The 57,455-nt window shown below is 65.1% G+C and carries 49 protein-coding genes, 1 tRNA gene and 2 riboswitches (2 of these 52 cut by a window edge); of the genes, 21 read left to right on the forward strand and 29 right to left on the reverse strand.

What is annotated here, in order from left to right:
• The 4 genes from NKG59_RS05700 to NKG59_RS05715 form a co-directional block, all read right to left on the reverse strand.
• On the reverse strand, positions 1-186 hold the 5' portion of the coding sequence (locus tag NKG59_RS05700; protein WP_052672847.1) for a DUF6916 family protein. It extends 114 nt beyond the left edge of the window; the window shows 186 of its 300 coding nt (coding positions 1-186); it begins with the start codon at positions 184-186; its stop codon lies off the left edge, out of view.
• An 89-nt stretch (positions 187-275) separates the two neighbouring features.
• A complete protein-coding gene (locus NKG59_RS05705; RefSeq protein WP_045205189.1) occupies positions 276-794 on the reverse strand; it encodes a phage tail protein in 519 nt (172 codons plus the stop codon).
• Positions 795-811: 17 nt separating this feature from the next.
• Positions 812-1,348 carry a phage tail protein gene (locus tag NKG59_RS05710; RefSeq protein ID WP_253535846.1) on the reverse strand — a complete coding sequence of 179 codons (537 nt, stop codon included), beginning with the start codon at positions 1,346-1,348 and terminating at the stop codon, positions 812-814.
• 10 nt (positions 1,349-1,358) lie between these two features.
• On the reverse strand, positions 1,359-1,910 hold the full coding sequence (locus tag NKG59_RS05715; protein ID WP_253535847.1) for a phage tail protein: 552 nt from the start codon (positions 1,908-1,910) through the stop codon (positions 1,359-1,361).
• A gap of 502 nt (positions 1,911-2,412) precedes the next feature.
• On the opposite strand from NKG59_RS05715, the gene NKG59_RS05720 reads away from it, so the two are divergent.
• Positions 2,413-7,446: a putative Ig domain-containing protein gene (locus tag NKG59_RS05720; RefSeq protein ID WP_315862594.1), complete on the forward strand. Its 5,034-nt coding sequence runs from the start codon at positions 2,413-2,415 to the stop codon at positions 7,444-7,446.
• Between the two features lie 93 nt (positions 7,447-7,539).
• Here NKG59_RS05720 and NKG59_RS05725 read toward each other — a convergent pair whose 3' ends face one another.
• Entirely contained in the window at positions 7,540-8,682 is a 1,143-nt protein-coding gene (locus tag NKG59_RS05725) for an NAD(P)H-dependent flavin oxidoreductase (protein WP_253535849.1), read from the reverse strand.
• Between the two features lie 215 nt (positions 8,683-8,897).
• A riboswitch (TPP riboswitch) is annotated at positions 8,898-8,999 on the forward strand.
• Between the two features lie 98 nt (positions 9,000-9,097).
• On the opposite strand from NKG59_RS05725, the gene thiC reads away from it, so the two are divergent.
• From thiC to NKG59_RS05755, 6 genes are all read left to right on the forward strand, one after another.
• Complete coding sequence (gene thiC, locus NKG59_RS05730) at positions 9,098-11,005, forward strand: phosphomethylpyrimidine synthase ThiC (protein WP_045205184.1); 1,908 nt, start codon at positions 9,098-9,100, stop codon at positions 11,003-11,005.
• Positions 11,006-11,017: 12 nt separating this feature from the next.
• Positions 11,018-12,163, forward strand: a complete 1,146-nt coding sequence (locus NKG59_RS05735; RefSeq protein ID WP_253535850.1) for an FAD-dependent oxidoreductase — start codon at positions 11,018-11,020, stop codon at positions 12,161-12,163.
• Positions 12,160-12,375: a sulfur carrier protein ThiS gene (thiS, locus tag NKG59_RS05740; protein ID WP_045205182.1), complete on the forward strand. Its 216-nt coding sequence runs from the start codon at positions 12,160-12,162 to the stop codon at positions 12,373-12,375. Before NKG59_RS05735 ends, thiS begins: the two co-directional genes overlap by 4 nt.
• Before the next feature lie 9 nt (positions 12,376-12,384).
• Entirely contained in the window at positions 12,385-13,212 is an 828-nt protein-coding gene (locus tag NKG59_RS05745) for a thiazole synthase (RefSeq protein ID WP_253535851.1), read from the forward strand.
• Positions 13,209-14,363 carry a thiamine phosphate synthase gene (locus NKG59_RS05750; RefSeq protein ID WP_253535852.1) on the forward strand — a complete coding sequence of 385 codons (1,155 nt, stop codon included), beginning with the start codon at positions 13,209-13,211 and terminating at the stop codon, positions 14,361-14,363. Before NKG59_RS05745 ends, NKG59_RS05750 begins: the two co-directional genes overlap by 4 nt.
• A 125-nt stretch (positions 14,364-14,488) precedes the next feature.
• Positions 14,489-14,968, forward strand: coding sequence for a VOC family protein (locus tag NKG59_RS05755; RefSeq protein ID WP_253535853.1), 480 nt, complete (start codon positions 14,489-14,491; stop codon positions 14,966-14,968).
• Positions 14,969-15,036: 68 nt separating this feature from the next.
• On the opposite strand, the gene NKG59_RS05760 is transcribed toward NKG59_RS05755, so the two are convergent.
• The 5 genes from NKG59_RS05760 to NKG59_RS05780 all read right to left on the reverse strand — a co-directional run bounded on the left by NKG59_RS05760 (position 15,037) and on the right by NKG59_RS05780 (position 20,504).
• Positions 15,037-15,396 carry a hypothetical protein gene (locus NKG59_RS05760; RefSeq protein ID WP_253535854.1) on the reverse strand — a complete coding sequence of 120 codons (360 nt, stop codon included), beginning with the start codon at positions 15,394-15,396 and terminating at the stop codon, positions 15,037-15,039.
• 14 nt (positions 15,397-15,410) lie between these two features.
• Positions 15,411-16,322 carry a bifunctional hydroxymethylpyrimidine kinase/phosphomethylpyrimidine kinase gene (gene thiD / locus NKG59_RS05765; protein WP_253535855.1) on the reverse strand — a complete coding sequence of 304 codons (912 nt, stop codon included), beginning with the start codon at positions 16,320-16,322 and terminating at the stop codon, positions 15,411-15,413.
• Between the two features lie 528 nt (positions 16,323-16,850).
• Complete coding sequence (locus tag NKG59_RS05770; RefSeq protein WP_253535856.1) at positions 16,851-17,546, reverse strand: hypothetical protein; 696 nt, start codon at positions 17,544-17,546, stop codon at positions 16,851-16,853.
• Between the two features lie 74 nt (positions 17,547-17,620).
• Positions 17,621-19,027 carry an alkaline phosphatase gene (locus tag NKG59_RS05775; protein ID WP_253535857.1) on the reverse strand — a complete coding sequence of 469 codons (1,407 nt, stop codon included), beginning with the start codon at positions 19,025-19,027 and terminating at the stop codon, positions 17,621-17,623.
• A gap of 16 nt (positions 19,028-19,043) precedes the next feature.
• Positions 19,044-20,504, reverse strand: a complete 1,461-nt coding sequence (locus tag NKG59_RS05780; protein WP_253535858.1) for an alkaline phosphatase — start codon at positions 20,502-20,504, stop codon at positions 19,044-19,046.
• 225 nt (positions 20,505-20,729) lie between these two features.
• On the opposite strand from NKG59_RS05780, the gene NKG59_RS05785 reads away from it, so the two are divergent.
• From NKG59_RS05785 to NKG59_RS05805, 5 genes are all read left to right on the forward strand, one after another.
• On the forward strand, positions 20,730-21,479 hold the full coding sequence (locus NKG59_RS05785; RefSeq protein WP_253535859.1) for an AAA family ATPase: 750 nt from the start codon (positions 20,730-20,732) through the stop codon (positions 21,477-21,479).
• Between the two features lie 42 nt (positions 21,480-21,521).
• A riboswitch (S-adenosyl-L-homocysteine riboswitch) is annotated at positions 21,522-21,605 on the forward strand.
• Between the two features lie 108 nt (positions 21,606-21,713).
• Positions 21,714-23,138 carry an adenosylhomocysteinase gene (ahcY, locus tag NKG59_RS05790; RefSeq protein WP_253535860.1) on the forward strand — a complete coding sequence of 475 codons (1,425 nt, stop codon included), beginning with the start codon at positions 21,714-21,716 and terminating at the stop codon, positions 23,136-23,138.
• 55 nt (positions 23,139-23,193) lie between these two features.
• Entirely contained in the window at positions 23,194-23,538 is a 345-nt protein-coding gene (locus NKG59_RS05795) for a phage holin family protein (RefSeq protein ID WP_004628357.1), read from the forward strand.
• A 10-nt stretch (positions 23,539-23,548) separates the two neighbouring features.
• Positions 23,549-24,379 (forward strand): methylenetetrahydrofolate reductase [NAD(P)H], encoded by an 831-nt coding sequence (gene metF / locus NKG59_RS05800; RefSeq protein ID WP_045205172.1) that lies wholly within the window; start codon positions 23,549-23,551, stop codon positions 24,377-24,379.
• A gap of 30 nt (positions 24,380-24,409) precedes the next feature.
• On the forward strand, positions 24,410-24,868 hold the full coding sequence (locus tag NKG59_RS05805; protein WP_253535861.1) for a TfoX/Sxy family protein: 459 nt from the start codon (positions 24,410-24,412) through the stop codon (positions 24,866-24,868).
• A 4-nt stretch (positions 24,869-24,872) separates the two neighbouring features.
• On the opposite strand, the gene NKG59_RS05810 is transcribed toward NKG59_RS05805, so the two are convergent.
• Positions 24,873-25,487, reverse strand: coding sequence for a pyridoxamine 5'-phosphate oxidase family protein (locus tag NKG59_RS05810; RefSeq protein ID WP_253535862.1), 615 nt, complete (start codon positions 25,485-25,487; stop codon positions 24,873-24,875).
• Between the two features lie 17 nt (positions 25,488-25,504).
• Entirely contained in the window at positions 25,505-26,098 is a 594-nt protein-coding gene (locus NKG59_RS05815) for a 5-formyltetrahydrofolate cyclo-ligase (protein ID WP_253535863.1), read from the reverse strand.
• Between the two features lie 189 nt (positions 26,099-26,287).
• Here NKG59_RS05815 and NKG59_RS05820 point away from each other — a divergent pair, with 189 nt between their 5' ends.
• The 4 genes from NKG59_RS05820 (at position 26,288) to NKG59_RS05835 (ending at position 31,628) form a co-directional block, all read left to right on the forward strand.
• Positions 26,288-28,240, forward strand: a complete 1,953-nt coding sequence (locus tag NKG59_RS05820; RefSeq protein ID WP_253535864.1) for a lytic transglycosylase domain-containing protein — start codon at positions 26,288-26,290, stop codon at positions 28,238-28,240.
• Positions 28,241-28,425: 185 nt separating this feature from the next.
• Positions 28,426-29,430, forward strand: coding sequence for a complex I NDUFA9 subunit family protein (locus NKG59_RS05825; RefSeq protein ID WP_045205168.1), 1,005 nt, complete (start codon positions 28,426-28,428; stop codon positions 29,428-29,430).
• 225 nt (positions 29,431-29,655) lie between these two features.
• On the forward strand, positions 29,656-30,345 hold the full coding sequence (locus NKG59_RS05830; protein WP_253535865.1) for a glutathione S-transferase family protein: 690 nt from the start codon (positions 29,656-29,658) through the stop codon (positions 30,343-30,345).
• A gap of 50 nt (positions 30,346-30,395) precedes the next feature.
• The gene (locus tag NKG59_RS05835) at positions 30,396-31,628 is read left to right on the forward strand and encodes a multifunctional CCA addition/repair protein (protein WP_253536465.1); all 1,233 of its coding nucleotides are present in this window, start codon (positions 30,396-30,398) and stop codon (positions 31,626-31,628) included.
• Positions 31,629-31,658: 30 nt separating this feature from the next.
• On the opposite strand, the gene NKG59_RS05840 is transcribed toward NKG59_RS05835, so the two are convergent.
• From NKG59_RS05840 to def, 15 genes are all read right to left on the reverse strand, one after another.
• Positions 31,659-32,564, reverse strand: a complete 906-nt coding sequence (locus NKG59_RS05840; RefSeq protein WP_253535866.1) for a glutamate/aspartate ABC transporter substrate-binding protein — start codon at positions 32,562-32,564, stop codon at positions 31,659-31,661.
• Between the two features lie 83 nt (positions 32,565-32,647).
• Positions 32,648-33,484 (reverse strand): beta-keto acid cleavage family enzyme, encoded by an 837-nt coding sequence (locus tag NKG59_RS05845; RefSeq protein WP_253535867.1) that lies wholly within the window; start codon positions 33,482-33,484, stop codon positions 32,648-32,650.
• Positions 33,478-34,833, reverse strand: coding sequence for an aspartate aminotransferase family protein (locus tag NKG59_RS05850; RefSeq protein ID WP_253535868.1), 1,356 nt, complete (start codon positions 34,831-34,833; stop codon positions 33,478-33,480). The genes NKG59_RS05845 and NKG59_RS05850 overlap by 7 nt, the downstream gene beginning before the upstream one ends.
• A gap of 16 nt (positions 34,834-34,849) precedes the next feature.
• Entirely contained in the window at positions 34,850-35,758 is a 909-nt protein-coding gene (locus NKG59_RS05855) for a MurR/RpiR family transcriptional regulator (protein WP_253535869.1), read from the reverse strand.
• A gap of 182 nt (positions 35,759-35,940) precedes the next feature.
• Entirely contained in the window at positions 35,941-36,246 is a 306-nt protein-coding gene (locus tag NKG59_RS05860; RefSeq protein WP_024977076.1) for a hypothetical protein, read from the reverse strand.
• A 287-nt stretch (positions 36,247-36,533) separates the two neighbouring features.
• A tRNA-Phe gene (locus NKG59_RS05865) sits at positions 36,534-36,609 on the reverse strand.
• A gap of 67 nt (positions 36,610-36,676) precedes the next feature.
• Positions 36,677-37,390: a response regulator gene (locus tag NKG59_RS05870; protein WP_045205161.1), complete on the reverse strand. Its 714-nt coding sequence runs from the start codon at positions 37,388-37,390 to the stop codon at positions 36,677-36,679.
• Between the two features lie 36 nt (positions 37,391-37,426).
• Entirely contained in the window at positions 37,427-39,898 is a 2,472-nt protein-coding gene (locus NKG59_RS05875; RefSeq protein WP_253535870.1) for a sensor histidine kinase, read from the reverse strand.
• Positions 39,895-40,668 carry a DUF4390 domain-containing protein gene (locus NKG59_RS05880; protein WP_253535871.1) on the reverse strand — a complete coding sequence of 258 codons (774 nt, stop codon included), beginning with the start codon at positions 40,666-40,668 and terminating at the stop codon, positions 39,895-39,897. Before NKG59_RS05880 ends, NKG59_RS05875 begins: the two co-directional genes overlap by 4 nt.
• A gap of 13 nt (positions 40,669-40,681) precedes the next feature.
• Positions 40,682-42,013, reverse strand: coding sequence for a 16S rRNA (cytosine(967)-C(5))-methyltransferase RsmB (gene rsmB / locus NKG59_RS05885; protein ID WP_253535872.1), 1,332 nt, complete (start codon positions 42,011-42,013; stop codon positions 40,682-40,684).
• A gap of 103 nt (positions 42,014-42,116) precedes the next feature.
• Positions 42,117-42,977: a zinc metalloprotease HtpX gene (gene htpX / locus NKG59_RS05890; protein ID WP_253535873.1), complete on the reverse strand. Its 861-nt coding sequence runs from the start codon at positions 42,975-42,977 to the stop codon at positions 42,117-42,119.
• A gap of 120 nt (positions 42,978-43,097) precedes the next feature.
• On the reverse strand, positions 43,098-43,754 hold the full coding sequence (locus NKG59_RS05895) for a LysE family translocator (RefSeq protein WP_253535874.1): 657 nt from the start codon (positions 43,752-43,754) through the stop codon (positions 43,098-43,100).
• Positions 43,755-43,787: 33 nt separating this feature from the next.
• Positions 43,788-44,771 (reverse strand): methionyl-tRNA formyltransferase, encoded by a 984-nt coding sequence (gene fmt, locus NKG59_RS05900; RefSeq protein ID WP_253535875.1) that lies wholly within the window; start codon positions 44,769-44,771, stop codon positions 43,788-43,790.
• A gap of 58 nt (positions 44,772-44,829) precedes the next feature.
• A complete protein-coding gene (locus tag NKG59_RS05905; RefSeq protein WP_253535876.1) occupies positions 44,830-46,854 on the reverse strand; it encodes an ArnT family glycosyltransferase in 2,025 nt (674 codons plus the stop codon).
• Positions 46,855-46,864: 10 nt separating this feature from the next.
• Positions 46,865-47,380, reverse strand: coding sequence for a peptide deformylase (gene def / locus NKG59_RS05910; protein WP_253535877.1), 516 nt, complete (start codon positions 47,378-47,380; stop codon positions 46,865-46,867).
• Between the two features lie 252 nt (positions 47,381-47,632).
• Between def and NKG59_RS05915 the strand changes: the two genes are divergently transcribed.
• From NKG59_RS05915 to NKG59_RS05930, 4 genes are all read left to right on the forward strand, one after another.
• Positions 47,633-48,820, forward strand: coding sequence for a LysM peptidoglycan-binding domain-containing protein (locus tag NKG59_RS05915; RefSeq protein WP_253536466.1), 1,188 nt, complete (start codon positions 47,633-47,635; stop codon positions 48,818-48,820).
• Positions 48,821-48,845: 25 nt separating this feature from the next.
• The gene (gene dprA, locus NKG59_RS05920) at positions 48,846-50,057 is read left to right on the forward strand and encodes a DNA-processing protein DprA (RefSeq protein ID WP_253535878.1); all 1,212 of its coding nucleotides are present in this window, start codon (positions 48,846-48,848) and stop codon (positions 50,055-50,057) included.
• Positions 50,058-50,119: 62 nt separating this feature from the next.
• The gene (locus tag NKG59_RS05925) at positions 50,120-50,500 is read left to right on the forward strand and encodes a thioredoxin family protein (RefSeq protein ID WP_253535879.1); all 381 of its coding nucleotides are present in this window, start codon (positions 50,120-50,122) and stop codon (positions 50,498-50,500) included.
• Between the two features lie 255 nt (positions 50,501-50,755).
• Positions 50,756-53,386, forward strand: a complete 2,631-nt coding sequence (locus tag NKG59_RS05930; RefSeq protein WP_253535880.1) for a DNA topoisomerase III — start codon at positions 50,756-50,758, stop codon at positions 53,384-53,386.
• A 79-nt stretch (positions 53,387-53,465) separates the two neighbouring features.
• On the opposite strand, the gene NKG59_RS05935 is transcribed toward NKG59_RS05930, so the two are convergent.
• Positions 53,466-54,404, reverse strand: coding sequence for a LysR family transcriptional regulator (locus NKG59_RS05935; protein ID WP_024977062.1), 939 nt, complete (start codon positions 54,402-54,404; stop codon positions 53,466-53,468).
• A 452-nt stretch (positions 54,405-54,856) separates the two neighbouring features.
• On the opposite strand from NKG59_RS05935, the gene NKG59_RS05940 reads away from it, so the two are divergent.
• Positions 54,857-56,545: an AMP-binding protein gene (locus tag NKG59_RS05940; protein ID WP_253535881.1), complete on the forward strand. Its 1,689-nt coding sequence runs from the start codon at positions 54,857-54,859 to the stop codon at positions 56,543-56,545.
• A 36-nt stretch (positions 56,546-56,581) separates the two neighbouring features.
• Here the strand turns inward: NKG59_RS05940 and rodA are convergent, their stop codons facing one another.
• Positions 56,582-57,455, reverse strand: the 3' portion of a protein-coding gene (gene rodA / locus NKG59_RS05945; protein WP_045205148.1) for a rod shape-determining protein RodA. 278 nt of this gene lie beyond the right edge of the window; only the last 874 of its 1,152 coding nucleotides appear in the window; the start codon falls outside the window, past its right edge; it ends in the stop codon at positions 56,582-56,584.

The raw sequence follows: 57,455 nt of genomic DNA on the forward strand, positions 1-57,455 counted from the left end.
CTGCAGCGTGAACGAGGCATCGCCTGTAAAGAACAGCGAGAACGCCTGCTGGCCCGGGCGTGCCGCGGGTGTGGTCACTTCGTTCAGTCGCAGGGTGAACTGCGGATTGGGGATCTGGCCGGGCTCCTGCAGCACAGAGAACGCGGTGCCGACATGCGGCTGGAACAGTTCGGCGGAGAGGGTCATGGGGGCAACGAAAAGACGGATGCGGAAATCGGCGAGCCGAAAGGCGGACCGGTGCGACATGCGCGGCCGGTCCGCCACGAGGGCTCGGCTTACGGACGCGTCGGCCAAGCGCCCTGCAGGGCGATGCAGTAGTTCATCACCAGGTATGGCTGCATGTTTTCGTGCGGCAGACTGCCGCCGGCTATGCCGACTGCCTGCGGGGACAGGGTCGTGAGGGCCGGGGACGAATCCGTCGCGATGAACGCCTGGTTGAATGTCACCTGGAAGCGCGACGGCAGACGGCCTGCTGCCGTTTGTGAAGCTGCACGGCTGTTGTCACCGTATGCGGTGTGCGTGTGAGCGGGCATCTCCTCGCTCAACAGCGTGACCGTCGACGAGCCTTGCAACTCGTTCGGCACGCCGTTCTGCTCCGTGCCTACTACTGCCCGCCCCCGCAGGTCGGGCAAGCCGAACGTGCTCGTGCCGTTGCCGCCATACATGGTGCCCAGGATCGAGAACAGCGCGGTGTTCTGTGAGATCGGCATGATCGCGCCGTCGCAGGCTGCCCAATCCACCGGGGCAAAGTTGAAGCCGAAGACCCGGATTTCTCCGAGGAATTGATCAGACATGGGATTCCCTTTTCGACTCAGCCTTGCGACGGGTAGATGCCCGCGGTGGCAATGATGTAGTTGATGGAGGCCGTCGGCATTTGATTGGTATGTGGCTGATTGCCACCGGCCTGCCCGATCGTCTGGGGGGCCAGTGCGGCCTTGCCCGGCGGATTTGCCGTGCCGGCGTCGTAGAAGCCCTGCGCGTTCGGTACGGTCGCCAGCAGTGTGCTGGGGCCGGGCGTGATGGTGGTGGCGGCCGCACTGGTGCAGTTGATGGCGTGGTTGTGCCCCGGAATCTGATCGGTCGTCAACGTCACGCTGTCGACGCCGAACTGCTGACCGATCAGGCGGTTGGTGAGCCCTAGGCCCTGCCCTTGTCCCACGGGAAGCTTCCCTTGCAGGTCCGGCAAGCCGAAGTTGCTCTGGCCATCGCCACCGTAAGTGGTGCCGAGCAGGGTGAAGAGGGCCTCGTTCTCGGATATGCCAATGATCTGGCCCTGGCAAAGCAGCCAGCCCACCGGGGCATAGTTGCCAGCGAACAGGCGGATTTCGCCAACGTATGGTTCTGCCATGAGTGATCTCCTAGCCGCGTGACGGGTACACGCCGGTCAGCGCGATGATGTAGTTCAGCGCCAGCGAAGGCTGCATGTTCTCGTGCGGCTGGTTGCCGCCGCTGCTGGAGCCGCAGGCTTCGCTCGACAGTGGCGTCAATGTGCCCGGGGCGCCGTAAAGCAGGGTGCCCGCGCTTGGGGGCCCCGGATTCGTCGCGTTGTAAATGTTGCTGGTGGCTAGAAGATGGTTCTGCGTGATGCCGGTATTCGGCAATGTGGCAGGCGTCGTCGATGCGGTGAATGAGTGGCTGTGCGCCGGCAGTTGCGGGGTCGACAGCGTGACGGTCTCGGCGCCACCTACCTCGCCCTGCACGTAGTCCTGGAGGTCGCGGTGCAGCGGCGTGCGGCCGCGCAGGTCCGGCAACGCGAAGTTGGTCGTGCCATTGCCGCCATACTGGGTGCCCAGCAGCGAAAACAGCGCGGTGTTCGTCTGGATGGGCAGCAGTGCGCCATTGCACAAGGCCCATCCTTTTGGTGGAAAAGGAAATCCACAGAGGCGAATTTCGCCCAGGTATTGATCCACGACCCCTCCTCGTAATGTGGCACCGCCACGATATTGAATTCTTCGCTTCGAAGCAGAAATTTTTCTATTAATGGTCTCTGCGTCTCAATTTGATTGCCAGTCTGGTCATGGCGTATCAGCAGACATAATGGACGGGATTTTCGCGTTGCCCATATGAAAATCCAGTGTCAAGGCAGAAGAGCGTGCCAAAAGCGACACATCATGCCAATTCATCCGAAAGTTGGTATTGACGACACGGGACACCTTTCATAGCATCGCGTCGGGATCATTACGCCTGCTCATTTTAAAAGAAACAAAGGGGCATTGATCTGCCGGGGGGTATTTGTGAGGGTTAACGCTTAATCATTGCCTGGTTAGACGCTATGCAATGGATTGTAGGTGTTCAAATCTGCGCGCTATTTCCCCTCATTACCGGGGAGTGCCTGATAGGGATCGGGCACTGAATTTCCCATGACGACACAAAGAGAAAAGCCCGCGACAGAGCGGGCGGAGCGAGGGAGAAATGCGCGTGCTGAAACAAAGCAGCCCGTATGGCCGGCGTGGGGTCGCCGGATGGTCAATGTTCAGGTGCCTGAAGGCGCAGGGGCGGGAATGGATGCGCCGGGGCCTGCTGGCCGTGCTGGCGATTTGGCTGACGGTGTTGTCGCAGGGGGCGTTTGCGAGTTCGTGTACGGTCACGTTCTCAACGACAATCAACACCAAGAAGGCCTATTCCTTCACTCCCACCGATCAAGCTAACTGCGAGCATGGCGGCATAATCCCCATCGCATTCGACAGCGCGGGCAACGGCAACAATACGGACCCGCCCGCGCAAACGACGCCCACCGCACAGGGCGGCACCATTGCGGTCTACAACGGGTTTGTGCCTCCAGCCGGGGACCCAAACATCAGTGGTTTCGTCTATACCCCGGCCACCAACTTCAGCGGCACTGACACGGCCGTGTTCTATACCAGTGACGACGGTGTCACCTACACACCGAGCGGTACCGTCATCATCACTGTCATCAACCCTGCGCCGACGGTGACGAGCATTTCGCCGAGCTCAGGCCCCACCGCAGGCAGCACCTCCGTCACCATTACGGGCACCAATTTCACCAGCGTAACGGCGGTCAAGTTTGGCGCGACCAACGCCACCGGCTTCACTATTGATAGCGCCACGCAGATCACGGCCACCTCGCCGGCAGGGGCCGCTGGCACTGTTGACGTCACCGTGACCAACGCTAGCGGAACCAGCACCACCGGCATCGCCGACCGATACACCTTTGTGGCGCCTCCCGTTGCGAACGCGGTCAGCACCACCGTTACACACGGCAGTACAAGCAACCCCGTCACGCTGAACATCACCGGAGGCACGCCGACCGGCGTGGCCGTCGCAACGCAGGCAGCGCACGGCACAGCCACCGCGTCGGGCACGTCGATCACCTACACGCCCAGCGCGTCCTACTCTGGCTCGGACTCATTCACGTACACGGCAACCAACGCGGGCGGCACGTCTGCTCCGGCCACCGTGACCGTCACCGTGTCGAATCCGACAGTCACATATGGGCCGTCCTCGCCTGCAGCCGGCACGGTGGGTACGGCTTATAGCCAAACGCTGGCTTCGGCCAGTGGCGGCACGGCGCCTTATACCTACACGATCGCGTCGGGTGCGCTGCCGGCGGGCATCTCGCTGGCCAGCGACGGCACGCTGTCGGGCACGCCCACGGCGGGCGGTACGTTCAACTTCACCGTCACGGCCACCGACAGCAGCACAGGCACCGGCCCGTTCACGGCGACCAGCGGTACGCTCACGCTGACCGTCGCCGCACCGACGATCACGCTCTCGCCGTCCACACTGAGCAATGCCACCGTTGCAACGGCATACAGCCAGACGATAACGGCCAGCGGCGGTACGGCGGCCTACACCTACGCCATCACTGCTGGAGCGTTGCCGGCCGGCCTCACGCTCAGTTCTGGCGGCGTGCTGTCGGGGACGCCCACGGCAGGCGGCACGTTCAACTTCACCGTGACCACCACCGATAGCAGTACCGGCAGCGGCCCGTATACGGGCAGCCGCGCCTATTCGCTGGTCGTCAATGCGCCCACGTTGGCGATCACACCGGCATCGGGCAGCCTCAGCGCTTCGGCCGGCGTGGCTTACAGCCAGACCTTCACAGGCAGCGGCGGTCTGGCGCCATACACCTATAGCCTTGCGGTCAATAGCGGGACGATGCCGACCGGTCTCTCGTTCAACACCGGCACCGGCGTGTTGTCCGGTACGCCCACCACCACGGGCGTGGTCAATTTCACGGTGACTGCCACCGACCACGCAACTGGCACGGGGCCGTACAGCACGTCTGGCACCTACACGCTGACCACCTCGGCGCCCACCATTACTGTGTCGCCCACCACACTGAGTGCGGCAACTGTCGGCGCCGCCTACAGCCAGACTGCCACGGCCAGCGGGGGTGCCGCGCCTTATAGCTACGCACTGACTGCGGGTGCGCTGCCAGCGGGCCTGAGCTTGAATGGCAGCACCGGGGCGATCACTGGCACGCCCACGGCGGGCGGCACCTTCAACTTCACCGTCACGGCCACCGACGCCAACAGCTATACCGGCTCGCGTGCGTACACCCTGACGGTGGGCGCTGCCACCGTCACGGTGAGTCCGAGCACGCTGCCGGGCGCTACCGTCGCTACGGCTTACAGCCAGACCATCTTGGCCAGCGGCGGCACAGGTTCCTACACGTATGCCGTCACGGCGGGTTCGCTGCCGGCGGGGCTGACGCTGTCCAGTAACGGCACGCTGTCGGGTACGTCCACGTCGGGTGGCGTGTTCAACTTCACCGTCACCGCGACTGACAGCAGTACCGGAACCGGCCCCTACACCGGAAGCCGTGCCTACTCCTTGACGATCGCGTCGCCCACCTTGACCATCACACCGGCCTCGGGTTCTCTCAGCGGTGTGGCAGGCACGGCGTACAGCCGCAACTTCACGGCAAGTGGTGGTACGAGCCCATACATCTATGGCCTCGTGGTCAACAGCGGCACCATGCCCGCGGGCCTGACGTGGAACGGCGCCACCGGCACGCTGTCAGGTACTCCAACCACGGCCGGCACGGTCAGCTTTACTGTCACCGCGACCGACAGTTCGACGGGGACGGGCGCTCCATTTGCGGTAGGCGGTGTCTATACGCTCACCATCGCCGCGCCTAGCGTGACGGTATCGCCGGCCACGCTGCCCAACCCGGCGATTGCATCGGCGTACAGCCAAACCATCTCGGCAGCCAATGGCACCGCGCCGTACACCTACGCTGTGACGGCGGGTGCGTTGCCGGCAGGCCTGAGCTTGAACACCACCACCGGCGTCCTCTCGGGCACGCCCACCGCAGGCGGAACGTTCAACTTCACCATCACGGCGACGGATGCGAATAGCTTCACGGCCAGCCGTGCCTACAGCGTCACCATCGGTGCGCCCACGGTCACGGTGAGTCCTGCGGCCGCCAATTCGGCCCAGATCACCACGGCCTACAGCCAGACCTTCAGTGCGGCCGGCGGCACCGCGCCTTACACGTACGCCGTGTCCACAGGTACGTTGCCCGCGGGCCTCAGCCTGAACGCCAGCACAGGCGTTCTGTCGGGCACGCCCACTACGCTGGGCAGCAGCACCTTCACCGTGAAGGCCACTGACAGCAGCACAGGCACCGGCGCCCCGTACAACGGGACACGCAGCTACACGATCACGGTGGGCCAGGTGATCGGCACTGCGCCGGCAATCACGGCCACCACCATGTCGACGGCACCGATCACGCTGCATGCAACGGCCAATGCAACGGGCGGTCCGTTCTCGTCCATTGCGATTGTCAGTCCGCCTGCCAGCGGCACTGCCGTCGTCAACGGTCTGGACATCGTCTACACCCCCACCCCGACCACCTCCGGCGCAGTCAACTTCACCTATGCGCTGATCAACACGGCTGGCACATCCGCGCCGATTCCGGTGACGGTCAACGTGAATGCGGTGCCCATTGCCGTAGCGCAGAAACAGGCCATCACGTCATCTGGCCAGGCGGTGAGCGTGGACTTGACCGAAGGCGCCACGGGCGGCCCCTTCACGGGAGCGACGCTGGTGTCGGTGGTGCCAGCCAACGCCGGCACGGCCACGATCGTGCAGAAGGCTGTGCAGACGCCGGCGGGCGTGAGGAGCCCGGCTGCGGCGGCATCGACCTATGTGCTGAACTTCACGCCGTCGGGCACCTACAGCGGCCAGGCCGTGCTGACTTACACGCTGTCCAACGCGTTTGCCACCTCGGCACCGGCCACGGTGCAGGTGAGCGTGGCGCCGCGCAAGGACCCCTCGGCCGACCCGGATGTGGCAGGTCTGATCAACGCGCAAGTCCAGGCTGCGCGCCGCTTTGCCACCACGCAGATCGACAACTACAACCGTCGCCTGGAAGCGCTGCATGGCACTGGCCGGGCACCGTCGGGCAACGGTTTGACTGTCGCCATGCCGGGCCAGCGCGTGGACATGCAAGCGCGTTGCCAGGATGTCGCCGGCATTGCCGCGCACGATGCCTGCATGCGCGGTGACGGCCAGGGCGTGCGGCCATTCGCGCGCGGCAAGCGCAACACCGATGCGGCCAACGGCAACACCGACAAGTCGAACGCCGATGCGGGTCCCGACCTGCCCGGTGCTGATGCAGCCGGCGCTGGCCCGGACAACACTGACCCGAATCTCGCGTTCTGGAGCGCCGGTACGCTGGACTTTGGTTTCGCCAACGCGGGCACGCAACGCTCCGGTTTCCGCTTCACCACAGGCGGTGTGACGGCCGGCGCAGACTATCGCGTGTCGGATCAGCTCTCGATTGGTGGCGGCTTCGGCTACGGGCGTGACTCCACCGACATCGGCAACGCGGGCACCAAGAGCACGGGCGACAGCTATAGCCTTGCGCTCTACGGCAGCTATCGCCCGCTGCCTTCGTTGTTCGTCGATGGTGTGGCCGGCTTCGGCACGCTCAGTTTCGACTCGCGCCGCTGGGTGACGGACTCCAACGACTTCGCCACCGGCAAGCGCAACGGCAAGCAAGTGTTCGCCTCCGTGTCGGCCGGCTATGAGCATCGCGATCGCACGTGGCTGATCTCGCCTTACGGACGCCTGGCGGTCTCGCAATCGACGCTGGATCAGTTCACCGAATCGGGCGCCGGTCTCAACGCGCTGACGTATTTCGATCAGACGGTGACGACGGTATCCGGCACGCTGGGCCTGCGTGCGGAATACACGCAGAAGACCAAGTGGGGCACGTTCCTGCCGTTCGCTCGGGTGGAGTACCAGCACGACTTCAATGGGCAGAGCAACGCGGGGTTGGCATACGCCGATCTGGCATCGGCGGGCCCCGCATACTACGTGCCGGGTACGCCGTTTGGCCGCGATCGCATGCAGATCGGGTTGGGAACGAAGTTCCGCACCGGGCCGCTCACGTTTGGGCTGGACTACAGCGTGATGGCGGGGATGGGTGGTTTGCAGCAGGGGATTCGGTTGACGTTTGCTGCACCGTTCTGAGCCAATAGGCGGTAAGCGCCCAACAAAAAGCCAGCCTTCGGGCTGGCTTTTTGTTTCGGACGAGATGTCAGCGCATCAGCTAACCGTCCAGGATCACGCCGGCTTTTCCCCAGTCAGCAGGTAATGCATCAGCTCCCGCACCGGCCGAATCGCTTGCCCAAACGGCAACTTCCCGGCCCCACGGAAAAACAGCCCGCGCTCCACATCCCCGCGCAGCGCCTGCGCAAGCTTCAGGTCAATGCAGAACTGCCCGACCTTCCCAATCCCATCCCGCAGCCCGCACGTCTGCAAGCAATCGAACCCCTGCAGGCAATCCCGCACCTTGGCCTTGGCCTGCAGCGCGCTTTCGCGGGAGAGATAACGCGACAGCCAAGGCGTCATCACCGCCCGCGCCGGCAACCCGGCCACGCTGACGAATTCGCCGATATCGCCTTGCTCCGCGCCCGTCAGCACCCGCTTGAAGCGCACGTGCGCATCGCCCTCTTCCGTCACCGCAAACGCAGTGCCGAGCTGCACCGCAGCGGCGCCCTTGTCGAGCCAGTGCTTCACCTTGGCATGCGAATCAATGCCGCCGGCCAGGATGATCGGAATCTGTTCCGCAGCCAGCCCCAGCTTGATGAACAGTTCACGGCATTCGTCCAGCACGCGCGCGAACGAAAAGCGCTCGTCGCGCAAATCCTCAATGCGGGCTGCGCCCAAGTGCCCGCCCGCATGCGTCGGATGCTCGATCACCACCGCATCCGGCAACCGAGACTTCTTCATCCACCGCTTGAGCACCACGCCCACGCCGCGTGAGTCAGAAAGAATCGGGATCAGTGCAACCCTCGGGTGCTCGGCGGTCATCTCGGGCAGATCGAGCGGAAGCCCCGCGCCCATGACGATGGCATCGGCGCCGCTCTCGCACGCCTGGCGCACGAGCGCGGGGTGCGATTCCACCGCCTTCATCACGTTCACGGCGATCATGCCGTTGCCCTGGCTGCCTTCACGCGCGGCGCGGATTTCGCGGTCCAGCGCGACGAGGTTGGCGGCGTTGATGGCGTCCTTGTCGCGCGATTTCTCGGTCGCGGCGATGAGATCCGCATGGTGATGCCGCAAGTCGATGCTGGCGATGGTGCCGACGCCGCCTTCGCGCGCCACGGCGCCGGCCAGCCGGTGCGCCGAAATACCCACGCCCATCCCGCCCTGCACGATGGGTACGAGGCTGCGCCCCGCGAGTTTGAACCGACGCTCCAGCATGACAACTCCCAGCGGCAATGCCGCAATGCAATAGAAAAGGGATTGAGCGTCGCATAGGTGAAACGCAGCGGGGTTGCGCAAGATCAAGGCCGGCTGCGTCAGTGCGCGCCGCCGCACATTGCATGGCGGTTTGGACTGAAATGACCCGTCGGCCGTCACCTCATTGGTTTTCGTGCTGGCAACGCCGGCAGCCCTGTGCTTAAATTCAGCCTCGTTGGATGAAACAGGGGTGCCGTACGGATGGGCCGTGCGGCTGAGAGAGTCCCTTCGCACCCGATCCGGTTCGTACCGGCGTGGGAAGTTTCAGAACACCGCGTAGTCTCTGGCAGCCACCCCTCAGTTCTTCGGGTCACGCCACCTCTCCCGGTTTCGTCCACTGCCTGCTCCACCAGGCCACAGAATCTAGGACGAGACCATGCCCCAAGCCAAAAACGCCCCCGCCGCATCGTTCGACTCGCTGCAGTCCGAGCTCGACCAGAAGTTCGCCTATCCGGCCTCCAGCAAGACCTACATCAACGGCAGCCGCCCGGATATCCGCGTGCCGATGCGCACCATCAAGCAGACCGCCACGCGCACCGACAAGGGCGAGATGCTGAACCCGCCGGTGCCGGTGTACGACACCTCGGGCCCGTACTCCGACCCGGACGTGCACATTGATCTGAAGGCGGGCTTGGCCCCGCTGCGCGCCAAGTGGATCGACGAGCGCGGCGATACGGAAATCCTCTCGGGCCTGTCGTCCGAATACGGCCGCACGCGTGCCAATGATCCGGCCACGGCCCACCTGCGCTTTGCACAACTGACGAACCCGCGCCGCGCCAAGGCCGGCGCCAACGTGAGCCAGATGCACTACGCGCGTCGCGGCATCATCACGCCCGAAATGGAATACGTCGCGCTGCGTGAATCGCTGAACCTGCAGGCGCTGCAAGACAAGCCCGAGTACCGCCAACTGCTCAAGCAGCATCCGGGCTTCTCGTACGGCGCCAATCTGCCGCAGCGCCCGGAAGACATCACGCCGGAATTCGTGCGTGCGGAAATCGCTGCAGGCCGCGCGATCATCCCCGCCAACATCAACCACACCGAGCTGGAGCCGATGGCCATCGGCCGCAACTTCCGCGTGAAGATCAACGGCAACCTCGGCAACTCGGCGGTGACGTCATCGCTGGCCGAGGAAGTGGAAAAGATGGTGTGGGCAATCCGCTGGGGCGCCGACACGATCATGGACTTGTCCACCGGCAAGCACATCCACGAGACGCGCGAATGGATCCTGCGCAACTCGCCGGTGCCCATCGGCACGGTGCCCATCTACCAGGCGCTGGACAAGACCGGCGGCGTGGCCGAAGACCTGACGTGGGAGATGTTCCGCGACACGCTGATCGAACAGGCTGAGCAAGGCGTGGACTATTTCACCATCCACGCGGGCGTGCTGCTGCGCTACGTGCCGCTCACGGCCGACCGCATCACGGGCATCGTCTCGCGCGGTGGTTCGATCATGGCCAAGTGGTGCCTGGCGCATCACAAGGAAAACTTCCTGTACACGCACTTCGACGAGATCTGCGAAATCATGAAGGCGTACGACGTGTCGTTCAGCCTGGGCGATGGTCTGCGCCCGGGTTGCATTGCCGACTCGAACGACGCCGCGCAATTTGGCGAGCTGCACACGCTGGGTGAACTCACCAAGAAGGCGTGGGAGCACGACGTGCAGGTCATGATCGAGGGCCCGGGCCACGTGCCGCTGCAACGCGTGCAGGCCAACATGGACGAAGAGCTGAAGCACTGCTTCGAAGCGCCGTTCTACACGCTGGGCCCGCTGGTGACCGACATCGCCCCGGGCTATGACCACATCACCAGCGGCATCGGCGCAGCCAACATCGGCTGGTACGGCACCGCCATGCTCTGCTACGTCACGCCCAAGGAACACCTGGGCCTGCCGGACAAGGAAGACGTGCGCGAAGGCATCATCACCTACAAGATCGCTGCGCACGCGGCTGACCTTGCCAAGGGCTGGCCGGGCGCGCAGCTCCGTGACAACGCGCTGTCGAAGGCTCGCTTCGAATTCCGCTGGGAAGACCAGTTCAACCTCGGCCTCGATCCGGAGAAGGCACGCGCCTTCCACGATGAAACGCTGCCGGCCGAGGGCGCCAAGATCGCGCATTTCTGTTCGATGTGCGGTCCGAAGTTCTGCTCGATGAAGATCACGCAGGAAGTGCGCGACTACGCGGCATCGCTCGACGCCAACGCCACTGCCGCAGCAGTTAACCCAACTGCGGGCATGGAAGAGAAGTCGATCGAGTTCCGCAAGAGCGGCAGCAAGATCTACAGCTAACCAACCGGTGCAATGCCAACCTCGACTTCATTCGACGTAACGATCCTCGGTGGCGGCCTCGCTGGCCGCCTGTGTGCCTGGCAACTCGCGCAAACGGGGGTGCCCCCCGCGCGCATTGCCGTGGTGGAGCGCGGCCCGCGCGACGGCAGCGGTGCCGCCGCGTATGTTGCTGCAGCCATGCTGGCGCCATTGGCCGAAGCTGCCGTGGCCGATCGTTTCGTCGTCGACTTGGGGTTGGCGAGCCTGGCGCTGTGGCGCGATTGGTTGCCCAAGCTACGCACGCCGGTCTTCTTCCAGGAGGCCGGCACGCTGGTGGTGTGGCATGCGGCAGACCGTGGAGAGGCATCGCTGTTTGCCAACCACGTGCGCAATGCCGCGCCGCCCGAGCGCGTGGCCGCCGATCTGCGTGCCGTAGACGCAACGGGCATTGCCCAGCTCGAGCCGCTGCTCGCGCAACGCTTCACGCAAGGTCTGTATCTGGCGGGCGAAGGTCAGCTCGACCCGCGCGGCGTGTTGGATGCGCTGGCGACCGAGCTCGAAGCGCTGGGCGTGCAACTGCGCTGGAACACGGAAGTTGCCGATCCAAGCCCCGACGCGCTGGCCGCTGCAGGGCTTGGCGCGCGCCTCGTGCTCGATTGCCGTGGCCTGGGTGCCAAGCCGCAATGGCCGCGCTTGCGTGGCCTGCGCGGCGAGGTGGCGCGCATCCATGCGCCCGACGTGTCGCTCACGCGGCCGGTGCGCATGCTGCATCCGCGCTATCCGCTGTACATCGCGCCCAAGCCGGGCAACGTCTACGTAATTGGTGCGACCGAGCTTGAATCCGACGACATGTCGCCGGCAAGCGTGCGCTCCACGCTGGAGCTGCTGTCTGCGGCCTATGCCGTGCACCCCGCGTTTGGCGAGGCGCGCGTGCTCGAGCTGAACACGCAGTGCCGGCCGACGCTCCCGGACCACCGTCCGGCCATCCGCTGGGATGGCGCTGGCACGCTCTCGGTCAACGGCCTGTACCGGCACGGCTACATGATCGCGCCAGCCGTCACCCAAGCCGCGGTGGCAGCGGCGTGCGACGTGCTGGACGGCTGTGCCTTCGATACGGACGACTGCGAATGGCCTGCGCTGTTCGCTGGCGCCGTATCCCCCGAACCTGTTTTGTCATGACGCTGAACGTCACCCTCAACGACCTGTCGCTCGCGCTGCCTGCGGGCAGCACGCTGGCCGATGCCATTGGTGCTGCCGCGCCGCAACTGCAGATCGCCCCGCCGTTTGCCGCATCGGTGAATGGCGATTTCGTGCCCAAGGCGCGCCATGCGCAGCATGCGCTCAACGCGGGCGATCGCATTGCACTCGTGCAGCCTGTCGTGGGCGGCTAGGAGTTTCTGATGTCGACAACCAATCTTTCCACCGTGGCTGACCCGCTGCGCCTGTACGACGAGACCTTCGCCTCGCGCCTGCTGCTCGGCACGGCGCGTTATCCGTCGCCGCAATCGCTGGAAGACGCGGTGCGCGTGTCCAACCCGGCCATGCTGACGGTCGCGCTGCGCCGCCAGAGCGCCGGCTCGCCCGAGGGCGGCGCTGGCTTCTGGAAGATGCTGCGCGCGCTCGGCGTGCCCGTGCTGCCGAATACCGCTGGTTGCTATTCCGCCGACGAGGCTTACACGCTCGCGCAGATGTCGCGCGAAGTGTTCGAGACCGATTGGATCAAGCTCGAAGTCATCGGCGATGACTACACGCTGCAGCCGGACACGCTCGCCCTGCCCGCCGCCGCCGAACGCCTCATCCGCGATGGCTTCAAGGTGCTGCCGTACTGCACCGAAGACCTCGTGCTGTGCCGCCGCCTGCTCGACGTCGGTTGCCAGGCGCTGATGCCCTGGGCCGCACCCATCGGCACCGGCCGCGGGCCCACCAACCCGTACGGCCTGCGCCTGCTGCGCGAGCGCCTGCCCAACGTGCCGCTCATCGTCGATGCGGGCCTGGGTGTGCCGTCTCACGCCACGCAAGTCATGGAATGGGGCTACGACGCCGTGCTGCTGAACACCGCTGTCGCGCAGGCGGGCGACCCGGTGGCGATGGCGCAGGCGTTTGCGATGGCCACGCAGGCTGGTCGTCTCGCGCGCCTGTCTGGCCCGATGCCTGAGCGTGATGTTGCGCAGGCCAGCACGCCGGTTGTTGGGTTGCCGTTCTGGCATGCGGAAGAGAAGCAGGCATGAGTGCATCCGCCTTGCGTTTTTCCGCCGCGTGGCCGGAAGCGGCTGCATTGGCCGCACAGATCATCGATCGCCATGTGGAAGCGTTTGGTCGCGCGCCGCACGCCTGGAGCGTGACCGACCGCGCCGATGAAGCCACCAGCCCCGCCACCGTTCTGCTGACGACGGATACGGCGCAAGCCGAACGTGCTCGCTCTGCGGGCGCCGCTGTTGTGCTGACGGCAGTGGAAGGCGATCAACGCATCGACACCGTGTACGACCGCCTCGGCACGTACCGCTTCGCGTCTGCGGCACAAGGCAATGCATTCGATGCGCGCTTTGCTGCCATCTTCGGTGCAGCACTTGCGCTGGCATTCGAGCCGCGCGATGCGCTGTGCGTGGCACGTGCGTGGATCGCCGAAGGCAATGCCGACGCGCTCGCCTGGCCGACTCGCTTCGACGTCCTGCCCCGCGTGCTCGAACCGGCATTGCCGTGCCCGACCGCAGCGGACCTCGCCTTTGCGCCGTGCCCGACGCAACTCGGCATCTACGCTGTCGTGCCGGACGCTGAATGGGTCGAGCGCCTCGTCGCGCTGAAGGTGCCGACGGTGCAGCTGCGCTTCAAGTCGGACGACCCGCAGGCGGTGATCGACCAGGTGCGCCGCGCAGAAGCAGCGGCACGCGGCAGCGCTACGCGCCTGTTCATCAACGACCATTGGCGCGTGGCGCTGGATGTGTACGCAGAGGTACCCAACAGCGGCATCTACGGCATTCACCTCGGCCAGGAAGACATCGACGAGGCTGACCTGGTGGCGATCCGCTCGGCCGGTCTGCGCCTTGGCATCAGCACGCACGGCTTTGCCGAAATGCTGCGCGTCGCACCGCTGAACCCGAGCTACCTTGCGCTGGGTGCCGTGTTTGCCACGCCCACCAAGACCATGCCGACCGTGCCGCAGGGTCTCGGCCGCTTGTTCGCGTACGCGGCCGCCATGCGCACGCGTGTGCCGGCGCCGCCGCTGGTGGCCATCGGCGGCATCGATCTGGCAGCGATGCCGCGCGTGCTGGAATCCGGCGTGGGCTCTGTGGCGGTGGTGCGTGCCATCACCCAGGCGGCCGATGTGCCGGCTGCGGTCGATGCGCTGCAAGCGACGTTCGCGGCGCACGTACGCCCCTGAGCATCGCGGGCGGCACGTCCTACGGGTTTCGACACGCAAGCGCTTTTTCGCTGACCTATCCTGTTCGTGCGCCGCTGCGGTCGTTGCCGCAGCGGCTTTCCAAAACACGCTGCAGGAGACTACACATGACGGTCAAGCCCATCCCCGAGGGTTACCACAGCGTCACCCCGTACCTGAGCATCAAAGGCGCCGCGCGCGCCATCGACTTCTACAAGCAGGCCTTCGGCGCCACCGAAATCATGCGCATGAACGGCCCCAACGGCACCATCGCGCACGCTGAAATACGCATCGGCAATTCACCGATCATGCTGGCCGATGAATTCCCCAACATGGCCTGCGCCAGCCCCGACACACTGCAGAGCACGTCGGTCGGGATGATGATCTACGTGCCCAACGTGGACGCCGTATTTGCCAATGCCCTGAAGGCCGGCGGTACGGAAGTCCGCCCGGTGGTGGACCAGTTCTACGGCGACCGTTCGGGCACGCTCAAAGACCCGTTCGGCCACGTGTGGACGGTCTCAACGCATGTGGAAGACGTGGCGCCCGATGAGATGGCCAAGCGCATGGAGAAGTGGACGAAGGAGCAGGCGGCGGCGTCGGCGTGAATATCGGTGTGGCAAAGAAAAAGCGCGGACGAGAGCCGCGCTTTTTTTTGCCCATGTTTGTTGATGGCCTAGCGCGGCTGGCACGTCACCTGCACGTTGTTCACATCGCCATTGACCGTGCCGCTGCCATTGGTCACCACGCAACTGGCCGATGCGGGCTGCGCGCTGATCGTCACCACGTAGCTATTGTCGAATGGCACCAGCCCGCCAAACACGAACGGCCCGTTGGCCGCCAGCGTGAGCGAATCGCGGCCGTTGTTGAGCAACACGATCGACTGGCCGCCGGGCAGCCCGGTCAGCGTGCCGCCAATCGAGAAAACGCTGCCGATGGGCGAGCCCAGGCTGATGTAGCCGTTACAGGCACCGAGCAGCGCGCACAGCGCAGCGACCGGAAGGCAGCGAACCAGCATGATCGGCAGGCGTTTCATGGCAGCTCCCCTGATCAGTCTTCGTCGACATCCACTTCAAGCGAGCGCGGTGCTGCGAGCGGCCGCGGTGCGAACCCGTGGTTCAACGGACCCGCGCCGCGCCCGAGCGCCAGATGCCGACCCGCGCCGATGGCATGCAGCAGGTAGTCGAGCGAGGCTTCGATGGCCACTTCCAGCGTGTCACCGCGCGCCAGGTGCGCGGCGATGGCGGCGGACAACGTGCAGCCTGTGCCGTGTGTGTGCGGCGTGTCGATGTAGGTATGGGCGTAGACGCGCTCGGTGCCGTCGGCGGTGACGAGCACGTCTTGCAGCACGCCGTCTTCGCCGGCGGTAGACGCGCCGGCCAGATGCCCGCCCTTGAGCAGCACGGCGCGGGGCCCAAGCGCCAGCAGGTCGCGCGCGGCGGGCAGCATGTCGTCGGCGGTGAGCACCTCGCGGCCGAGCAGCGCGCTGGCTTCCGGCAGGTTGGGCGTGACGAGCAGCGCGCGGGGGAACAGCCACTTCGCCATCGCCTGCGCCGTGGCATCGCTGCCGAGCTGCGCGCCGCTGGTGCTGACCATGACCGGATCGACGACGAGGTTGGCGATCGGGTGGCGGTCCAGCGCAGAGAGGATGGCCTCCACCACCTGCGGCGTGCCCAGCATGCCGGTCTTGGCCGCATCGACGCCAATGTCGCTTGCCACGGCATCGATCTGCGCGGCGACGATGTCGGGTGTGAGCGATTCCACCGCCGTCACACCCAGCGTGTTCTGTGCGGTGATGGCCGTGATGGCCGACATGCCGTAGCAGCCGAGCGCGGCAAACGTCTTCAGGTCAGCCTGGATGCCCGCACCGCCGCCACTGTCCGAACCGGCGATGGTGAGCACGCGAGGCACGTGCGAGGCGGGAGCGGCAAACGCAGCGAGGGTCGGGTCGGTGATCGTCATGTCGGTGCGAATGTTTGGGGGGGGTGTTTCGCACTATAGCGCTATCGCGGCCGGATCGACGCGCCGGCCTCTGACCTTGGAAGGCGACGGTTTCAGGCCCAAGCGCGAAGCGAAAACCGTGGAGCGCGACGGTTTTTGGCTCGGGCGCGAGGCTCAAACCGTAAGGGGCGATCGTTTCTGGCCCGAAGGCGAGCCTCAGACCGTGGAGCGCGACGCCCTGACCCTCGATCACGAGGCCCAAACTGTGGAGCGTCACCCCGCGAGGGTCGAACGCGGGGCTCAGAGCGCGGCGCACCGCTGTCAAAGCACCGTTTTGTTGGCTCTTGGAGAGCCGCGCGTGGGGCTCCGAGCGCCGTTCGCCACCCTCCAAGGCTGGAGCGTGAGGGTTGGAGCGTGGAAGGCCGCCCTCCGAGGTCGAAAATTTGAAGCTCGGAGAGCGGAGCACCGGCCTTGGGTGCTGGCGATCGACTCTCCGACCCTGGAGCGCGAGGCTTTCTGCCCCGCGCTCCGGCTGCAGACGGCGGCGCGTCAGTCCATCAGGTCGGTGTAATCGGCGGCGGCGTAGCGTTGGGCGCGCTCCCACGGTGCGGCGGCGGGCGCCGGCAATGCCGTCACGCGCGTGAGCTTGCGTTGCGTGCCGGTGGCGTTGCGCGATTCCACGCGACGCGGGTATTGGCCGGCCACGTCCCAATCGACGGTGACGGTGCGCTCGCCCTGCGTCGAGCGGTAAGTCTGCACGCCATTGCGTACCGGGCCTTCGACGCGCATGCCCTTGAGCGCGGCCGGGTCGAGCAGGTGATAGGCCGTCGCCCACGAGCCGTCGAAGCCGATGTTGGAATATTCGGCCGGTTCCACGGCGTAGTTCTTCTGCTGCGACTCGCTGACCACGCGCACGGTCAGCGCGCCCTTGGCGTCGCGTTCGATCCAGCGTGGGGCGGTGTCGGTGTCGGCGTGTTTGTGGCCGGCGTGGGCGTTGGCGTGGTCATGCTCGGCGTGGGCCGACGCGGGCGGTAGTTCGCGGGCGATCCAGACGCGGTCGCCCTGGCGATAGACGCGCTCGGCAAAGCGGACGTCGCGCTGGATGCCGTCAGTGCCGAGCGACGACAGTTGGTGTTCGACGCGCAGGGCGGTCAGCGAGTTGGACGAAGCCGGGCCGGCGGCCTGTGCCGTGGCAGCGAGCGCGGCGAAGGCGAACGAAAACAGAATGCGGGCAGATCGGGTCATACGAGTTCGGTCAGGCTGAAACGAAAAAAGCGCACGCCGATGACCCGGCATGCGCATCAATGGAAACGCAGGAATCAGAGGCCCATGGCCGTCTTGACCACGCCGAACACTTTCGTGTTGTCCAGCGTGCCCTTCAGCGGTGTGCTGCCCGGACCAGAGGAGAACAGCATCACATCCCCGCCGCCGTGCGTTTCCGAACCAGGGGTGCCGAGCTGCACGCCCACTTCCTGCAGGTAATCGTCTGCAGCCGTGTCGACCGAGGCCACGTTGTCGCGCGTGGCCTTGCGCGGCGTGCCGCCGTTGCCGAACACCAGCGTGGTGTACGGCAGGCCGTCGGCGGCCAATTGCGGCTGGCCGGTTTTGATGTCGTTCGACACGCCCAGGATCGGGTTGCCCTTGCGGGGGTAGCCGTTGATCGTCATCGTGTGGTCGTGGTCGGCCGTGACGACAATCAGCGTGTTCGACAGATCCGCAATCGACAGCGCGCGCTTGATGGCTTCGTCGAATGCGCCCGCATCTTCGAGTGCGCGCTTGGCATTGGTGCCGTGCAGCGCGTGGTCGATGCGGCCGCCTTCCACCATCAGGAAATAGCCCTTGCCGTTCTTTTGCAGCACGCGCATGGCCTTTTCGGTCATGTCGGCCAGGCTGGGCTCATCCACATTGTTCTTCTTGCGGTCCAGCTCGTAGTTCATGTGGTCCAGGTTGAACAGGCCGAGCAGCTTGTTCGTCGTGGCCGGGTTGACGGCGGTCAGTGCCGTGCCGGTGGTCACGTAGGTGTAGCCGGCGGTCTGGAACTGGGCGGTCAGGTCGGTCGTGTCGGTGCGCTTGCTGCCCGTCGTGCCTTGCGGCAGGTAGTGACGGCGGCCGCCGCCGAGCAGCACGTCCAGGCCGTCCTTGAGCGCGGCGTTGTACAGCGCGTTGCCGGGCGCGCCCTGCGCAGCGATCTGGTTTTCACCGTCGCGGTGGCAGATGTGCGAGTACGTGGCGGCCGGCGTGGCATGCGTGACGCGCGTGGTCGTGACCGCGCCCACCGACTTGCCGGCAGCCTTGGCCAGCTCCAGCAGCGTCACGGCCGGCGTGCCGTTGTTGGCGGGGCACGTACTGTCTGCGCCGCTCACGTAGCCCTTGCCGGTGGCATCGCTGGCCTTGGTGTCGGCCGACATGGAGATGACTTCGTTATTCATCTTCACGCCGGTCATGTACGCCGACATCGACGGCGCGCTGTCGGTGGTCTGCGCATCGTTGGAATACGTCTTGATGCGCGCCGTGCGCTTGAGCGATTCCATCGTCAGCTTGCCAGCCTCGCCCACCTTGTAGATGCGCGTGGCGGTGACGGTGGTCGGGCCCATGCCGTCGCCCAGGAAGAAGATCACGTTCTTGGCTTCACCGGCGGCGTGCGCTTGTGCGCAGGCACCGGCTGCCAGCGCCAGTAGGCCGGCTTGAATGACGCGATTCGGGATGCGATTCGATTGCTTGTTCATGATTGCCCTCTCCCTCTTACAGACCCACGGCCTGCTTGATGAGGCCGAAGACCTCGGTGTTGTCCATCGTGCCGGTAAAGCGCTCGGCACCCAGGCCGCGTGCGCCGATGAAGACATCGGTGCCGCCGTGCGTTTCGCCGCCCGGCGCAACCGGGATGACGGCTTCCTGGTGATAGCTCTTGTCGTACACGGCAGCATCCGTCAGCGCGCCGCGCGTGACCGGGCGGTTCTCACCCGTGCCGAAGCCGATGATGGTGAACGGGTTGCCCCCCGTGTCGGTGGCGTTGGCGCCCGTCACGTAGTTCTTCAGCAAGCCGAGCACGCCGGGGTTGCTGTCGCTGGTCGGGCCCGTGCGCTTGGCGTAACCGTTGAGCACCAGCGTGTGGTCGTGGTCCGCCGTCACGACGATCAGCGTGTTCTTCAGGCCCGGGTCGATCGTGTTGAGCTTGTCGATTGCGCCGCGGATGGCAGAGTCGAACGCCACGGTGTCCTGCAGCGCCTTGCGCGCGGTGGTCTCGTGCAGCGCGTGGTCGATGCGGCCGCCTTCCACCATCAGGAAGAAGCCCTTCTTCTTGGCGGCGAGCACGTCGATGGCCTTGTTGGTCATTTCGCCCAGGCTCGGTTCCTTGCTCGGGTCACGATCCAGGTCGTACGACATGTGGCTACTGGTGAACAGGCCCACGACCTTGCTGTCCGTGGCTTGCAGCGTGTCGAACTCGGCTTTGTTGCTGGCATAGCGGTAGCCGCCGGCCTTGAGTTCAGCGATCAGGTCGCGGCCGTCGGTGCGCGCGCCGCCCGCCGTGCTCGGCTGGAAGTGCTTGCGCCCGCCGCCAAAGACGACGTCCACGCCATCACCCAGCGCGGCGTTGAAGCCCTTGCCCGCCGGCGTGAGTTGCGCGGCGATGGTGTTCTCGCCATCGCGGTGGCAGATGTGCGAATACGTGGCCGCCGGCGTGGCGTGCGTGATGCGCGTGGTGGTGACCACGCCCGTGCCATAGCCTGCTGCCTTCATCAGTTCGAGCAGCGTCGTCACGGGTTTGCCGTTGCCGCTCGGGCAGGTGCTGTCGGCGCCCGAGAGGTAATCCTTGCCGCCCGCGTCATAGGCCATCGTGTCCGCAGACATCGAGATGACCTCGTTGTTCATCTTTACGCCGGTCATGTAGGCAGACATCGACGGCGCCGAGTCGGTCACCTGCGCGTTGTTCGAGAAGGTGCGCACGAAGCCGGTTTCCGGCAGCGTGTCCATGGTCAGTTCGCCGTCTTCGCCCACCTTGTAGATGCGTGCGGCGGTCATGGTGGTCATGCCCATGCCGTCGCCGAGGAAGAACACGACGTTCTTGGTCGGTCCGGTTGACGGTGTGTTGGCGTCCGGCGCAGCGCTGCCGGCGTTGCTGGACGTGCCGTCGCTGCCGCACGCGGCCATGGCGAGCGCGGCTGCCACGGCGGCGGCGTACTTCGTGAGTTTATGGTTGTGCATCGTTGGCTCCCTGAACGATGCCCGGCACTTTGGTGGCCGTGTGTTGCATGTCCGTGATGCGGGTGCGCCACTTCCTAACCGGATCGCAAGGTTTGCCTGTGACAGCGCATTGACACTGCGGTGTGATGCGCGTTACGGAAGCTCGATTGCCTGAGCAGGCAACCGGTCCCGAGCCAGCATGCGGCGCGATACGATGCGGCATCTGCGATTTGCTCCGCGCCCCTCATGCTCACCCGCCAGTTCGTCAGCCACGTCACGTTGCGGCGCGACACCGTTGCCGCGTTTGAAGCGTATCTGTTCAGCCTGCCCGCCGTGCGCGCGCTCGAGACGCTGGAGCTGCATCCCAAGGTCACGTTCCTCGTTGGCGAAAACGGTTCGGGCAAATCCACGCTCATGGAGGCGATTGCCGTGGCGCTTGGCTTCAACGCCGAGGGCGGCTCGCGCAACTTCAATTTCAGCACGCACGCATCGCACTCCGAGCTGCACGCGCATCTGCGCATTGCCCGGGGCTTTCGCAAGCCGCGCACCGAGTTCTTCCTGCGCGCCGAGAGCTTCTTCAATGTGGCCACGAATATCCAGCAGATGGATGACGAGCCCGGCCTGGGCGGGCGCGTGATCGATTCCTACGGCGGCCGATCGCTGCATGCGCAATCGCATGGGGAATCGTTTCTCGCGCTGCTGATGAATCGGTTTGGCCCGAACGGCCTGTATCTGCTCGACGAACCCGAGGCGGCGCTGTCGCCGCAGCGGCAGTTGGCCGTGCTCACGCGCCTGCACGACCTGGTGCAGGCGGAAAGCCAGTTTGTGATCGCCACGCACTCGCCCATCCTGATGGCTTATCCCGACGCATGGATTTATCAGTGTGATGGGGACGGCATTCGGCGCGTCGCCTATGAAGAGACCGAGCACTTTCAGGTCACGCGGGACTTTCTGGCCAATCCGCAGCGGATGCTGAACATGCTGCTGGAGCAATGAACGGCCGTGGTGACGGACGGCCGAATCCGCTACAATCCAGCCCATTCCGAGGAGCGTTGCAACGACCGGCCCAAGTTCAGACGGGGCGGCCGCCAGGCTCGGAAGTTCAAACGGCGCTCGCAGTATCGTGGCTGACACGATGGCGAGAACGCATCTATCCGGGGCCCCAGCATGGGCCCCGTCTCAGTGGTTATCTCCCTGCGTGCGGTCACCCATTTTTTCCGGAGTGATCCAATGAACGCTGTCACCGAACTGAAACACGATTACCTCGTCGCCGACATCAAGCTGGCCGACTGGGGCCGCAAGGAAATCGCCATCGCCGAGACCGAAATGCCCGGTCTGATGGCGATTCGCGACGAGTTTGCCGCGAGCCAGCCGCTCAAGGGCGCGCGCATTGCCGGCTCGCTGCACATGACCATCCAGACCGCCGTGCTGATCGAGACGCTCAAGGCACTCGGCGCCGACGTGCGCTGGGCCTCGTGCAACATCTTCTCGACGCAGGACCACGCTGCCGCGGCGATCGCCGTATCGGGCACGCCGGTGTTTGCGTACAAGGGCGAGTCGCTCAAGGAATACTGGGACTTCACCCACCGCATCTTCGAATGGGCCGACGGTGGCACGCCGAACATGATCCTGGACGACGGCGGCGACGCAACGATCCTGCTGCACCTGGGCGCCAAGGCTGAGAAGGACGCTTCCGTCATTTCGAAGCCCACCAGCGAGGAAGAAACCTTCTTGTTCGCCGCCATCAAGGAAAAGCTGTCCAAGGACGCAACGTTCTACAGCCGCAACCTCGACGCCATCAAGGGCGTGACCGAAGAAACCACCACGGGCGTGCACCGCCTGTACCAGATGGCCCAGCGCGGCGAACTGCGCTTCCCGGCCATCAACGTGAACGACTCGGTTACCAAGAGCAAGTTCGATAACCTGTACGGCTGCCGTGAATCGCTGGTCGACGGCATCAAGCGCGCGACCGACGTGATGATCGCCGGCAAGGTGGCGATCGTGGCCGGCTACGGCGACGTGGGCAAGGGCTCGGCACAGGCGCTGCGCGCGCTGTCGGCGCAGGTGTGGGTGACCGAGATCGACCCGATCTGCGCGCTGCAGGCCGCCATGGAAGGCTACCGCGTGGTCACGATGGACTACGCCGCCGAGCACGGCGACATCTTCGTGACTTGCACCGGCAACTACCACGTCATCACGCACGACCACATGGCCAAGATGAAGGACCAGGCCATCGTCTGCAACATCGGCCACTTCGACAACGAGATCGACATTGCATCCGTTGAGAAGTACCAGTGGGAAGAGATCAAGCCGCAGGTCGATCACGTGATCTTCCCCGACGGCAAGAAGATCATCATCCTGGCCAAGGGTCGCCTGGTGAACCTTGGCTGCGCCACGGGCCACCCGTCGTACGTGATGAGCAGCTCGTTTGCCAACCAAACCATCGCGCAGATCGAGCTGTGGACGGAAGCGCAGAAGGGTTCGAACAAGTACCCGGTGGGCGTGTACACGCTGCCCAAGCATCTGGACGAGAAGGTCGCGCGCCTGCAGCTCAAGAAGCTGAATGCGCAACTGACCGAGCTGACCGACCAGCAAGCCGCGTACATTGGCGTGAGCAAGGAAGGCCCGTACAAGGCTGACCACTACCGCTACTAAGCCGTACCTGCCGGCGGCATTTCCAGCCGCCGGCTCTCCAACCGAGGACTGCTCCATGAGACTGCTCGCTGTCTGGGTCATCAACGCGCTGGCGTTGCTTCTTGTCGCCTATCTGCTCAAAGGCATCCACGTCAACGGCTTCGGCTCCGCGCTGATCGCGGCGCTCGTGCTGGGTCTGGTCAACACGCTGATCCGCCCCATTCTGGTGATCCTCACCCTGCCGGTGACGCTGCTCACGCTTGGGCTGTTCATCTTCATCATCAACGCGCTGCTGTTCCTGTTTGTCGGCAACCTGCTGGCGGGCTTTCAGGTGGCCAGCTTTGGCGCGGCGCTGCTGGGCTCCATCCTGTACAGCGTGATCTCGTGGCTGCTCTCGAGCCTGCTGCTGCGCGAGGCTTAAGGTTTCTGTCATGCAAGATCGTCAATTCAGTTTCGAATTCTTCCCGCCCAAGACGGCGGAAGGCGCCGAGAAGCTGCGCAACACACGCGCGCAACTCTCGCCGCTCAAGCCCCGCTTCATTTCCGTGACCTTTGGCGCGGGCGGCACCACGCAGCAAGGCACGCTCGACGCCGTGGTGGAAATCCAGCGCGAAGGCATCGAAGCGGCGCCGCACCTGTCGTGTGTAGGTTCGTCGCGCGAGAGCATCCGCAACATCCTCAACACCTATCGCGAGCACGGCATCCGCCGCATCGTTGCGCTACGCGGCGACATGCCCTCGGGCATGGGCGAGATCGGTGAATTCCGCTTCGCCAACGAGCTGGTCGAGTTCATCCGCCAGGAAACCGGCGAGGCTTTCCACATCGAAGTGGCGGCCTATCCGGAATACCACCCGCAGTCGCGCTCGGCGCGCCACGATCTGGAGAACTTCGCCCGCAAGGTGAAGGCCGGTGCCAATTCCGCCATCACGCAGTATTTCTTCAACGCGGACGCGTACTTCCAGTTCGTGGACGACGCACGCAAGCTCGGCGTGGACGTGCCCATCGTGCCCGGCATCATGCCGATCACGAACTCGTCGCAGCTCATGCGTTTTTCCGAGATGTGCGGTGCAGAAGTGCCGCGCTGGATCGCCAAGCGCCTCGAAGGCTTTGGCGACGATCGTGAATCGATCCGCGCCTTCGGCCTGGACGTGGTGACGGCCATGTGCGACCGCCTGCTGCAAGGCGGCGCGCCGGGCCTGCATTTCTACACGCTCAACGCCGCCGGCTCCACGCGTGCCATCTGGCAGCGTCTGGGCCTGTAAGCAGAAAGCAGCAAAGCAGAGGAGATCGTCATGGCAGCCGCACCCGATCCGCTGATCGCCTGGTTGCTTGACGAACTCCGGCCGCTCGCCGCGCAAATCGGCGAGATCCGCGCCCGCCGGATGTTCAGCGGGGCGGCGCTCTATTACGACGACATCGTCTTTGCGCTGGTGCTGCGCGGCACGTCTTACCTGCGCGTGGACGACCTCACGCGCGAACGTTTTCTCGCTGAAAAATGCACGCCGTTCAGTTACGAACGCAACGGCCGTACCATCAGCATGACCGGCTACCTGAGCACGCCGGCAGAGGCGCTCGACGGCGGGCAGCCGTTGCGCGACTGGGCGCGGCTGGCGATTGAAGCCGCACTGCGTGACGCGAATGCCAAGGCGGCCAAGCCGAAGCGCGCCGCAGCAAAGACTGCCAAGGCGCCCAAGGCAACAAAAACAACGGCGACCAAGAGGGTCGCCGCAAAAAAGACAGTCAAGCGCTGAACGCTCAGTACAGCGTTGTCTTCAGGCGCTCGGGCAATTCGCGATCATAGGCGTCGCCATCAAATGCGCCACCGCTGATGCGCTGCAGGATCTTGCCTGCGGTGGGCACGGCCGGCTTGGTGTCTTGCGCGCCGTGCGCCCACAGCTTTGAGCGCACCAGCGCCTTCGAACAGTGGAAATACACCGTCTGCACCTGCACGAGGATCACGCTGCGCGGCAGTTTGCCCTGCACCGCAAACGACGCGAGCAATTCCGGTTCGGCCGAAATGGTGGCCGTGCCGTTCACGCGCAACGTTTCACCCACGCCCGGCACGATAAAGAGTACCGACACGCGCCCGTCTTCGACGATGTTGCGCAGGTTGTCGATGCGATTGTTGCCAGGCCGATCGGGAATCGCCAGCAGGCGTTCATTGAGGATGCGCACGAAGCCCGGCGCATCGCCCTTCGGCGAAGCATCCGTGCCCTGCGCGCCCACCGATGACAGCACGATGAACGGCGACGCCTCTACGAACGCGCGGTAGTCGGCGTTCAGGTGGTCGATCTCCTTGAGCAGCGAGCGCGGGTTCGGTGTGCCATACACGGCTTCAAGGTCGGCAACGGTTTTCAGCGTGTGGGACATGGGCTTTCTGTGAGGGGTTAAAACGCGCCGCGCTCGGTGACGATGCAGTCCAGCGCGATGTCGTGCGGTTCCGGCGCGATGGATTCCACGCGGTTCACTTCATATGCCACGCCAATCGTGCGCGGGCGGTGCCCGGCGGCATGCAGCGCAGCCAGCGTGCGATCGTAGAAGCCGCCGCCGTAGCCGATGCGATAGCGTTGCCCGTCAAAGCCCACGCAAGGGATCAGCAGAGCATCGGGCGTTTCCATCTCGCCCGAGCGGGGGATGGGGATGTTGTACGCGCCCGGGGTCATTTCACAATCGGGCGTCCATCGCCGAAACTGCAGGGGAGAAAATTTGTCAGTCACTACGGGCAGCAGTGCATGGCGCGTAGCGTCAGCCGCCAGCCAATGGCCCAGCACGGTCAACGCATCGAACTCTCCCTGCGTTGGCCAGTAGGCGGCCAGGCGTTTGACGGGCAGTGCGTTCAGCAACCCAGCCAGGTGATGCGCCAGCGCGGCATCGTGGGCGATGCGGTCTGGCTGTGCAGCGCGTGCATCGAGCAACATGGTGCGCAGCGTGCGGCGCGATTCGATTGGCGTGGTGGGATTGGCCGGATCGTGCGTACTCATTGGATGTGGCGCCTCGCCGGTTCACGATCCGTAGCGAGCGGCCCGAGGTTGGTGCGAGAAGCGCAGTCGTACACGTGTACGGCGAGCATCGCAGTGCCAAGATCGGGCCGCGCAGTCGGATCGTGAATTGGCGCTAAGGCTGACATGGGATAATTCGGCAGACCTAACAGTGATTGGATGGGGCAGGAGATGACATTGAAGGCCAAGGCAGTATATCGCGCGGTAGCGCTGGCTTTTGCGGGCGTGGTGGGCATGAGCGTGGTTGGCCCGACGCCGCTGGCGATGGCCGCCAAGCGCCAGGCGCCGCAAGGCATTCCGGCCAATCCGGACGATGCGTTTGTCGAGTTGCGCAACGCCGCGCGCCGCAACGATGTGTCGCGCAGCTGGGAGTTGGCGGACAGCCTCTCCGATTACCCGATCCAGTCTTACGTGCAGTATTTCCGCATCAAGCCGCAGCTGTTCGATGCCAGCGGCTATGCCCGCACCGATGCCCCGGAAGACGAAATCCGTTCGTTCCTGCAGCGCTACAAGGGCGAGGCGATTGCCGACCGGCTGCGCAACGATTGGCTGCTCGTGCTCGGCAAGAAGCGCGACTGGGCCACCTTCGATGCCGAGTACCCCAATTTCGTGCTGAAGGACGATACGCAGGTCGAGTGCTATGCGCTGCTCTCGCGCGCGATGAAGGGCCAGAACGTGGCCGCCGATGCGCGCAGCACGCTGTCGGATCCCAAGGGCTATGGCGAAGGCTGTGTCGACCTGATCGGCTATCTGGCGCAGTCCAAGCAGTTCACCCGTGCGGATGTGGCCTATGCGGCGCGGCTGTCGCTGGAGCAGAACCTTGTCACGCAGGCATCGCGCATTGCGGCGGTGCTGCCCGAGGGCGATCGCGTAGACAACGACACGCTGGCCAACGTGACGCGCATGGCGCGCAACGATCCGTCGCAGGCGACGGCGTATCTGCTGGCGCAAAGCGGCGGCCTGTCGCGTGAAGAGCAAGGCGCGGGTTGGGGCGTGATCGGCCAGTACGCCGCCAAGAAGCAGACGCCCGATGCGCTGGATGCCTACCGCCGCCAGATGACGCTCGGCGGCGATGCCTACCTGTCGGACGATTCGCAGGAGTGGCGTGTGCGCACCGCCCTGCGCGCGGGTGACTGGAAGATGGTGCGCCAGGCCATTGAGAAAATGCGCCCCAGCCTGCGTGATCGTGATCCCGCCTGGACGTATTGGTACGGCCGTGCGCTTAAGGCAGACAACCGCAACGATGAGGCCCGCCAGCAGTTCCAGTCGATCGCCGGCCAGTTCAATTTCTATGGCCAGCTGGCGCAGGAAGAGCTCGGCCAGCGCATCACCGTGCCGCCGCGCACAGCCGTGACCGACGCCGAAATCGACGTGATGGGCCGTAACCACCCGGGCTTTGGGCGTGCCAAGAAGCTGTACGACCTGAATCTGCGCTTCGAAGGCAACCGCGAGTGGAACTGGGAGCTGCGCAACATGAGCGACCGCGAGTTGCTCGCCGCAGCCGAATATGGCCGCAAGCTGGGCTTGCTCGATCGCACCGTCAACTCAGCGGACAAGACCAAGACCGAGCACGACTTCTCGCTGCGCTTCCCGACGCCGTACCTCAGCGTGGTCCAGCGCAACGCCGATGCCGTGGGCTTGGACATTGCCTGGGCCTACGGCCTGATCCGCCAGGAGTCGCGCTTCATCATGGATGCGCGGTCGTCGGTGGGTGCTTCCGGCCTGATGCAGGTGATGCCGGAGACCGCCAAGCACATTGCCAAGAAGATCGGCCTGCCAGGGTTCCGCGTTTCGCAGATGAGCGACATCGATACCAACGTGCTGCTGGGTACGGCCTACCTGTCGATGATCCTGACCAACCTGGACAGTTCGCTCACGCTGGCTACCGCCGGCTACAACGCGGGCCCAGGCCGCCCGAAACGCTGGCGCTCGACGCTCGCGCGGCCGGTGGAGGGCGCGATCTTCGCCGAGACGATTCCGTTCAACGAGACCCGCACGTATGTGAAAAACGTGCTGTCGAACGCGACGTACTACAGCGCGTTGCTGACCGGCCGCCCGCAGTCGCTGAAGGATCGCCTGGGCAAGGTGGCGCCGGAATCCGTGACGCCGGACGACTTGCCATAAGCGCCCTATCGTCATCCCGCCGTCACATCAAACGCCCGCCGCAACGCGGGCGTTTTTTCTTGGGTGTGTGCGCTGGCTGGCGCACAGAAGTGTGGCTTGCGGCACGCCGCATCGACATATCTTGGGGGCGATCGCCTTCGGGATGTATTGTGGTGTTGCCCCCCTCCCGTCTTGGAGATGCCTCTATGCAGCCCTCCAATCTGCTCGTCTTTGGCGGTACCGGTTTTATCGGTTCGCAGTTGCTCTCACGGCTGGTGACGGAGACGTTTTCCGCGCCCGGCTTACCCGAGGGCCGGATGATCGTGCCCACGCGCGATCCTGAGTCCGCCCGCGCACACAACCTCACGTTGCTGCCGCGTGTGGATGTGATGGACGCCGACATCTACGCCGACGATGCCCTCGACGCGCTGTTTCTGGCGCTCACCGAGCGCGGTGGCGAGCACTGTGCCGTCATCAACCTCGTTGGCGTGCTGCAGGACGCGCGCGGGATGCCGTACGGGCCGAATTTCCAGCGCGTGCATGTCGATCTGCCCCGCCGCATCGTCGCCGCATGCCGACGCCATGGCGTGAACCGGCTGCTGCACATGAGCGCGCTGGGCGCCGACCCCGCCGGCCCGTCGATGTACCTGCGCAGCAAGGGCGACGGCGAACGCGTCGTCATGAACAGCGAGCTTGACTGGACGGTGTTCCGCCCGTCGGTGGTGTTCGGCCCGCAAGATCATTTCCTGAATCTGTTCGCGAGCATGCAGCGCATGGCGCCGTTTGTGCCGCTGGCCTGTGCCGACGCGCGCTTCCAGCCTGTCTACGTGGATGACGTGGCCGCCGCGTTCATCAACGCGCTCAAGAAGCCCGCGACGATCCGGCATGCTTATCCGCTGGTCGGGCCGCGCGTCTACACCCTGGCAGAGCTGATGCGCTTTGCCGGACGTGCCAGCGGCCACCCGCGCTGGATCGTGCCACTTCCCGAAGGCTTGGGTCGTATGCAGGCCGCGTTGCTTGAGCATCTGCCAGGCGCGCCCATCTCGCGGGACAACCTCGACTCCATGCGCGTGGATAACGTCAGCATGGAACCGGTCGCACCGGAACTCGGCATCCACCCGCTCGGCATGGAGGCGGTGATGCTGCCCGCGCTGGCCGGTTTTGGGCCGGACCGCGGATTGCGTGCTGCACGCACACGGGCGCATCGCTAGAAGCTACGAAAACCCGGGGTATGTGCCCCGTTTGTGAATCCGCTTCACAACCGTGGCCAATCCGTTTCATTTTGTGGCGGTGCAGCGCAAGGCTAGAATGGTTCGCTCGCCTTCGCGCTGCCGCTCGCCGCTTCCGATACAACAAGACTAGAGCGCCCCGGCATTCCCGCGCGATGCCGGCGGGCTCCCACAATAATTGCTGTGCACTCTCCAAGGACGGGAATCATGAAACTGGTCATCGGCAACAAGAACTATTCGTCGTGGTCGCTACGCCCGTGGCTGCTCGCCAAGCAGGCTGGCATTCCGTTCGAAGAGATCCGCGTGCGCCTGCTGAGCGAGACCTTTGCCGCCGACGTGGCACGTCATTCGCCGGCCGGCCGCGTGCCGGTGCTGGTGGACGGCGACATGAACGTGTGGGATTCGCTCGCCATCTGCGAGACGCTGGCCGAGCGTTTTCCGCGCGCACAACTGTGGCCGGCTGACCCGAAGGCCCGCGCACACGCACGCTCGATCTGCGCGGAAATGCACAGCGGCTTCACCAACCTGCGCAACAACATGCCGATGAACGTGACAGCCGTGCTGCCCGGCATGGGCTGGAACGTGGCCGTGCAGCGCGACATCGACCGCATTGCTGCCATGTGGACCGAGCTGCGCCAGAAATACGCTGCGGAAGGTCCGTTCCTGTTCGGACACTTCACGGTGGCCGACGCGTTCTACGCGCCGGTGGTCAGCCGCTTCGCCACGTACGGCGTGCGTCTGCCGGAGGCCGCAAAGACCTACGCCGATTACATCCTCAACCTGCCCGCCATGCAGGAGTGGATCGACGGCGCACGTGCTGAGCATGACTTCCTGGCCGACGACGAGCCGTATCGCACCGCGCCGGACGAAGACACGCTGGTCGCCGCCAATCAATGACGGAACGCGCAGCACAGACCGCGGCCATCGTCGATCCGGCCACGCACGGACTGGATGTCTACGCCGTCGGCGGCGCCATTCGTGACGCGCTGCTCGGGCTGCCGGTGCAGGACCGGGACTACGTTGTGGTCGGGGCCACGCCCGAAGACATGGAAGCACGTGGTTTTCGTGCCGTCGGCAAGGATTTCCCGGTGTTCCTGCACCCGGAGACGCATGCCGAATACGCGCTCGCTCGCACCGAGCGCAAGACGGCTGCCGGCTACAAAGGTTTCTCGGTCTACTACGCGCCGGACGTCACGCTCGAAGACGACCTGATCCGCCGCGACCTGACCATCAACGCGATGGCGCAGCGCGTGGCGGAAGACGGCGCGCTGGTTGGCCCCGTCGTCGATCCGTATGGGGGGCAGGCTGACCTGGCCTCGCGCACGTTCCGGCATGTGTCCGATGCGTTCATGGAAGACCCGGTGCGCATCCTGCGCCTGGCGCGGTTTGCTGCGCGCTTTGCCGACTTTCATGTCGCACCCGAAACCAACGCGCTGATGCAGCGCATGGTGCAGGCTGGCGAAGTCGATGCGCTGGTGCCCGAGCGTGTGTGGCAGGAAATTGCCCGCGGCCTGATGGAGGCGCATCCGCAGCGCATGTTTGCCGTGCTGCGCGACTGCGGTGCGCTGGTGCGCCTGCTGCCAGAGCTTGACCGGCTGTGGGGCGTGCCGCAGCGCGCCGACTATCACCCAGAAGTCGATACCGGCGTGCACACCATGATGGTGATTGAAACGGCCGCAGCGATGGCGACGTCGCTGCCGGTGCGCTTTGCCGCGCTGGTGCACGACCTCGGCAAGGGCACGACGCCTGAGGACATTCTGCCGCGCCACATCGGCCATGAAGGGCGCAGCGTGCCGCTGATCGAAGCGGTGTGCCAGCGCCTGCGTGTGCCGACCGAGTGCCGTGAACTGGCGCTGGTGGTTGCGCGCGAGCACGGCAACATCCATCGCTGTGACGGCTTTGATGCCGCAGCGCTGGTGCGTCTGCTCGAGCGCTGCGATGCGCTGCGCAAGCCCGATCGTTTCCGTCAGGCCCTGCAGGCGTGCGAGGCAGATGCGCGTGGTCGTCTAGGGTTTGAAGACCGCAGCTATCCGCAGACGGAACGCCTGCTGCGCGCGCTCCAGGCCGCAGCATCCATTGACGCGGGCGCTGTCGCCAAGCGCCACGCCGACAACCCGGCGCACATCAAACAAGCCGTGCATCAGGCCCGCATTGAGGCCGTCGCGCAGGCCGGCATCTAGGTTGGCCCCAGAAGCCGGCGGTGTCGCCGCTTACTCGAACGGCGTGTCGCTCGGATTGGCGTACAGCGCCTTCAACTGATCGTTCATCGGGAAGTTGAAGTTCAGGTTCTTGGGCGGCACCGGCTTTTCGAACCACTTGGCGTAAAGCGTTTTGATCTCGCCGCTCTTCATCACGCCGACCATGGTGTCGTCCACGAGTTTCTTGAACTGCGGATCGTCCTTGCGCAGCATGAAGCCGTAGGCCTCGAACGATTGCGGCGTGCCGGTCACGACCCAGTCGTCAGGCTTTTGTGCGAGCGTGCGCGCGCCGGCCAGCAGCACGTCGTCCATCATGAACGCCGCCACGCGGCCGCTTTGCAGCGTGAGGAACGATTCACCGTAATCCTTGCCGCTGATCACGTTCATGTTCATCTTCTTCTCGTCGTTCATCTTGCGCAGGATGCGTTCTGACGTCGTGCCCGCGTTGGTGATGACCGACTTGCCCGCCAGGTCAGGAAAGTCCTTCACGCCCGATTTCACGTTGGTCAGCAGACGCGTGCCGGCGATGAAAAAGGTGGTCGAAAACGCCGTCTGCTGCTCGCGCGATTTCAGGTGCGTGGTGACCCCGCACTCCAGATCCACCGAGCCGTTCTGCACCAGCGATGTCCGGTTCTGCGACGTCACCGGAATCTGCTTGATGTCCAGGTTGGGCTTGCCCGTCTTTTTCTTGACGGCGTCGATCACGCGCGAGCAGAGGTCGGCCGAGAAACCGACGATCTCGTTCTTGCTGTCGCGGTAAGAAAACGGAATCGACGATTCGCGCACGCCGATCAGGATCGTGTTGCTCTCCTGAATCTTCTTGAGCGTGCCGTCCAGTGCCTGGGCGTGCGCGCTGATCGCGAGCAGGCTGGCCAGCGCTAGCGGGATGGATCGGATACAGCGGGTGGTCAAACGCATACTTCCTCCAATGGTTGTGGTGTGCGGCCTGTTGTGTTGCGGCCGTCTGTGCTTTGGCTTCGTGGTGATGAATGCGGAGAGTCTTAGCGGCCGAACCAACTGCGCAGCTCTGCGGCGCTGGCCACCGGCCGATGCAGCGCGTCGAGATGCCGTCGCAGGTTGGTGACGAGCGCCGCGTTGTCGGGTGCCGTGCTGCCGTCGGGCAGCGCCATGTTGTTTTCGAACCCCAGGCGCGCGTGGCCGCCCAGCAGCGCTGCGCTGAGCGCGCATTCGGCTTCGCGCGGTCCGAATGCGCACATCGCCCATGGCACGTTAGCGGTGATGTCTCCGCCGTCAGCCCACGCCTGCAGGAAGGGCAACAGATCCGACGGATCGGAGCGCTGGCCTGCGCTGTAGCGGCCGAGCACGAACAGCACCCAATGCGGTGTGTCGGGCAGCACGCCGCGCGCACGCAGGTCGCGGTAGCGCACCACGTCGTCGGCGGAATAGAGGATGTACTGGATGGCCGTGCGCGTGGCGGCAAGCTCACCAAAGAAGCGCGCGGCTTCCGCCTCGTTCGCGGAATCGGGCGCTAGCTCGCGCAGCGCAGCGGAAATCGCCTCCGGCTGCAGCGCGCGTACCGAGGCCATCTGCTGTTCGGGCGTGTAGATGCCGACGGCCTCGGTGGTGATCTGAATCACCAGCGCATCGCCCACGGCGCGTTGCACGGCGGCGATGGCCGGGCGGTAGTCGCCAGGCTCCAGGCTATGCGTGCCGTCTGGGCGGCGCACATGCAGATGCAGCATCGCCGCGCCGGCATCCACACAATGGCGCGCGCAGGCGGCCAGTTCGTCGGGCGTGATCGGCAGCGCGGGGTGATCGGCGTGCGTCTTGCGCGCCCCGTTGGGCGCCACGGCGATGGCGATGGGTTTGGTCACCATGCAGCCTCCTGGGCCTTGGCCGTGGCTGCGTCAACCGCATCGCCCAGGCGTTCGACGATGGCGTCGATGTCCTGCGCGGTGGCGATGAACGGTGGCGCCAGCAGGATGTGGTCGCCGCGCTGGCCGTCGATCGTGCCGCCCATCGGATACACCATCAGACCGCGCTGCATCGCTTCGGCCTTCACGCGAGCGTGCGTCTTGCATGCAGGTGCCAGCGGCGCCTTGGTTGCGCGATCGGCCACCAACTCCACGCCAACAAACAGGCCGCGCCCGCGTACATCGCCCACGTGCGGGTGGTCGGCAAAGCGCGCACGCAGCGCCGCACGCAGCTGTTCGCCGCGCGCCTGCACGTTGGCGAGCAGGTTGTCTTCTTCGATCACCTTCTGCACTTCCAGCGCGGCCGCGCACGCCGTCGCGTGGCCAATGTAAGTGTGGCCATGCTGGAAGAAGCCGCTGCCGGTCGTGATCGCGTCGTAAATACGGCGATTCACCAGCGTCGCACCGATCGGCTGATACCCGCCGCCCAGGCCCTTGGCAATGGCGACCATGTCCGGCACCACGCCATCTTCCTCGCATGCGAACAGGTAGCCGGTGCGTCCCATGCCGGACATCACCTCATCGAGCAACAGCAGCACGCCGTGGCGATCGCACACCGTGCGGATCTTGCGGAAGTAGTCGCCCACCGGCGGCACCGCGCCGGCCGTGGCGCCCACCACCGTCTCGGCGACGAAGGCCGCGACATTTTCCGTGCCGAGTTCGACGATCTTCGCGTCCAGTTCATCGGCCAGGCGCTGCACGTATTGCGCGTCGCTCTCGCCATCCAGGCGCTCGCGATACGCATAGCACGGCGAGACATGGTGTGCCGGCACCAGCAGCGGCAGGAACGGCTCGCGCCGCCACGCGTTACCGCCGATCGCCAGCGCGCCCAGCGTGTTGCCGTGATAGCTCTGACGCCGCGCGATGAAGTATTGGCGCTGCGGCTGCCCAATCTCGACAAAGTACTGGCGTGCGAGCTTGAGCGCCGCCTCGATCGCTTCGGAACCGCCAGAGACGAAATACACGTGATCAAGATCGCCCGGCGCCGCAGCGGTCAGGCGCGCAGCCAGTTCTTCCGCCACATCCGTCGTGAAGAACGATGTGTGCGCATAGGCCAGCGCGCGTACCTGCTTGCAGATGGCGTCCACCACGCGTGGGTGGCCGTGGCCCAGACACGAGACGGCGGCACCGCCGCAGGCGTCGAGGTAGCGCTTGCCGTCGGAGTCGATGAGGGTCATGCCCTCGCCGCCGACAGCGGTGGGCAGCGTCTTGCGCGGGTCGCGGTGGAAGACGGAGGTGGTGGACGGAGTCATGGGCGGTCGAGAGGGCTCAACGTTTGGTGGACGGCACGGCGACAGCCGCTTCACTGCGGCGGGCGCTGCGCACGTAGGCGGCTTGTTGCTTGAGCTGGGCGTCGCTGTCGGCGAGGTGAGCGAGCGCGATTGGGCCGGCGTGACGGAACCACGTCATCAGCAGCGCATCGAGCAGCGCCATCGGCGCGGCCAGCGAATGGAAGAACGACGGAATGGCGACGGGCGCGACGAGCTGCTGCCACGCCAGCTCAGCGCCCGGGGCGATGGCGCTGTCGGTCACATACACGAGGCGCGCACCGCGCGCATGCGCATACTGCATCGCCTCAATGACTTCGCGTGTGTACGGATCAAAGGTGACGGCCACGACGATGTCGTCCTCGCCGCAAAAACGCAGCGGGTCGGCCAGCGTGTTGCCGCTGCCGGTGCACAGCGTGACCTTGTCGTCGAAAAGCTGGGCGGCATAACCGAACGCATGCGTTAGCGCCAGGCAACTGCGCGCGCCCAGCAGATAGACCCGCCGCGCCTTGCACAGAACGGCGGCCACAATATCCAGCGCGGCCAGGTTGGCGGGCGAAAATGCCGCCTGCACATGAGCCCCGATGGCCATGCCGATGCGCTCGGCCTCTGATGCGCCTGCCGCATCGTCGCCCTGCAGCGCGGTGGCGCGGCCGGCAAAGCCGTCGGCCTGCTGGCGCAGGTGGTTCACGCAGATATCGCGCAGCGCGGCAAAGTCATCAAAGCCCAGCGCGCGCGCCAGGCGCGAGAACGTGGCCGGTGGCAGGTCGCAGCGGCGCGCCAGGTCCCGCATCGAAAGCAGGGCGATGTCGTGCTGGTGCGTCTCAAGCAACATGGCGGCACGCTGCAGTTGCGGAGAGAGAGCGCTGGCGCGGTCGCGCAGCGTTTGCATGAGCCCATCGAACGTCATGAGGTGATTAATTTGATTCAACTGTTTCGTAAACTACTAATTTGAAACAGTTGAGTCAATATCGGATTCACCCTTGGGATCGCGCACGAAAGCGAAACGGCCGCAACGCAAGGCGTGCGGCCGTGGCGGGCAAACAAAAACGGAGGCCGAAGCCTCCGTTAGCTATGCGTGATGCGCGCGTTTCAGGTTGCCGGGGCGTCGAGCTGTTCCATGCGGAACTGGAAGAAACCGGCTCCAATCAGTCCAAGCAGGCTTAGCGCCATGCACGTGCAGGCCAGAATCATCACCGCGCCCAGGGACGAAACTCCGCTCATGAGTGGCGTATGCATCAACGCCGACAGGTTGCCGCCAACCCACATGGCCGCGACGAGGGCCATCAAACACGTCAGCGCTGCGGCATTGCGCAACCACGTCAGCCGCGTCTTGCGGCTGATGCCGTCGAAAGCGTGGAAATGGAAGTGGTGGTGACCGGTGCCAACGAGTGCCATGGAGAATCTCCTTGTGCTTGCCGTTTGATAGCGTTGAGTCACTATACCGAGACCTGCGACAGTTTGGCGCAGTTTACGCCGCTAGGTATACCCTGAGCTGCGCTGCGTCAAGAGGTGTGGGTACATTTTTTGTGGGTGCGACACTGCGCCGCAGATCGACGACTGGCGCGGCAAATCGGGAGATGGTGGGGGCGGGCGAATGGCACCGCAGAAATGAAAAAAGACCTCGCGAGGAGGTCTTTTTTGTTGCCCCGCAAAATCGATCGATCTTGAAGAGCAAAGAATTTTGGTGGCCTGGGGCGGAATCGAACCACCGACACGCGGATTTTCAATCCGCTGCTCTACCAACTGAGCTACCGGGCCAAGCAAAGAAAGGCAAGTATGACAGGAGTTGTGCCCAGCCGTCAAGCATCTCTGAGCACTTTGATGATCACGCGGCCGGTTCGCCCTTGTTGCGCGAGAGTTCGACACCCAGCTGCTTGAGCTTGCGGTACAGGTGGGTGCGCTCAAGACCGGTCTTTTCTGCCACGCGGGTCATGCTGCCGCCCTCGCGCTGCAGGTGGTATTCGAAGTAGGCGCGTTCAAACAGGTCGCGCGCTTCGCGCAGCGGCATGTCGAACGAGAACTGCATGCCGCCGCCCTCGGCTGCGCGGGTCGGTACGCCATTGATATCTGTGCGATCGAGCGCGGTAGGTGTACCTGCTGCTGCGGCGTTGGGCATGGCGCCTGCGAGTCCCGCCACCGGTGCGGCAGCCGGTGCCGCAGAGCGCGGCTTTTCCTTGCTGCGCGACAAGCCCTGCTCCACCGCCGTCAGCAGCTTCTGCAGTGCGATGGGCTTCTCCAGGAAATTCAGCGCGCCGATCTTGGTCGCCTCGACGGCGGTGTCGATGGTGGCGTGGCCCGACATCATGATGACGGGCATGGTCAGCAGACCTTGCGATGCCCATTCCTTGAGCAGCGTTACGCCGTCGGTATCCGGCATCCAGATATCGAGCAGGACGAGGTCGGGCGTTGCGTTCGCGCGGTATTCGCGCGCGCGCTGAGCGTTTTCGGCGACTTCAACAACGTGCCCTTCGTCTCCGAGGATTTCGGAGAGCAACTCCCGGATACCCATTTCGTCGTCGACAACGAGGATGGTGGCCATGCTTTTCCTCTATGTGCGGCGGGATTGCCGTCCGCGCTACGCGAGTTTTACGAACAGTATGGAAACCTGGGCGCCGACGATGTCGGTACCCGATGTGCCCGATGTTGTGCTGGATTGGCGGTTGCGCAATTCGATTCGCGCTCCGTGCTCGTCCATGATTTTCTTCACCATGGCCAAGCCCAATCCTGTGCCCTTGGCTTTGGTCGTGACGTACGGCTCGAAGGCGCGGTTGAGGATGCGGGAAGAGAACCCGCCGCCGTTGTCCGCGATTACAAGCCGCACAGCTTGCCGCCGCGCGCCCGAGGCGTCGTCGTATTCTACCGTGTCAGTTTGCAACATGACATGCGGAGCAGCTCGCCCGGCCGCTTCATTCTCGGCCACGGCGTCCTGCGCATTCTGCAGCAGGTTGTGGATGACCTGGCGCAGTTGCGTCGGGTCGCCCTTGATGAGCGGCAGGTTGGCGCCCAGCTTGGCCTCGATGACGGGGTGATCGCGGCGGTCAGGGTGATCGATGCCGTACAGGTGCAGCACCTCCGCGGCAAGCGCGTTGAGGTCCAGCTCCTGCAGCATGGCCGGCGGCGTGCGGGCGTAGTCGCGGAAGTCATCGACCATGCGCTTCATCGCCGACACTTGGTTGACGATGGTGGTGGCGCCGCGTCGCAACACCTCGGCGTCGGCGTCCGACAGCTTGGGTGAAAGCTTCATCTCCAGGCGCTCAGCCGAGAGCTGGATGGGCGTGAGCGGATTCTTGATTTCGTGTGCGAGGCGCCGCGCAACCTCGCCCCACGCCACCGAGCGCTGCGCCGAAATCACGTCGGAAATATCGTCGAACACCACCACATAGCCGCGTTCGGTGCCGTGCGAGCCCACCGACGGGCCGGGCAGGCGCGTGCCACGCACCAGCAGCGTGAGGGGTTCGTCTTCGTCTTCGAGCGGAATTTCGACCTGCTTCTGCCAGTGGGCCACTGCGCCGCCGGCGGCTGTGCTTGCGTCTTGTTCGGCGAAGGCCTGTTCGACCACCGGCGCGAAGGCTGCCACCGGTGTGATGCTGGTCAGCGCCTGACCGACCCACGCGCCGAAGGGCTGTTTGAAGATGCGTTCGGCACCCGGGTTGGCAGTCAGCAGCACGAAGCGATGGTCGAACACGAAGACGCCCGCGGTCAGGTTGGTCAGCACGCTCTCAAGATAGGCTTTCGATTGCTCGAGTGCCGCGCGATTCTGCTCCACGGCGCGGCGCGCGTCGGCAAGCTGCCGCGTCATCTGGTTGAACTGTTGGGTGAGTACACCTAGTTCGTCGCGCGTATGCAGTTCACGCTTGGGCGAGAGATCGCCTTCGGCCACTTCGCGCGTGCCCTGGAGCAGCATCAGCAGCGGCCGTGCCAGCTGCGCGCCCAGCAGCAGCGCGAGCATCACCGCGATGAACACCGCCAGGAACAGCGTGAGCGTGAGCGTGCCGATGTACATCTTGCGCAGACCCGTGCGGCCGAGCGCTTTCTCCTGGTATTCCTGGTAGGCGCGTTGGACGGCGTCGGCATTGCGGGCGAGCGCCTGCGGCACCGGCTGCACGAGCTGCAGGAAGCGTTCGTCGCGGCCGCTTTCGCCGATCAAGCCGAAGCCGCGCGACGTGCTGCTGCCATCTTCCGGCCGGCGATCTGCCAGCAAACCGGTGCCGGCCCATTTGCGCGCCGGCGTGTTCAGTCCCAGGGCGGGCTCGTCGCGGGACGACGTGCCCAGCGCCACCACCACATGCAGCTGGTACAAATCGCTGCGGCGGCCGTTGTTGCGTGCCGCAGGTGCCGAGGCGGCCGGCGCGGAAGCGCTATCGGTTTCGTTATCGCTGCCGCCTTCCAGGCTGGCATAGCCGCCCGGCGCGCGGGCCTGTTCGAGCACGGCCTGGTCGGGCAGGTTGGGGACGAGCGTGTCGTAGGTATTTGATGCGGTGGCGATCACGCGCCCACTGGCCGTGAAGATGGTCGCCTCCTGCACGCCGAACTGCTCGCGCAATCGATTGAGCGTGATGGCCGTGGCCGAGGCGGACCCATCGCCCACTTGCTCCGCGATCAGGCGGCCCTTGTTCTGCAGGTCGGCCAGCGCCGAGTCCATGGTCGAGCGGCCGAGGTTGAGGCCCGCTTCCAGTGCCGATTCGACCTTCACGTCGAACCACGACTCGATACTGCGCGACACGAACTGCAGCGACACCAGGTAGATCAGCACCCCCGGCAGCACGCCCACCACGCCGAAGAACACCGCCAGCTTGGTCATCAGCCGCGTGCCGAACTTGCCGCGCCGCGCGCGCAGCGCCAGCGCCAGCATCAGCCCGCCGATGATCACCACCAGCAGCACCCCGATGACGAGGTTGACCTTGTAGAGCAGCGTGAAATACCGGTCGAAGAACTCGGTGTTGGCCGATGCCGCAGCCAGCAGGCCGACCAGCACGATCGCCAGAAAGACGATGGTGCCTGCCACCACCTGATAGAGCAGCCGCTTGTAGCTGCGATCGAAGATCATTTGGCGGGAGCCAGCAGCGGGCCTGCGCTGGGCGGGCCGGCGCTCATGCCCCAGCCCGGATTGGGCGACAGGCCCGACGAGCCGGAAGCCGGCGGGGAAGATGCCGGTGCGCTGACCGGTGGCGCAGCAGGCGCGGGCGCCGGGGCCGGCGGCGGCTCATTCGGCACTAGCAGGTTGAAGCGCTTCCATTCGGAACTGAGATTCCAGTCGCGCGTGTTGACAGCGTTGATCTGGAACGGCTTGGGGAGCTGCGTTACGTCGAGGCGCATGCGCACTTCGGCCTGCACGGTCTCGCCGGCCTTGACGGCGCGTTGCTCGAATACGCGCCAGCCGCGCACGTGCTGCATGAAGTCGACGGCGTCTTTCAGGCGCGAGAACGGCACCTGCAGGCCGCCGGTCGACACGCGGTACTGGCGCGTGAGCGGGTGATACGACAGCCGCACCACGCGCGTGGCGCTGATGGCATGGTCGTCAAACCAATACCAACGGGGGCGAATCAGTTCAAATTCAACCAGGAAGTAGAGCGCGATGCCCTTGTTCACCGCGTCTTCGAGGTTGCTGGGCAGATCGAAATCGAAATCGGCGGAGAGGTTCCAGCCGCCGTCGGCGTATTCGAGCTGGGCTCGGTTGATTTCGATGGATTGTGCGGATGCCGTGACCGGACACCACACCAACAGCATGCCCAGTGCGACCAGCGCGACCAGCCGTTGCAGAATCTGCCGGAACCGGGATTGCAGCAGCCGGATCGATGGGCGAAGGATGACAGTCACAACGGTCGGTGCATCAGGGCCGTTTCTGGAAAACCGCGTAAAAGAAGCCGTCGTGATCGAGCGGCAAGGGCGACGCGCCGGGGGCGAACCCGCTGGCCTGCGCCGCATCGGGCGAGACCGGCAGCAACTGGCCGGGCGCGTGCAATCGTATCGCATCTTCCAGATGGCGTTCAAACCATTGGGCCTGGTCTTCGCCTTCCGTCGGAAAAATCGAACACGTGACATAAACCAACTTGCCACCAGGCTTCAGGCATGCCCAGAGGGCGCGCACGATGTCTCGCTGCAGGCCGGCCAGGGCCTTGAGGTCGGCCGGACGACGCAGCCAGCGGATGTCCGGATGGCGCCGCACGATGCCGGCGGCCGAGCACGGCACATCGGCCAGGATGCGGTCGAACGGTCGGCCATCCCACCAAGTGTCGGGTTTGGCCGCATCGCCGACGCAAATGGTGGCGGTCTGGTGCAGGCGCGCGAGGTTTTCGCTGATACGCACGGCGCGCGCGGCATCCGACTCGAGGGCCGTCACGTCCAGGCGGTCAGCCAGCTCAAGCAGATGGCCCGTCTTGCCGCCGGGTGCGGCGCAGGCATCGAGCACGCGTTGGCCGGGTGCCACGTCGAGCAGCGTTGCGGCCAGTTGTGCCCCGGCGTCCTGCACCGAGACATCGCCATCGGCAAAACCGGGCAGTTCGGAAACGGGGACGGCGCGCGCAAGGCGTACGGCTTGCTCGCCGATGCGCTCGGCGTCGATGCCGGCTTCGGCCAGGCGTGCGAGATACGCGTCGACGGCAATGCGGCGCGGGTTCACGCGCAGCACCATCGGCGGGCGGCGGTTGCCGGCGGCCAAGATGGCTTGCCACGCGTCGGGATACGCGCTGCGTACGGCGTCGATCCACCACGTTGGGTAGTTTGTGGCGGCCGACAGATCTGCCTGCATGTCTGCGACCAGCGCATTTTGCTCGCGCAGGAAGCGGCGCAGCACGCCGTTGACCATGCCCTTGCCGTGCGAAAGTTTAGGGTCGGCCGAGGCGGCCGTGACGGTTTGGTCGACCACGGTGAACGGCGCGTACGGCAGCGGGTCGTCCAGCAGTTGCGCGAGCGCCACGCGCAGCAGGTTGGCGGCGCCTTCAGCGGGCGGGCGCGGGATCAGCGTGTGGATCAGCCAGTCTGTGCTGCCGAGCCAGCGCGTGGCGCGGTATGCGAGATCCTGGACGGCACCCCGCACCGGGGCGGGCTGACCCTGGCACACGGCGTCAATGGCCTGGGGCAATGCCATGCCCTGCCGCAGCTTGCCCAGTGCAACAGCGGCAAGCGACAAGGCGTGGGCGAGGGAATCGGGCGGCAGGCGCATCAGGCAGCAGGAAATCAGGCGAACAAAATGCAACGAGCCCGCGATGGGCGGGCTCGTGCGGACTGCGGAAGTATAAAGGAAGCGCCCGGCCGGGCGGCCGCTTTTACGCCGGATATTGCCCCGTCTGCGCCATCTGCATCAAGCGCGCGATGCGTTCTTCCGTGGCCGGGTGCGTGCTGAACAGGTTGGCCAGGCCGCCGCCGTGCAGGGGGTTCATGATCATCATCTGCGCGGTGGCCGGGTGGGCTTCAGCAGCGGCAAACGGAATGCCGGCGGCATAGCGGTGGATCTTGTCCAGCGCCGAAGCCAGCGCCTGCGGGTCGCCGCTGATGGTCGCGCCCCCACGGTCGGCTTCGAACTCGCGCGCGCGGGAAATTGCCATCTGGATCATCGCTGCCGCCAGCGGCGCGAGGATCGCCACCGCAATCCCGGCGATCGGGTTGGCCGGACGGCCGTCGCTGTCGCGCCCACCGAAGAACACGGCAAAGTTGGCCAGCGCCGAGATCGCCCCGGCCATCGTGGCCGAGATGGTCGAGATCAGGATGTCGCGGTGCTGCACGTGCGCCAGTTCGTGGGCCATCACGCCGCGCAGCTCGCGTTCCGACAGGATATTGAGGATGCCGGTTGTGGCGGCAACGGCGGCGTGCTCCGGGTTGCGGCCGGTGGCGAAGGCGTTGGGCTGGGCTTCGTCGATGAGATAGACGCGCGGCATGGGCAGGCCGGCACGGCCGGCAAGCTCCTGCACCATCCGATAGAACTGCGGCGCGCTGGTCTCGTTGACTTCCTGCGCGTTGTACATGCGCAGGACCATCTTGTCGGAGAACCAGTACGAGAAGAAATTCATGCCCAGCGCGAACAGCAGCGCCAGCATCATCCCGCTGCGTCCGCCGATCATGCCGCCGATGACGATGAACAGCGCGGTAATCGCTGCCATCAACATGAAGGTCTTGATCCAGTTGAACATGGGGGCGTGGCTCCTGTGGGTCTAGGGTTTTGTGAGTTTGTTAGATCGCGATAATCGCTGAAAATTCAAGGGTTTGCGCGAGGCTTGCGCGATATTTCGCCGCAGATGTCGCTTGACTCATCAACGAGTGGTGAACGCCAGCCGCGCGCCTAGCCCAATGAACGCCGTGCCGACCACGCGATCGAGCCAGCGCTTGATGCCCGGCTTGCCGGCCACGCGGCGCGTGACGCTGGCGGCCACCCACGCCACCAGGCTGTTCCAGATCGTCGACATGACAATGAACACCGCGCCCAACGCCAAGAATGCCAGCGCCTTGTGGCTGGCGTGTGGATCGACAAACTGCGGGAAGAACGACAGGAAGAACAGCACGACCTTCGGATTCAGCACATTGGTGAGAAAACCCTGCATGAAGAGCGACTTGAGCGGACGCGCACGCTTGGCGGCGGGCGTTTCCCCTTCTTCGACGGGGGCGTCGTCGCGCTCGGGCGGCGCCAGCAGCATGCGGCCGCCCAGGTAGATCAGGTACGCCGCGCCCACCACCTTGATGACTGTGAATGCCACGGTGGAAGCCGCCAATAGCGCCGTCAGCCCGAACGCGACTGCCAGCACATGCACGCAGCAACCCGCCGATACGCCCAGCGCCGACAGTAGCCCCGCTGCCCGTCCTTGCGAAACGCTGCGCCCGACGATGTAGGCCGTGTCGGGCCCAGGCGTCACATTCAGCAGAAACACGGCCAGCATGAAGAGCGGCAGATTGACGATGCCCAGCGCGGTCATGGCGAAATCCTTTTCTCTATATGGATAGGCCGGTTAGCTGCGCGACGCGAAGCGCTGGCCGGGCTCGATGGCCAGGCCTTGCAGGAATTCGCGTGCGGGCAGGCGTTTGCCGCCGGGCTTCTGCAACTGGGTCACGCGTAGCGCGCCGGCGCCGCAGGCGATGATGATGCCCTCGGCGTTGGCGGCCAGGACCGTGCCGGGTTCGGCATCCGCCGGGCGGTCGGCTAGCGCTTGCGCTTGCCAGAACTTGATCGTCACGCCATCCAGCGCGGCCGATGCGCCGGGAAACGGATTGAACGCATGCACCTGGCGCAGCAGCGCGGCGGCCTGGTGTGACCAGTCCAGCGTGGCTTCATCCTTGGCGATTTTTTCGGCGTAGGTGATGCCTTCGGCGGGCTGCGGCGTGGCGTCCAGCTTGCCGTCTTGCGCCAGCTTAGCGAGCGCTTCTACCACCATGCGCCCGCCGAGCGCGGCCAGCGTGTCGTGCAGCGTGGCCGTCGTGTCGGTCAGGCCGATGGGCACGCGTTCCATGGCGATCATGTCGCCGGTGTCCAGGCCAGCATCCATCTGCATGAGCGTGATACCCGATTCAGCGTCGCCCGCTTCGATCGCGCGGTGGATGGGCGCGGCGCCCCGCCAGCGCGGCAACAGCGACGCGTGAATATTGATGCAGCCAAAGCGCGGCAGGTCGAGCACTTCCTGCGGCAGGATCAGGCCGTAAGCGGCAACGACCATCACGTCAGGGCGCTGGGCGGCCAGGGCATCGATGGCTTGTGCGGCTTCCTGTGGATACTTGCCCGTGCGACGCAGCGACGGCGGCTGGAGGATCGGCTCGAACCCGTGCGTCACGGCGTACTGCTTGACGGGACTTGCCTGCAGTTGCATGCCGCGCCCTGCAGGGCGATCCGGCTGGCTCAGCACGGCAACGACGGGAAAGCCGGCCTGATGGATCGCCGCCAGGGCAATCTGCGCAAATTCAGGCGTGCCGGCAAACGCTACGCGAAGGGTGGACGTCATGGATGGAGAACCGAAAACGAGGGGGAAGCGCGCTACACGACAGCGTAGCGCATTGGGCTTAGCGACGGCCGCGATGCGGGGTGTCGGTCAGCGGCACGATAGGCTCGGGCGACGGCAGCGCCTCGGACACGCCATTGCTGCGCCGCTGGAACAGCGAGAAGGTTTCGTTGGTGTCGCCCGGGCGGCTGCCGCGCCACACCATTTCCCAGTTATTGCCGTGGGGGCGGCGGCGGGCATGTTCCGGGCGTTTTTCGAGCACGAGGATCAGGTCGCAGGTGCGTGCGGTCGGGTTGGGGTGGTGAGCGTCGCCGGCGCCGCTGTGGCCCAGCAGCCACTTGACCGGGCGCACGCCTGTTTCGTAATGCATCAGCGCGCGCTCGCTTTCGCCCATGCCGCGCGTAGCCACGCAGATTTGCGCAGATTCGAGCACCGGTTTGATCGCCTGGAACAGCGGGCGGTAGCTGCGGGCATCGTCAATCCACGGCATCAGCAGGGTGCCGAGCAGGCCCCACACCATGCCCAGCCCCGCCGCCCACGCCACCACGCCAGAGCGCGCTGGCCGCAGCCACACGCAGGCGGCCCAAAGCGCCGTAATGCCCCCGGCGGCCAATACGGCCACCGGATGGATCAGCATGTCATACGGCAACGGCAGCACGCGGCCCAGCATCTTGGCCAGCCAGGCCGGCAGCAACTGCCCGCCGCTGGTCACTAGCGCGCCCCACACCGCCCATACCACCAGCCCCAGCGCGCCAAACAACGCCACGGCCGCGCCCCATGCACGGGCGCGCCACGCGGGCGTAATCAGCAGCAGCATCGGCGCACCCAGCAGGGCTAGCGCGGGTTGCAGCGGCATCAGGTACACATCGCGCAGCACGGCCGAGCGCAGCACCACGGCAATCGTCGCGAGCACGAACAGCGCAACGACCAGGTGCCCCTGGTACGGCAACAGCCATGCCGTGCGCGCCCCATGCCCGCGTTGCCGCGCGAGCTTGTATAGCGACACGGCCAGCACAGCCACCGCTGGCCACACCGCGGGCGTACCGGTCAGGAAGATCGATCGGATGGTCGTCGCCAGCGAACCCTTTTCTCCACCCAGATGCGAGAAGCCAAAGAAGCGGCCGAGGTTGTTGACCCAGAACCATTCGATGAACAGGTCCGGCGATTCGTGCCAGAAGATGGCGGGCCAGATCACCAGCCATGGCAGCGCAACCAGCAGCGAAAAGCCATAGAAGCGCCACGCCTGGCGGTTGCGGAAATCCGGCAGCAGTGCGATCGCCGCCAGCAGGGTGATGGCGAACAGCCCAGGCACGAGCACGCCCTTGCCCAGGAACGCCACACCGATGCCCGTGCCGAACCACAATGCCGGACGCAGCACGTCGACGCCCTTTGCGCCCCCGGCTTCGCTCTCTTTGACGAAGCGCACGAGGCCATACAGGGCGATCGCGGTGCCGGCCAGTTGCGGGACATCGGCAATGAACTTGTGGACGTGCTCAACCAACCCGACGCAGCCGGCAAATAGCAGCAGCGCGCCCAACGCATAGTCGCGCAGCGCAGCGCCGCCGGCGTCCAGCCCGGCTTCGCGGCGTGCAGCCAGGGTCAGCCCAGGCCGTCCGCGCGCGAGGTCTGCGCCGACGCGCAAGCGCCAGTCGCGCGCTTCGCTGCGCAGCAGGCGCGCTGTGCGCCAGACGGCCCAGCACGTCAGCGCCATCCAGAACAGCACCGCCACGCGCACCGCTTCGTGCGGCGGCATGTCGGGCAGCGCCAGCGCGGCCAGCGCGCCCGTCCAGTACATCAGCGGGGGTTTTTCGACGAACGGCTCGAAGGCGACGTTGGGGACGACCCAGTCGCCACGCTCGATGATGTTGATGACGATGCCGAAGGAATACGGCTCGTCGGCCTTCCAGGGTGCGCGCCAGAACGTGCCCGCAACGAAATACGCGCACAACATCAGCAGGACGACGGCACGCCAATGCCGCACCAGCAGTGCCGACAGGCGGCGCGGGCTGGCGTGCGTGCCTGCGTCTGCGGGAGCGATCGGCATCAGCGGGATGGAGCGAGGGGGCGCGCCGGCGTCGGCAGGCATGGGAGCGCGTTCAACGCTGCGGTACCGCGTCGCGTTGGTGCTTCTTGAGCTTGGAGCGGATGCGCGTCTGCTTGAGCGGCGAGAGGTATTCGACGAAGACCTTGCCCATCAGGTGATCCATCTCGTGCTGAATGCACACCGCCAGCAGGTCGTCTGCCTCCAGCTCGAAGGCTTCACCCTTTTCGTTCAGTGCGCGCACGCGCACGCGGGCCGGACGGTCGACCTTGTCATAGATATCGGGCACCGACAGGCAGCCTTCGTCCCAGACCTTGTGCTCGTCACTTGCCCAGATGATTTCCGGGTTGATGAACACGCGCAGTTCGTCACGCGATTCCGAAACGTCGATGGTGATCACGCGCTCATGCACGTCGACCTGCGTGGCGGCCAGGCCAACGCCGGGCGCCTCGTACATGGTCTCGGCCATGTCCGCCACGAGTTTGCGGATGCGGTCATCGACAACGGCGACCGGCTTGGCGACTTTGTGCAGCCGCGGATCAGGGTATTGCAGGATATTCAGTAGGGCCATGATGCTTGGCAACAACGGTTGCAGAAGGCCACGCTAACGAGGGGTTGCCTTCAATTGCGATCGCTTGGAATGTCATGCAGAATCGGGGGCGCTATCCGCCACATGGCTTAGGAAAAAGCCTGACGAATGTTGGATGTCATACCCCTCTTGCTGCGACGCAGAACTGCGTACAGCTGCGGCGGTGAGGCGTCGAACAGGCACGCGGACCACTCGCCGATTCTTCATAGAATAATGCGCCATCGTAACACACCGATGCTCTCTCAGCCCGCCATGCAAACCGCCACGAAAGCGCGCCAGCCTTACGTTTGCGCCCTGTCGGCGGTTGCCGCGGCAGCGCTTTTCTGCGTGGGCGGCGCCCACGCCGCCGAGCGCACTGTGACGCCGGCGCAACAGGCGCAGGCCGCGACAGCTGCCCAAGCGGGCATCCCGGAATCCGAACTGTCCGCCACCGCGCCCGCGCAGTACACCGTGCGCCGTGGCGACACGCTGTGGGCAATCTCGGGCAAGTACCTCAAGCGGCCCTATCGCTGGCCCGAGCTGTGGGGCATGAACCGCGAGCAGATCCGCAATCCGCATCTGATCTATCCGGGCCAGATCCTGTATCTGCATCACGCCAATGGCCGTGCTTGGCTGTCGAGTTCGCCGGCATCGGCGGATGGCAGCACGGTGCGCCTGTCGCCGCATACCCGCGTGTCGGGACAGGATGGCGACGCCATCTCCAGCATTCCTTCCGCCGCCATCGAGCCCTTCCTGACCCAGCCTATCGTGGTGGATGAACAAACGCTGGCCACGCCGGCGCGCATCTTCTCGCTGCCCGAGGGCCGTGTTTATCTGGGCAAGGGCGAAAACGCCTACGCCCGCGGTTTGCCCGCAGGTGAAGGCGGCCAAGCCGGCGCCGAATGGCAAGCGTATCGCCCGGTCCGGCCGCTCAAGGACCCGGTGACCGGCAACGTGCTCGGCTATGAAGCAGACTTCCTTGGCACGCTGCGCGTGGTGCGCGCGGCGACCGGCCCGCAGGCGGTCACCAAGATGGAAGTGCTGTCGTCCAAGGAAGAAATGGGCGTCGGCTCGCAACTGATGCCGCTGCCCCCGCGCGTGCCGGTGCGCTATGTGCCGCATGCGCCGGAAGGCGACGTGCACGGCGCGGTCGCCAAGGTCACCGGCGGCGTGCGCTTTGGTGGCACCGACCAGGTGGTTGTGCTGAACATCGGCAGCCAGCAGGGGCTTGAGCCGGGCCACGTGCTGTCGCTGGCGCGTTCTGGTGCCGTCGTGAAGGACGCGACGGCCGGCAACGAGGCTGTGCAACTGCCCGCAGAGCGCTACGGCCTGGCCTTCGTGTTCCGGGTGTTCCCGCACGTGGCCTATGCGCTGGTGACGGACGCATCGAACGCCGTGGAAGTGGGCGACAGCGTCAGCAACCCGATGTCGCCGCAACCTTGAACTACGCACTAATGCAGTCCTTGATTTGACCGATGCATCCCAGGTCGCGGCGCCCGCCGCGGCCGATTCCACAGCTTCCCTCTCCTGTACGCGCGATCCAGCCGAACTGGCCGCGTGGCTGCGTCTGACTGAAACCCCCGGCGTTGGGCCCGTCGCTGCGCGGCAGCTGCTGGCGGCCTTCGGGTTGCCGCAAGACATCTTTGCCCAGCCGTATGCTGCGCTCGCCAAGGTGCTGCCCGAGCGGCAAGCGCGCGCGGTACTCGCCGAGCCCGACGACACGCTTGCGGCGCTGATCGAGCGTACCGTCGCCTGGGTGAACGAGCCCGGCAATGCCATCTTCACGCTGGCCGATCGCGGCTACCCGCCCCGCCTGCTCGAACTGCCGGACCCGCCGACCTTGCTGTACACCAAGGGTGACGCCTCCTTGCTGCGCGCCGCAGCGGTGGGCGTGGTGGGCGCGCGCAGCGCCACGGCAGCCGGCATCGACAACGCGCGGGCGTTTTCCCAGGCGCTGTCGGCGGCGAGCGTGACGATCGTGTCAGGCCTGGCGCTCGGCATCGATGCGGCGGCGCATGAAGGCGCGCTCGCAGGCCCGGGGAGCACCATCGCAGTCGTGGGTACCGGGCTCGATATTGTTTACCCGGCACGCAATCGGGCGCTGGCGCATCGCATTGCCGAGGCTGGCGTGATCATCTCCGAATACCCGCTGGGGATGGGTGCACGCGCCGAGAATTTCCCACGCCGCAATCGCCTGATCTCGGGTTTGGCGCGCGGGCTGCTGGTGGTGGAAGCCGCGGCACAGTCCGGCTCGCTCATCACCGCGCGCCTGGCGGCCGAGCAGGGGCGCGATGTGTTTGCGATTCCCGGGTCGATCCATTCGCCGCTGGCCAAGGGTTGCCATCTGCTGATCAAGCAAGGCGCCAAGCTTGTGGAAACCGCCGCCGACATCCTCGATGAACTTGGCTGGGGGCGTGCTTCTGCACCGGCCAAACGTGCGACGCGCGCGGCAGCGGCCGAGGCGTCCCCGACCGCACCGGTTGTCCCTGCGGCGCGCCCGGCGCCAAGTGTTGCTGAAACCGCATTGCTAGATGCGCTCGGCTTTGATCCCGTCGATCTGGATACCTTGTGCGAGCGCACCGGTCAGGCTGCTGCTCCGCTATCCGCACAGCTTCTGGCGCTGGAGCTGGATGGCCGCGTTGAGCGTCAGCCCGGCGGGCGCTTCCTGCGGCTTCCGTGAAAGCGTGCCTACAATAAGCGCGACCCCTTCGTCACCTCGCTGGTCGCTTAGCGCCTTTTTTCATGCCACTGCTCTCGCCTGACATCGACGCCACCACGCTGCACGCGCGCATGCGCTTGGGGCAACTGCTGGTGGCGTGCCTGTGCGCCGAGTGGTGCGGCACGTGCCGCAGCTATCGCAAGACCTTCACCGAACTCGCCGAGCGGCATCCGGAATGCTGCTTTGTCTGGATCGATGTGGAAGACCACGCCGATGCGCTTGGCGATTACGACGTCGAAAACTTTCCGACCCTGCTGGTGCAGCGTGGGAACGATGTGTTGTTTTTCGGCCCAGTCTTGCCTCACGCGGGAGTTGTTGAGGGATTGCTTTCGCGTGATCTGGGCGTTGCTCCGGCTGTGCCATCGGCCCCGGACTTGCGAGGCTGGCTGCTGGAATTGGCGTGATCGCTGGTCTTGACAACACTAAGCGATGCATGCGCCACTCTATTGCGCCTGAAAAGGAACCGCGCTTATGATTGGCGGCCAAATTTGGGACCGACCGGTGATTGATGGCCTCCCAACGGGCGCGCTGACAAGCGCCCGCGGCACTTGAAGTCGGCAGGCGTTGCCATAAGACTCTAAAAAAAACACGCGAACGGTCGCTATAGAAAAGCGACTTCTTCTTTACCCGATTACTTGCGATCGCCAGGATCCGCTCACATGTCCAAGGCTCTCATCATTGCCGAAAAACCGTCGGTCGCCGCTGATATCGCGCGCGCGCTGGGTGGCTTCACCAAGCACGACGAGTACTTTGAGAGCGACGACTACGTCCTCTCGTCGGCGGTCGGCCACCTGGTCGAGATTGCTGCGCCCGATGAATACGAAGTCAAGCGCGGCAAATGGAGCTTCGCTCATCTGCCCGTGATCCCGCCGCACTTTGATCTGCGCCCGATCGCCAAGTCGGAATCGCGCCTGAAGGTGCTGACACGCCTGATCAAGCGCAAGGACGTGACTGGCCTGATCAACGCCTGTGACGCGGGGCGCGAAGGTGAATTGATCTTCCGCCTGATCGCGCAACACGCAAACACCAAGCTGCCGGTGAAGCGGCTTTGGCTGCAGTCGATGACGCCGCAGTCGATCCGTGATGGCTTTGGCAAGCTGCGCAGCAACGAAGACATGATGCCGCTCGCAGATGCCGCCCGCTGCCGTTCCGAGGCCGACTGGCTGGTCGGTATCAACGGCACGCGCGCCATGACCGCGTTCAACAGCAAGGGCGGCGGTTTCTTCCTGACCACGGTGGGCCGCGTGCAAACGCCCACGCTGTCGATCGTGGTGGAGCGCGAAGAGAAGATCAAACGCTTCGTCCCGCGCGATTACTGGGAAGTGCGCGCTGAATTCATCGCCGCCGCCGGCCTGTACGAAGGCCGTTGGTTCGACCCCAAGTTCAAGAAGGACGAGTTCGACCCCGAACGACGCGACTCGCGCCTGTGGAGCGAGGCCGAGGCAAAGAGCATCGTGGCTGCGTGCCGCGACAAGCCGGGCACCGTGACGGAAGAATCGAAGCCGTCGACGCAGATGTCGCCGGCGCTGTTCGACCTGACGAGCCTGCAGCGCGAGGCCAACGGCCGCTTCGGTTTCTCGGCCAAGAACACGCTGGGCCTGGCGCAGGCGCTGTATGAAAAGCACAAGGTGCTGACCTATCCGCGTACCGATTCGCGCGCGCTGCCCGAAGACTACTTAGGCACGGTCAAGCAGACGCTGGACATGCTGGGCGAAAGCTCACCCAACTATCTGACGCACGCGAAGAAGATCCTGGCCAACCAGTGGGTCAAGCCGAACAAGCGGATCTTCGACAACAGCAAGATCAGCGATCACTTCGCCATCATCCCGACCCTGCAGGCGCCGAAGAACCTGTCGGAGCCTGAGCAGAAGCTGTACGACCTGGTGGTGCGCCGCTTCCTGGCGGTGTTCTTCCCGGCGGCCGAATACCAGGTCACCACTCGCGTGACCGAGGTGGCTGGGCATCACTTCAAGACCGAAGGCAAGGTGCTGGTGAACCCGGGCTGGCTGGTCGTGTACGGCCGCGAGGCGCAGGGCGAAGATGCCAACCTCGTGCCGGTCGCCAAGGACGAGAAGGTCAAGACGGACAAGATCGAGCCGGTCGGCCTCACAACCAAGCCGCCCGCACGCTATAACGAAGCGACGCTGCTCTCCGCCATGGAAGGCGCCGGCAAGCTCGTCGACGACGATGCGTTGCGCGAAGCCATGGCAGGCAAGGGCCTGGGCACGCCAGCCACCCGCGCGGCCATCATCGAAGGGCTGCTGACGGAAAAGTACCTCGTGCGCGAAGGCCGCGAACTGATCCCGACGGCCAAGGCATTCCAGCTGATGACGCTACTGCGTGGCCTGGGCGTGGAGGAACTGACGCAGGCGGAGTTGACCGGCGGCTGGGAGCACAAGCTTTCCCTCATCGAGCGTGGCCAGTTGGAGCGCGACGAATTCATGCGCGAGATCGCGCAGATGACGCAGCAGATCGTCAAACGCGCCAAGGAATACGACAGCGACACCATCCCCGGCGACTACGCAACGCTTTCTACGCCGTGCCCGCAATGCGGCCACGTGGTCAAGGAAAACTACCGCCGCTTCGCTTGCAGCCACTGCGACTTCTCGATCAGCAAGATTCCGGGTGGCCGCCAGTTCGAGCTGGACGAGGTGGAAGAGCTGCTGACCAACAAGACCATCGGCCCGCTGCAGGGCTTCCGCAGCAAGATGGGCCGTCCGTTTGCGGCCATCCTCAAGCTGGCGCAAGAAGACGGTCATTGGAAGATGGAGTTCGACTTCGGCCAGAACGACGAAGACGATGGCGAGCCGGTCGATTTCTCCGGCCAGGAAAGCGTCGGCCACTGCCCGAAGTGCAACGGCAACGTCTACGAGCACGGCCTGAAGTACGTCTGCGAAAACGCTGTGGCGCAGCCCAAGACCTGCGACTTCACCACCGGCAAGATCATCCTGCAGCAGGAGATCAGCCGCGAGCAGTTGGCCAAGCTGCTGACCGAGGGCAAGACCGATCTGCTGACCGGCTTCAAGTCGGCGCGCACGGGCCGTAACTTCAAGGCGTTCCTGGTCAAGCAGCCGGACGGCAAGATCGGCTTCGAATTCGAGCCGCGCGGCGAAGGCAAGGGCAAGCCCGGCGCCAAGACCGCGGCGAAGAAGACGACCGCTGCGGCTAAAACGCCTGCCGCCAAGAAGGCGCCGGCCAAGACCGCAAGCAAGACGGCCGCCAAGAAGGCCCCGGCGCGCAAGAAAGCCACTGAAACCGAGGCTGACGAGGAAAGCACCAGCGAAACCTGATCGCGGTTTCGCAGGCACCAACGCAAACGGGAGGACACTGTCCTCCCGTTTTGCTTTAGCGATGGCGATGCGGTTTGGCTTATGCGGCTTCGCTCAGGCCCCGGCCGGCGCGCGCCTCGCTGTGCTTGACCTCCATCGCCTGGGCCAGCATGTAGTCGATGAACGTGCGCACCTTTGTCGGCAGGAACTTGCGGCTCGGGTACACCAGCGACAGCGACCGGTGCGGCAGCTTGTATTGCGGCAGCACGCGCACCAGACGTCCGGACTCCAGGTCCGGCCGGGCCATGTACGACGACAGAATCGCGATGCCCATGTCGGCGAGCACGGCGCGGTGCATCAGTTCGGCATTGCTCGTGACGAGCGAGGGCTGCACCGGCACCGAAATCGACTGACCGTCGGCAGTGCTCATCTCCCACTCGTGACGCAGTTGCGGGTGCCACATCGCAATGACGCGGTGCTCGGCAATGTCTTCGGCGCGCTGCGGCGTGGAATGCTGGCGGAGGTAGGCCGGGGTGGCCGCCATGACCATCTCGGCGGAAATCATGCGGCGTGCGACCAGGTGCGAACCGAGGCCAAGTTCCGAGACCATGATGCCGACGTCACGGCCATCCTCGACGATGTCGATCGGGCGGTCGGACAACGCCACGTCAAACGTCACTTCGGGATAGAGCTGCTGAAAGCGTGCGAGCAGCATCGGCAGCACGTGCAGTCCGAACATGACGGGGGCGACGATGCGCAGGCCACCGACCAGCGCCTGGCTGCGCGAGGTGGCCAGCGATTCCGCCTCGTCAATGTCGAGCAGGATCTGCGCACAGCGCTGCAGGTAGGTCTCGCCCACGTCGGTCAGCGACAGGCTGCGCGTGGTGCGGTTGAGCAGGCGCGTGCCGAGATGCGCCTCAAGGTCGGCCACGTAACGCGTGACGACGGCATTGCTCATCGACAGATGCTGGGCCGCCCGGGCAAAGCTGCCAAGCTCCACCACCTTGGAAAACACCCGCATCGACTGCAAACGATCCATTCCAGCCTCTCACATAATTTGTTGTCAAAAATAGAACAAATCTGTCGTGACAGCAAATGTTTAATAGTGGCACAAGCAATTCACTGCCTAGGGGCGATCCTTGAATGTGAGTACACGCTCAGGTGAGAATCCCGCCCCAGTTGTGTTTGCGCTGTTTTATTGCCAGAGCTGCGTATCCGACTTCTCACCGATTGACGCAACAGCGGATTTGCGCCGAGACTCTATACCGAGCGGTAGATTTTTTTGGGGATTCGTCTTGCGCGAGGTCATGTTTGACCCAAATCATGGGTGGAACGCGGTTTTGCGCAAATCGGTGCGGCGGTGGCCAGATGGCTTCGCCATACTCGAACAATGGATGCCGCGAACCCTGACCCGCATGAGCGCCCCGCAACGAGGGCAGCCATCACGGCCGATGTGTCGCCCCGCGATGCCGGCGGCCGAGGAGACACCACATGACCATCCAGAACCGTGAACCGGTCAACTATCTGGCGGGCGAGATGCCGCTGCACCGGTATTGCGCCCTCCATGCGCAGCAGACGCCCGAGCGCATCGCCTTGTTGTGGTACGGCCGCACGATCTGCTGGCGCGAGCTGGATCAGGCATCGACGCGGCTGGCGGTGCAGTTGCAGCGACTGGGCGTGACACGCGGCGATCGCGTTGCGCTGTTTCTGCACAACTGTCCGCAAGCCATCGTGGCCCATCTGGCCACGGCCAAGCTGGGCGGCATCGTCGTACCGTGCGGGCCGCTGTCGCGTCAGCACGAACTGCGCGACCAACTGGCCGATTGCGGCGCCAAGATCCTGGTGGCGGCGGCCGACCTGATGCCGATTGTCGAGGCCGCGCGGCCGGGTACGTCTGTCACGACCGTCATTACCACGCGCTATGCCGATCTGCAGCCTTCGCAGCCCGCGTGCCGCAAGGCGCTGGCCGTGCCGCCCGAACTGATTGCCGCCGATGCCTCGTCTGCACCGCCGCTCAAGAACAAGCCGGGCGCCGCGCAACTTGATCTGATGCAGCTGATGGCCGAGCCCGTGGATGTGGCCGAGCGCGACGCCGTGGCTGCCATCCAGGTGAGCCTGGACGACGTTGCGCTGATGGTCTACACATCTGGCACCACCGGCCGCCCGAAGGGCGCCATGCTTACGCACCGCAACGCGTTGTACAAGACCGCCGTTACGGTGCAGGTCAGCGGGATCCACGCTTCGGACGTGATGCTGGCGGTGGCGCCGCTGTCGCATATCGCGGGCATGCTGATGGGCATGAACGTGATGCTGTATTCCGGCGCGACGACCATCCTGCTTTATCGGTTCGATCCCCTGGCCGTGCTGCAGGCCATCGACCGCTATCGCGTGACACGCTGGTACAGCATGACGCCAATGAACCTGGCGGTCATGGCGCATCCCGACGCGGCGCAATACCGCATGGAATCCTTGGTGGCCAACCCGTGCACCAGTTTCGGCGTCACGCTGACCGAAGCGATTGCCGAGCAGTGGCGTGCCTTTGCCGGCCCCCAGTGCCGCATCTACGAAGCCGCCTATGGCCTGTCGGAAACCCACACCTGCGACGCCATCACGCCTGCCGATGCCCCGCGCTGGGGTTGGCACGGCAAGATCGTCCCGCAGACTGAGGTACGCATCGTCGACCCGCATACCGGCGCCGAACTGCCGCCCGGCCAGGCCGGCGAAATCACCATCCGCAGCCCCGGCGTGTTCCGCGGCTACTGGCAGCGCGACGAGGCCACGCGCGCCGTCCTGCACAACGGCTTTCTGCGCACTGGGGATATCGGCCAGGTCTCGCCCGACGGCTACCTGCAATGGCAGGGCCGCATCAAGGAGATGATCAAGGTGTCGGGCTACAGCGTGTTTCCTGAAGAGGTCGAGGCGCTGCTGTCGCGCCACCCGGGCATCCGCCAAGTGGCCGTGACCCCCATCCCCGATCCTGAGAAAGGCGAAGTCGTGTGCGCGCACGTGGTGCCGATGAACGGCGTGACGCTCTCGGAAGCCGAGCTGATTGCCTGGTCGCGCGACAACATGGCGCCGTACAAGGTGCCGCGGCGCGTGAAGTTCCATGATGCGCTGCCCGCTACCGCAACGGGCAAGGTGCTGCGAAGGTTGCTGCGCGAAGAAGCCATCGCCGCCTGAAAGCAAAACGGCCACCAAATTCTGGCGGCCGTTTTGTCAGGTCTGCACGAAGCGTTTCTGCCGGGCGATGCTCATCAGGATGCCGATGCCCATGCCCAGCGTGACAAGCGCCGTCCCCCCGTAACTGATGAGCGGCAGCGGCACACCCACGACAGGCAGGATGCCGCTCACCATGCCCATGTTGACGAAGGCGTAGGTGAAGAAGATCAGCGTGATCGACCCGGCCAGCAGGCGCCCGAACAGCGTACCCGCGTTGGCGGCAATAAAGAGCCCACGCAAGATCAGCAGCAGATACAGGAACAGCAGCACGCCGTTGCCCACCAGCCCGAACTCCTCCGAATACACCGCGAAGATGAAGTCGGTGTGCTTCTCGGGGATGAACTCCAGGTGGGTTTGCGTACCCTTCAGCCATCCCTTGCCTGTCACGCCGCCCGAGCCGATGGCGATGATCGACTGGATGGTGTGGAAGCCCTTGCCGAGCGGGTCGGTGGTCGGGTCGAGCAGCGTACACACGCGGTGTTGCTGGTAGTCGTGCAGGATCGGCCAGTTCACGCCCGGGGCGCAGATGCGCGACTCGAACGACACCACCAGCGTGATCGCCGTGACTGCAATCACCAGCACCGGCACGATCAGCCGCCACGACAGCCCGGCAAAGTAGATCACGTAGATGCCTGCCGCCAGCACCAGAAGCGCGGTGCCCAGGTCCGGCTGCTTGGCGATCAATCCCACAGGAATCAGCAGCAGCAAGGTTGCCGCCAGATAGTCATACCAGTGGATCACGCCCTCGCGCTTCTGGAAGTACCACGCCAGCATGAGCGGCATGGCGATCTTCATGATCTCGGAAGGCTGTACCACCACGCCGATATTGAGCCACCGCCGCGCGCCCTTGCGGATCAGTCCGAACGCCGCC

Origin of the sequence: Ralstonia chuxiongensis, assembly GCF_024158925.1 — a bacterium.
In the GTDB taxonomy this organism is placed as follows: Bacteria; Pseudomonadota; Gammaproteobacteria; order Burkholderiales; family Burkholderiaceae; genus Ralstonia; species Ralstonia chuxiongensis.

Bases quoted from the DNA above. Each gene is read 5' to 3' on its own strand.
- NKG59_RS05705 (WP_045205189.1), bottom strand. From the start codon at position 794: ATGTCTGATCAATTCCTCGGAGAAATCCGGGTCTTCGGCTTCAACTTT.
- NKG59_RS05710 (WP_253535846.1), bottom strand. From the start codon at position 1,348: ATGGCAGAACCATACGTTGGCGAAATCCGCCTGTTCGCTGGCAACTAT.
- NKG59_RS05720 (WP_315862594.1), top strand. From the start codon at position 2,413: ATGCGCGTGCTGAAACAAAGCAGCCCGTATGGCCGGCGTGGGGTCGCC.
- NKG59_RS05725 (WP_253535849.1), bottom strand. From the start codon at position 8,682: ATGCTGGAGCGTCGGTTCAAACTCGCGGGGCGCAGCCTCGTACCCATC.
- thiC (WP_045205184.1), top strand. From the start codon at position 9,098: ATGCCCCAAGCCAAAAACGCCCCCGCCGCATCGTTCGACTCGCTGCAG.
- NKG59_RS05735 (WP_253535850.1), top strand. From the start codon at position 11,018: ATGCCAACCTCGACTTCATTCGACGTAACGATCCTCGGTGGCGGCCTC.
- thiS (WP_045205182.1), top strand. From the start codon at position 12,160: ATGACGCTGAACGTCACCCTCAACGACCTGTCGCTCGCGCTGCCTGCG.
- NKG59_RS05745 (WP_253535851.1), top strand. From the start codon at position 12,385: ATGTCGACAACCAATCTTTCCACCGTGGCTGACCCGCTGCGCCTGTAC.
- NKG59_RS05750 (WP_253535852.1), top strand. From the start codon at position 13,209: ATGAGTGCATCCGCCTTGCGTTTTTCCGCCGCGTGGCCGGAAGCGGCT.
- NKG59_RS05755 (WP_253535853.1), top strand. From the start codon at position 14,489: ATGACGGTCAAGCCCATCCCCGAGGGTTACCACAGCGTCACCCCGTAC.
- NKG59_RS05760 (WP_253535854.1), bottom strand. From the start codon at position 15,396: ATGAAACGCCTGCCGATCATGCTGGTTCGCTGCCTTCCGGTCGCTGCG.
- thiD (WP_253535855.1), bottom strand. From the start codon at position 16,322: ATGACGATCACCGACCCGACCCTCGCTGCGTTTGCCGCTCCCGCCTCG.
- NKG59_RS05770 (WP_253535856.1), bottom strand. From the start codon at position 17,546: ATGACCCGATCTGCCCGCATTCTGTTTTCGTTCGCCTTCGCCGCGCTC.
- NKG59_RS05775 (WP_253535857.1), bottom strand. From the start codon at position 19,027: ATGAACAAGCAATCGAATCGCATCCCGAATCGCGTCATTCAAGCCGGC.
- NKG59_RS05780 (WP_253535858.1), bottom strand. From the start codon at position 20,504: ATGCACAACCATAAACTCACGAAGTACGCCGCCGCCGTGGCAGCCGCG.
- NKG59_RS05785 (WP_253535859.1), top strand. From the start codon at position 20,730: ATGCTCACCCGCCAGTTCGTCAGCCACGTCACGTTGCGGCGCGACACC.
- ahcY (WP_253535860.1), top strand. From the start codon at position 21,714: ATGAACGCTGTCACCGAACTGAAACACGATTACCTCGTCGCCGACATC.
- NKG59_RS05795 (WP_004628357.1), top strand. From the start codon at position 23,194: ATGAGACTGCTCGCTGTCTGGGTCATCAACGCGCTGGCGTTGCTTCTT.
- metF (WP_045205172.1), top strand. From the start codon at position 23,549: ATGCAAGATCGTCAATTCAGTTTCGAATTCTTCCCGCCCAAGACGGCG.
- NKG59_RS05805 (WP_253535861.1), top strand. From the start codon at position 24,410: ATGGCAGCCGCACCCGATCCGCTGATCGCCTGGTTGCTTGACGAACTC.
- NKG59_RS05810 (WP_253535862.1), bottom strand. From the start codon at position 25,487: ATGTCCCACACGCTGAAAACCGTTGCCGACCTTGAAGCCGTGTATGGC.
- NKG59_RS05815 (WP_253535863.1), bottom strand. From the start codon at position 26,098: ATGAGTACGCACGATCCGGCCAATCCCACCACGCCAATCGAATCGCGC.
- NKG59_RS05820 (WP_253535864.1), top strand. From the start codon at position 26,288: ATGACATTGAAGGCCAAGGCAGTATATCGCGCGGTAGCGCTGGCTTTT.
- NKG59_RS05825 (WP_045205168.1), top strand. From the start codon at position 28,426: ATGCAGCCCTCCAATCTGCTCGTCTTTGGCGGTACCGGTTTTATCGGT.
- NKG59_RS05830 (WP_253535865.1), top strand. From the start codon at position 29,656: ATGAAACTGGTCATCGGCAACAAGAACTATTCGTCGTGGTCGCTACGC.
- NKG59_RS05840 (WP_253535866.1), bottom strand. From the start codon at position 32,564: ATGCGTTTGACCACCCGCTGTATCCGATCCATCCCGCTAGCGCTGGCC.
- NKG59_RS05845 (WP_253535867.1), bottom strand. From the start codon at position 33,484: ATGGTGACCAAACCCATCGCCATCGCCGTGGCGCCCAACGGGGCGCGC.
- NKG59_RS05850 (WP_253535868.1), bottom strand. From the start codon at position 34,833: ATGACTCCGTCCACCACCTCCGTCTTCCACCGCGACCCGCGCAAGACG.
- NKG59_RS05855 (WP_253535869.1), bottom strand. From the start codon at position 35,758: ATGACGTTCGATGGGCTCATGCAAACGCTGCGCGACCGCGCCAGCGCT.
- NKG59_RS05860 (WP_024977076.1), bottom strand. From the start codon at position 36,246: ATGGCACTCGTTGGCACCGGTCACCACCACTTCCATTTCCACGCTTTC.
- NKG59_RS05870 (WP_045205161.1), bottom strand. From the start codon at position 37,390: ATGGCCACCATCCTCGTTGTCGACGACGAAATGGGTATCCGGGAGTTG.
- NKG59_RS05875 (WP_253535870.1), bottom strand. From the start codon at position 39,898: ATGATCTTCGATCGCAGCTACAAGCGGCTGCTCTATCAGGTGGTGGCA.
- rsmB (WP_253535872.1), bottom strand. From the start codon at position 42,013: ATGCGCCTGCCGCCCGATTCCCTCGCCCACGCCTTGTCGCTTGCCGCT.
- htpX (WP_253535873.1), bottom strand. From the start codon at position 42,977: ATGTTCAACTGGATCAAGACCTTCATGTTGATGGCAGCGATTACCGCG.
- NKG59_RS05895 (WP_253535874.1), bottom strand. From the start codon at position 43,754: ATGACCGCGCTGGGCATCGTCAATCTGCCGCTCTTCATGCTGGCCGTG.
- fmt (WP_253535875.1), bottom strand. From the start codon at position 44,771: ATGACGTCCACCCTTCGCGTAGCGTTTGCCGGCACGCCTGAATTTGCG.
- NKG59_RS05905 (WP_253535876.1), bottom strand. From the start codon at position 46,854: ATGCCTGCCGACGCCGGCGCGCCCCCTCGCTCCATCCCGCTGATGCCG.
- def (WP_253535877.1), bottom strand. From the start codon at position 47,380: ATGGCCCTACTGAATATCCTGCAATACCCTGATCCGCGGCTGCACAAA.
- NKG59_RS05915 (WP_253536466.1), top strand. From the start codon at position 47,633: ATGCTCTCTCAGCCCGCCATGCAAACCGCCACGAAAGCGCGCCAGCCT.
- NKG59_RS05925 (WP_253535879.1), top strand. From the start codon at position 50,120: ATGCCACTGCTCTCGCCTGACATCGACGCCACCACGCTGCACGCGCGC.
- NKG59_RS05930 (WP_253535880.1), top strand. From the start codon at position 50,756: ATGTCCAAGGCTCTCATCATTGCCGAAAAACCGTCGGTCGCCGCTGAT.
- NKG59_RS05935 (WP_024977062.1), bottom strand. From the start codon at position 54,404: ATGGATCGTTTGCAGTCGATGCGGGTGTTTTCCAAGGTGGTGGAGCTT.
- NKG59_RS05940 (WP_253535881.1), top strand. From the start codon at position 54,857: ATGACCATCCAGAACCGTGAACCGGTCAACTATCTGGCGGGCGAGATG.